This is a genomic window from Microbacterium algeriense, assembly GCF_008868005.1.
GTDB classification, from domain to species: domain Bacteria; phylum Actinomycetota; class Actinomycetes; order Actinomycetales; family Microbacteriaceae; genus Microbacterium; species Microbacterium algeriense.
The window spans coordinates 450,631-508,301 of sequence record NZ_WAAO01000003.1 but is presented as its reverse complement, the minus strand read 5'-3'; the positions used below and the strand labels follow the sequence as shown (position 1 = coordinate 508,301).

Sequence of the window (57,671 nt, the reverse complement as noted above, 5' to 3'; positions counted from 1 at the left end):
TTCTCACAATCTCCGGGGCTGCCCCGTGTTCGCGGCATAGAATTCCCGGAGCAACGATGCACGAGACGTTCAGGAGGACGGCATGGAACGCGACATCTACGACGAGGATCACGAGGCATTCCGGGACCTGGTCAAGGACTTCGTCAAGCGCCACGTGAACAACGAGGCGATCGAGAAGTGGAACGCCGACGGGGAGGTCGACCGGGCCACGATGCTCGCGGCCGGCGAGGCCGGGATCATCGGGCTGTCGGTTCCCGAGGAGTTCGGCGGAGCAGGCATGCTGCAGGACTACCGCTTCCGGGCGGTCGTGAACGAAGAGGTCATCGCCGCCGGTGCCGGGTCGCTCGCCGGTGCGTTCGGCATCCAGGACGACCTCGCGGTCCCCTACCTGGTGCACATGGGCACGCAGGAGCAGAAGGAGAAGTGGCTGCCGCGCATGGCCACCGGCGAGGTCATCGGCGCGCTCGCCATGACCGAGCCCGGTGCGGGCTCCGACCTCCGCGGCATCAAGACCACCGCGAAGAAGGTCGACGGCGGCTACGTCGTCAACGGCGCGAAGACGTTCATCTCGTCCGGTGCGACCGCCGACCTCGTGGTGACCTTCGTCAAGACCGGCGAGGGCAACCGTCCTGACGCGTTCAGCCTGGTGCTGATCGAGAACGGGATGGAGGGCTTCGATCACGGCAAGAAGCTGCACAAGATGGGCTTCCAGGGGCACGACACGGCCGAGCTCTCGTTCAGCGACGTGTTCGTCCCTGAGGAGAACCTGATCGGCGGCAAGGAGGGCATGGGCTTCATCCAGCTCATGATGAACCTGCCCCTCGAGCGCCTGTCGATCGGCGTCGCGGGTGCCGCTGCCGCGCAGGCCGCCCTCGACTGGACCGTCGCGTACACGAAGGACCGCGAGGCGTTCGGCGAGCGGATCATCGACTTCCAGAACAGCCGCTTCACGATCGCCGACATGGCGACCACGGTCGACGCGCTGTGGGCCTACATCGACCGCGCGCTGCTCGCGTACAAGGACGGCAAGCTCTCGGCCGAGGAGGCCGCGAAGGTCAAGTTCTGGGCCACCGAGCGCGAGTGGGAGGTGCTCGACGCCGGGGTGCAGCTGCACGGCGGCTACGGCTACATCACCGAGTACCCCATCGCCCGGGCCTTCCTCGACGCCCGCGTGCACCGCATCTACGGCGGCACGAACGAGATCATGCGCGAGATCGTCGGTCGCCAGATCGCGGGCAAGCGCTGACCCCACCCCACCCTCCCTCACCCCGCCCTGGAGGCGGGGGAGGGAGGCGCGGGGAAGGTGCCGATGCCGGTAGCACCATCGTCGTACCGGAGGTAGCATTTCGGCATGCCTACCGCGAAAGTCAGCCTGAGCCTCACGGAAGCCGACCTCGCCTTCCTCGACGCCGAGGCGCTGGAAGGGCGCTATCCGTCCCGCTCGGCGGCAGTGCACGACGCGGTGCGTCTCCTCCGAGAGAGTCGCCTGGCGGATGCCTATGCCGAGGCCTACGCCGAGGGCCACGACGACGAATGGGATACCGCGATCGGCGACGGGCTGGCGTCCGCGTGACTGACACGACGATCCCGCTGCTTCGGCGCGGACAGATCGTCCTCGTAGCCTTCGATCCCGCGGTGGGCTCCGAGGCGCGCAAGACCCGCCCGGCCGTCGTGGTGAGCAACAACACGGCGAACGCTGCGGCCCTGAGGTCGTCGGGGGCCACGGTCACCGTCGTGCCGGTCACGTCCCACGCCACGAAGGTCTACCCGTTCCAGGTGAAGCTCCCGGCTGAGACCACGGGGTTGCATCACGATTCCAAGGCGCAGGCGGAGCAGGTGAGGACGGTGGCGGTCGCGCGCATCGTGAAGCCGGTGGGCTGGGTCCCTGCCGAGCTGATGGGCGCGATCGACGAGGCCCTCCGCCTGCACCTCGCTCTCTGAACAGGCGGCCCTCCCGAGCGCCATCCCCGGCTCCGCCCCGTCCCGTCCGTTCTCCTCATGCTTACGCTCCTGGCCTGCTCCTGCACAACTTCGGAGATCTGTGGTCGACACACCGTGACGGCATCCTTCCGCCCGGCGTGTCGGTCTGGATCTCCGAAGTTGTGCGGGGGAAAGCGGATCTCCGAAGTTGTGCGGGGGAAAGCGGGCGTGGGGAGGCCGGGGGTCAGGGGCGGCCGACGCCGGCCTTGCGGAGACGGTCGGCGATCAGGATGCCCAGGGCGGTGGCGCCGACGCAGCTGGCCAGCGTGATCGCGAAGAACAACACCTGGATGCCCAGCGGGAAGGCTGCGAGGTCGAAAGAGGCCCAGGCGAGCAGCGGATAGACGATGCTGACGATCACGGCGCCCACGTAGTGCAGCCAGGTACCCCAGTACCGCCACAGCACGAACAGGAACGGCAGCTCGGTGAAGGCGGCCCACCACAGGTTGGTGGCGACACTGCCGAAGCCGTAGCCGGAGAACGGCACGATGACCAGACCGGCGAGCAGCCCGACCAGGAGTCCGACGAGAGGACGCCGCAGCAGGCGGAGGGCGATCACCGAGGGAAGCAGCCACAGGCCTGCGAGGCCGACGCTGACGAAGGGCAGCCCGGGGAACAGGATCGTGGAGAGCCAGTTCGCCGGTGCCAGCAGCAGTCCGCCGGCGACGCCCAGCGCCGCGCAGGTGAGCAGGATCGCGGTGGGGAACCGGAATCGCGCAGGCCGTGGCGACGCGGGTCGCGCGGTGCCGTGCGTCTCCTCCGAGCCGGTCATGCCAGGGGCTCCGCTGCGGCCTCGCGAGCCGCCTTCGACGCGGGGGAGGAGGCGCCGATCTTCCAGTAGCCGCAGAAGCTGACCGCGTTCCTGTCGACGCCGCGCTCTCCGACGAGGTGCTTGCGCGCCCCGGAGGCGAGCGCCTGCTCGCCGGCCGCGTAGGCGTGGAACGGTGCCTCGGGCAGTGCGGTGCGACCGAGAGCTTCGAGCGCGAGAGCGCCGGGGGCGGTGCCGTGGGGGCGGACGATCCTCACGACCTCGATTCCGGACGGATGCGGGAACGCCATTGCGTCCTCGTCGGCCGGGACCTCGATGATCGCGGTGCCGACCGCGTTCTCGGGCAGGGAGGCGCAGATCGCGGAGATCGCCGGAAGCGCGGTCTCGTCGCCGACGAGGACGACGCGATCCGTCCCCCGTTGCGGATTGAACGCGAGGCCCTCGTCGATGATGAGCACGTGCTCGCCCGGACGGCAGGTCTCCGCCCACCGCGACGCGGGCCCTGCCGTGCCGTCCGCGGCGGAGCCGTGCAGCACGAAGTCCACGTCGATCTCCGCGCCGGCGCCGTCCTTCGCCGGACGATACGCACGCACGGTGTAGTTGCGCATGACGGGACGCTCACCGTCGGGGATGCGCAGGAACTTCAGATAGCCGAACATCCTGTTCGCCTTCGCCGGGACGCGCTCGAGCCCCGCGTCGCCGCCGATCGGCAGGAACAGGCGGAACCACTGGTCGAAGCCCATCGGCTGGAACCGGTCGATCTCGCCCCCGCCGAGCGTGACGCGGAGCCAGTGCGCCGAAAGCCGCTCCGCGCGCAGGACGGTGAGGTGCAGGAGCTCGGACGATGCGGGTTTGACCATCTTGCTGAATGCCATGGGGCGCCTTTCAGGGAAGCTGCCAGGGGAAGAAGACGAGGAAGATGGCGGCGGAAGCGACCAGGGCCGCCGCCGTGAACACGACGTCCCGGGCGCGGAACGGCACCAGATGGCGCTCGGTCCGGGACGGGTGCGCTCCGAACGCGCGCGAGTCCATCGCGAGGGCCACCCGTTCCGCGTGGCGGATGGCGCCGGCGAGCAGCGGCACGATGTAGCCCCAGCCGCGAGCGATCCGGGCGAACGGGCCGCGGCCGCCGTGATAGCCGCGTACCCGGTGCGCGGCCCTGATGACGGAGAGCTCGTGCCCGAACCGCGGCACGAAGCGGAACGCCGCGAGGGCGGTGTAGCCGATCCGATACGGCACACGGAGCTGCTGCACGCTGGCCCGCACGAGGTCGGGTCCGCTGGTGGTGAGCCCGCCGATGAGGGCGAGGGCGACGATCGAGCCGAGGCGCAGCGCGGTGGCGAAGCCGATCAGCAGGGCTCCGCTGAACAGCGTCCAGTCTCCGATCCGCAGCACGGGCACGCTGTCGGCGACGCGCGCGGCATCCACCCACAGGGAGAAGCCGACGCCGATGGCGAGCATCCCGGCGGGAAGTCCGAGCAGCAGCAGCGCGAGCAGACGGCCGGTCAGCCGGGCGCCGAGCAGGATCAGAGCGTAGGCGAGCACGAGGAACGCGGCCGGGGTCGCGAGATCGCGGACGAACACGAGCAGGATCATCGCCGGCGCGAACCCCGCCACCTTCGCGAGCGGGTTCAGCGCGTACAGGAACTGCCTCGGGGACGAAGCCGCCATCCCGGCGTAGGGGTCGACGGAGCCGACGCCAGCGGTGCGACTGTCGGCGGTCACGACAGGCCCCCGACGTCGGCGGAGGCGAGCACGCGCTGGAGGGCAGGGAGACGCAGCCCCGCACCCGTGAACAGGCTCTCGTCTTGGAAGAGCACGGACGTGCGGCCGGCGGCACGTACTCGCCCGTCGGCCAGCACCACCGTGTGCGTGGTGTGCTCGGCGACGAGCTGCAGGTCATGCGTGACGATGACGATGGTCGTCCCCTCGGCGCGCAGACGGGCGAGCAGATCGAGGAGCTCGGAGGCGCGGGCTCTGTCCTGTCCGAAGCTGGGTTCGTCCAGTGCCAGCACCCGCGGCCGCGTGATCAGGGCCGTGCCGACCGAGAGGCGTCGCTTCTCCCCGCCGGACAGCAGGAAGGGGTGGACGGCGGCTTTGTGCTCCAGGCCGAACCGGGCGAGCATCTCGTCGACCCTGGCCGTGATCTCGTCGTCGGGCAGGTGTCGCAGGCGCAGCCCGTGCGCCAGCTCGTCGAACACGGTGTGCGCGATGAACTGGTGCTCGGGGTTCTGGAACACGAAGCCGATGTGCTCGGCCAGATCGCGCGGAGACGCCGAGCCCGGATCCATGCCGTCGATGCGGACCTGCCCCCGCGGCGGAGGGACGACACCGGCCAGCGCCTGGATCAGGGTGGTCTTGCCCGCGCCGTTGGCGCCGACGATCGCCGTCAGCGTGCCGGCTGCCAGGTCGAGGTCGATGTCGTGCAGGATCTCCGTGCGCCGACGCTTCACGGTCAGCCCGCGCGCCCGGATCAGAGGCTCTTCGGCTCGCGTCTCGGCCGCGTCGAATGCTTCGGCTCGGTGCGCCCGATCCGAAGCATCCGACGCCGGACGCGAGGGGAGCGCCGCAGCGAGGTCCTCCGGTGACAGCGGCAGCGGGTCGATCCGGTGTCCCTGGGCGCGCAGCCGGAGCGCGGCGAGGGTCGCGCCGGGCAGCCAGACCCCCATGGCGACCAGTTCGTCGGCGTGGTCGCGGATGACCTCCGCAGCAGGTCCGTCGAACGCGACGCGCCCCTCGCGGTCGAGGACGATCGTGCGCGTCACGAAGCCCATCGCCGCGTCGAGGTTGTGCTCGACGAGCAGGATCGCCCGGTCGCCGGCGGCGACGACCTCGGTCAGCGCCGCGTACACGTCGTCGATGCCCTGCGGGTCGAGGTTGGCCGTCGGCTCGTCGAGCACGATCAGCGGCGACCCCATCGCGAGGGCGCACGCGATCGCGAGTCGCTGCCGTCCTCCCCCGGAGAGGTGGTCGGGGTTCTCCCGACGGCGCTCCCACAGGCCCACTCGGCGCAGGGCCTCTTCTGTCCTGGTCCGGACGACCTCGAGCGGGAGGAGCAGATTCTCCGGGCCGAACGCCACTTCGTCGTAGACGGTTCCGGTCACGATCTGCGCGTCCGGGTCCTGGAAGACCATGGCGACGTGGGTGCTCAGCGTGGCCGTCTGCGCGGTCGCCGTGTCGATGCCGCCCGCGCGGACGCTTCCGGTCATGGTCGCCGGCAGCGCGTGCGGGATGAGCCCGTTGAGGGAGAGGGTGAGCGTGGATTTTCCCGATCCGGACGGGCCGAGCAGCAGCACCACCTCGCCGGGGTGGATGTCGAAGCTCACGTCCCGCGGCGAGGGACGCTCGGCTTCCGCGTGGGTGAGGGAGACCTCACGCACGCTGAGCAGGGGCGCGGATGGGCGCACGGCGGAGTCCCGGGGTCGGCGGATCGTTCGCCTCTAACTTAGCTGAGCCTAACCTGATCCGCCACGTGCGCTCAGCGGCGGGCGACGCCGGCTTTCCGCAGGGCCGAGCCGACGGCGAGTCCGACGGCGGTCCACGCGATCGGGCCGAGGACCGAGATCGCGAGGTAGAGGATCTGCGCCCACACCGGCATGACGGACAGGTGCGCGGCGAAGAACACGACGACCGCGACGATGACGCCGATGATCGCGGCCGAGACGAAGAAGCGCCAGGGTCCCCAGGAGCGATAGCGGGTGAGTGCCGCGACGCCCTCCTGGATCAGTCCGAACAGGAGAGCCGTGCCGATGAAGCGCAGCGCCCAGGCGGGGTTGAAGGCACTCGCGATCAGGGCCGCGAACACGTGCGTGATCAGGGCGACCAGCGGAAGACGCAGCACCTCCTGCGCGATGATGCCCGGCAGCACGTGAGAGCCGAGGACCAGGCCGTAGAGGAACAGCAGAGGGCTCGCGAGCAGGACCGGCGTGACCCATCCGGCGATGCCGCCGAGGATGCCCGTGGCGACGCCGAGGGCCGCGCAGACGAGCAGCACTCTGGTCGACAGGACGGGGGTACGGGCCACCGATCCAGTTTAGTGTCGACCAATCGGGTGCCCGGCCGTGCATAACCCTGGCCAATCGGCGAGGCCGAGGTGACCGATCGGCCAGATCTCGCGTCGATCGGCGGAGCCGGGCATATGTTGGCCGCTGTGCGGCAAGAGGGCTGCACAGTGATCATCGGGAGCACCACATGGGTCGAACACCCCTCCGGATGGCGGCAGCCACCACCCTGGCCACGCTGTTCATCGCATCGACGGCAACTGCGGGCTACGCGACGGAGGAGGTGACGCACCCTGTCCCCGTCGCGGGCACCCCCGGTCATTACATCGTCGTGATGAAGTCGGATCCTCTCGCCAGCTACGAGGGAGACGTCAAGGGGCTCAAGGCCACCAAGCCGGCCGAGGGCGAGCAGCTCGAGACGCAGTCGCAGGACTCGCAGCGGTACCTCAAGCACCTCGAGAACGAGCAGACCGACCTCGTCAGCGACATCGGCGTCACTCCCGACACGACGTACCAGGTCGTGCTCAACGGGTTCAGCGCCGACCTCACGGGGGAGCAGGTGGATGCGCTCCGAGCCTCGAAGGACGTGTTCGGCGTCTACCCCGATGAGATCCGCCACCCCGACGCGCAGACCTCGACCGACTTCCTCGGACTCGGAGACGACCGCAAGGGCAAGGGCGGCGTCTGGCAGCAGACAGGCGGCGTGGAGAAGGCCGGCGAAGGCGTCGTCGTGGGAGTGATCGACACCGGCATCGCGCCGGAGCACCCCTCGTTCGAGGGCAAGAAGATCAAGAAGCAGAAGAAGCAGCAGAGCCGCCACAAGGGAAACCAGCCCTACACCGACGGCACCTACGTGTACTTCGACAAGTCGGACGGCGGTCAGTTCCAGGCCGCGATGGTCGAGGGCCAGGACTGGGATCACAGCGACTACTCCTCGAAGCTCATCGGCGGACAGTACTTCTTCGCCGGAGCGGAGGCCGCGGGCTTCGACTTCCAGTACGACTACCTGTCTCCGCGTGACGGCGACGGACACGGCTCGCACACCGCGAGCACGGCCGCCGGCAACTTCAAGGTGAAGGCCGAGGTCGAGGGCGTCGACTTCGGCACGATCTCCGGCGTCGCACCCGGCGCCAAGATCGCCGCGTACAAGGCCTGCTACGTGGGCCCCGACGTCACCGTCACCGACGACGACATCTGCGCACTGAGCGACCTCGTCTCCGCGATCGACCAGGCGGTCGCCGACGGCGTCGACGTCATCAACTACTCGATCGGCGGCGGGGCGGCGAGCACCGTCCTGGCACCGGAGGACATCGCGTTCTTCAACGCCGCGGCCGCCGGCGTGTTCGTCGCGACCAGCGCGGGCAACGACGGTCCCGATCCGGTCACCGCAGACCACGCCTCGCCCTGGTACACGACGGTCGCCGCATCGACCATCCCGACCTGGGAGGGCACCGTGCAGTTCGACGGGTTCGAGCAGGCCGGCGCCTCGGTGAGCGTGCCGTTCGGCGAGAGCGTCACCGGCCCGTCGATCTACGCCGGGGACGCCGCAGGCGCGGGGGCAGCCGTCACGGATGCGCAGCTCTGCCTGCCTGGCACCCTCGATCCTGCCAAGGTCGCCGGACACATCGTGGTCTGCGATCGCGGTGGCAACGCCCGCGCCGAGAAGTCGCAGGTCGTGAAGGATGCCGGCGGTATCGGCATGGTCCTCGTGAACGTTCCCGGCGGTGCCGACTCGCTCGACAACGACTTCCACGCCGTGCCCACCGTGCACCTGAACGCCGTGCACCGCGCGGCCGTGCTCGCATACGTCCAGGGCGGTGTCGATCGCCCCATCACCCTCGTCGGCGAGAACACCACGGGTGTGACCACCCCGACGCCGCAGATCGCCGGGTTCTCGAGCCGCGGACCGATGCTGGCCGACGGCAGCGATGTGATGAAGCCGGATGTCGCGGCTCCCGGCGTCGCGATCCTCGCGGCGACCGAGAACGCTCCGGGTGAGGAGCCGACCTTCGGCATCCTGTCCGGCACGTCGATGGCCTCGCCCCATGTGGCGGGTCTGGGCGCGCTGTACCTCGGGGAGCACCCGAAGGCGACGCCGGCCGAGATCAAGTCGGCGCTGATGACGACCGCCTATGACACCGTGCTCGCGGACGGCTCGAAGAACACGGATCCGTTCGAGCAGGGTGCGGGGCAGGTCGACCCGAAGCGGTACCTGAACCCCGGTCTGCTGTACCTCAACGGCGTGAAGGACTGGGCCGCGTTCCTGGACGGGAAGGGGCTGTCGGACTTCCCCGGCATCGACCCGATCGACGGCAGCGATCTGAACCAGGCGTCGATCTCGATCGGCTCCCTGACCAGCGCGCAGACCGTCACCCGCACGGTCACCTCGACCGAGAAGGGGACGTTCACGGCGAAGGCCTCGGTCCCCGGCGTGAACGTCAAAGTCACGCCGCAGCAGCTGAAGTTCGACCGCGCCGGTCAGACGAAGACCTTCACGGTCACGTTCGACAACGCCAGCGCCCCGGTGGAGCAGTGGGCCACCGGCACGCTCACCTGGACGAGTGCGAAGAACTCGGTCCGTTCGCCGATCGCGCTGTTCCCGGTCACGGCCGACGCTCCGGCGGAGGTCAGCGGCAGCGGCGTCGACGGCAGCACCGAGGTCGACATCACTCCCGGCCTCACCGGCGACCTCGCGCTCGGACTCTCGGGCCTGACGCCGTTCCAGCTGCTCACCGATCCGGACAACCCGGTCGAGGGGCACTCCGGCGACGAGAACTCGGGCGACGCGAACAAGGACGTGGCCTGGATCGTGGACGTGCCGGAGGGGACGACGCTCTCCCGGTTCGATCTCGACTCGTCCGACGACAAGGGCAGCGACCTCGACCTCACCGTGTACCGGGTGGTGAGCCCGGACGACCTGCAGTACTACCAGCGCTGGCGTTCGGCGACCGGCTCGGCGGACGAGCAGGTCACCATCCCGGCCCCGACCCCGGGGACGTACCTCGTGGTGGCGAACATCTACTCGACGACGGGTCCGACGACGTGGGACATGACCTACGCCAACGTGCTTCCCGACGGCGAGGGTGACCTCACCGCCACGCCGAACCCGATCGCCGCTGTGCGCGGACAGCAGACCTCGTACGAGCTCAGCTGGACCGGGCTGACCGCCGGCGCCCGTTACCTCGGGCTCGTGCAGTACGGCGACTCCGACGTCCGCACCGTCCTCACGGTCGACACCCCCGCCGCCCCCGTGGCGCCGGAGACCGAGGCGCCGAAGACGCCGGCACCGGAGACCGAGGCGCCGGAGACCCCGGCACCGGAGACTCCGGCTCCGCAGACCCCGGCACCCGAGGCATCACCGACGGATGCGCCTCCGACGAGTGCGCCGGAGACGGCGAAGCCGGAGTAGATCCTCCACACACACGACGCCCCGCGGCCTCCCTTCCGCGGGGCGTCGTCTGCGTGGTGCTCGGAAACAGGCGATCTCGCGGAAACAGGCCGATTCGTGAGGCAGCCGCCTGATGTGGCGGGAAGGCCTGATGCGGCGGGGCGAACGGACATCCCCGGCATCCGTTCATCGCGCCATCCGCGCCGCTCGTCGCAGCAACCGCGGCGAGCGGTCATGTCGAGAGCGGGATCTTCCTAGCGTGGGGGAACGCAATGTCGCGTATCCCGAGGAGATCCCCATGACCGCACCTTCGTCGCGCCGCCGCGACGGCGCCGGACTGGTCGACGACGACCCGATCATCGTCACCGACCCGACCCTCCCGCCCGTCGCCCTCAGCGAAGAGCACCACGAGAAGTCGAACCGCTGGACCCTGCCCAAGATCATCCTGTGGGCCGCCATCGCCCTGTTGGGTGCCGTCGCGTGGACCATGCTCGCCATCGTCCGCGGCGAGACCGTGAACGCGATCTGGTTCGTGTTCGCCGCCGTCTGCACCTACCTGATCGGGTACCGGTTCTACTCGAAGGTGATCGAGAAGTACATCACCCGACCCGATGACCGCCGGGCCACTCCGGCCGAGGTCAAGCAGGATGGCAAGGACTACGTCCCCACCGACCGGCGGGTGCTCTACGGCCACCACTTCGCGGCCATCGCCGGTGCCGGACCCCTCGTCGGGCCGGTGCTCGCGGCGCAGATGGGCTACCTCCCCGGCACGATCTGGATCATCGTCGGTGTCGTGCTCGCCGGTGCCGTGCAGGACTACACGGTCCTCTTCTTCTCGATGCGCCGCGGTGGCCGCACCATCGGCCAGATGGCCCGCCAGGAGCTCGGCAAGATCGGCGGCACCGCGGCGATCATCGCCTCGCTGCTCATCATGCTGATCATCGTCGCGATCCTCGCGCTCGTCGTCGTCAACGCCCTCGGCGAGAGCCCGTGGGGTGTGTTCTCGGTCGCGATGACCATCCCGATCGCGCTCTTCATGGGCGTGTACCTGCGCTACCTGCGTCCTGGCAAGGTGACCGAGGTCTCGATCATCGGCTTCGTGCTGCTCATGGCCGCGATCATCGGCGGCGGCTGGGTCGCCGGCACCGAGTGGGGCCAGGCGATCTTCCACCTCGACCGCACGACGATCGCCTGGGGCATCATCATCTACGGCTTCGTCGCCGCGGTGCTCCCGGTCTGGCTGCTGCTCGCTCCGCGCGACTACCTCTCGACGTTCATGAAGATCGGCGTCATCGTGATGCTCGCCGGCGCCATCGTCCTGGTCCGCCCGGAGATCTCCGTCCCCGCCGTCAGCATCTTCGGCGAGAACGGCATGGGGCCGGTGTTCGCCGGTCCGCTCTTCCCGTTCCTGTTCGTGACGATCGCCTGCGGGGCGCTGTCGGGCTTCCATGCCCTGATCGCCTCCGGGACCACGCCGAAGCTCATCGAGAAGGAACGCCAGACGCGCTTCATCGGCTACGGCGGCATGCTCATGGAGTCCTTCGTCGCGATCATGGCGCTCGTCGCCGCGATCTCGATCGACCAGGGCATCTACTTCGCCATGAACGCGCCATCCGCCGCCACCGGGGGCACGGTCGAAGGAGCAGTGGCCTTCGTGAACTCGCTGGGCCTGACCGGGGTGAACCTGACCCCGGAGATGCTCACGAGCACGGCGACCATGGTCGGCGAGGAATCGGTCGTCTCCCGCACCGGTGGCGCCCCCACCCTGGCTCTCGGCCTCGCGCACATCATGCAGCAGGCTCTCGGCGGTCAGGCGCTCATGGCGTTCTGGTACCACTTCGCCATCATGTTCGAGGCGCTGTTCATCCTCACGGCCGTGGATGCCGGTACCCGTGTCGCCCGCTTCATGCTGCAGGACTCGATCGGCGCCTGGTTCCCCAAGTTCCGCGACGTCTCCTGGCGTCCAGGGGTGTGGATCTGCACCGCGATCATGGTGGCAGGCTGGGGAGCGATCCTCATCCTCGGCGTCACCGACCCGCTCGGCGGCATCAACACGTTCTTCCCGCTGTTCGGCATCGCGAACCAGCTGCTCGCCGCGATCGCGCTCGCCGTGGTGCTCGCGATCGTCGCCAAGCGCGGCCGCAGCTACGTCAAGTGGCTGTGGATCATCGCGCTGCCGCTCGCGTTCACCGCCGTGGTGACGGTCACCGCATCGCTCTACAAGATCTTCTCGCCGGTGCCGGCGATCGGATACTGGGCGAATCACTTCCGCTACCTCGAGGCCCTCAACACGGGCGACACCGCGCTCGGCGAGCCCGAGGTGCTCCAGGCCGTCATCCGCAACACCGCGGTGCAGGGGACGCTGTCGATCATCTTCGTGACCCTCGCGATCATCGTCATGGTCGCGGCGGTGATCGTCACGATCCGGGCGATCCGCGACGGCGGCGGCGAGAACACCGAGGAACCGCCCGTGCCCTCGCGCCGCTTCGCACCAGCAGGCTTCCTGCCCAGCGCCGAGGAGCGGGAGCTGGAGAAGCAGTGGGAGCCCATCCTTGCCGACGAACGCGCGGCGTCGCGGCACTGAGATGACCCACACGATGGATCGGACGGATGCCGCCGCCACCCCGCTGCGGGCGCTGCTGAGCGCTCTCGGCCGGGTCGGCCGCGGCATCCGCTGGTACATGACGACCCTGATGGGCGACACCGCGTACTCCACGTACGTCGCCCATCATCGGCGTCATCACCCCGACGAAGAGCCGATGACGGAGCGGCGGTTCTGGCGCGAGCGGATGGACGACCAGGACCGCAACCCCGGTGCCCGCTGCTGCTGACCCTTCGACGAGCTCAGGGCCCTTCGACAGGCTCAGGGACCCAAGGTGGGTCGCTGAGTCTGTCGAAGCGGCGGGTCGCGGTGGTGGGTCGCTGAGCCTGTCGAAGCGGCGGGTCGCGGGTGGTGGGTCGCTGAGCCTGTCGAAGCGGCGGGACGCGATGCCTAGGCTGAGGTCATGACCGACGTCGTTCTCGCTGCGATCCTCGGCGTGCTCGGCGGTGTCGTCCTCTCCGTGCTTCTGCTGCTGGCTCGTCGACTCGCGCGTGGTGCCGCCGACCTGGGCAGCGAGGCCGAACGCGCCGCACTCACGGCGCTCCACCAGGCCAGTCTCGCCGCCCCGCATCTGCGCGCGGGGCTCTCCTCGCCCGATGTCGTCAAGGCCGCCCGGCACCTGCGGGTGCTGTTGGGAAGCGCCGCCGTGGCGATCGTGGCGGCGGATGACACGGTGTCGTTCGACGGCCCCTCCGACGGGCTGGAGTCGGCCGCGGTCCGCATCGCGTCGCAGGTCAGGGCCTCCCGTCGCCGACAGGTGTTCCCCGCGTCGGGACGAGACGACGACCTGGAGGCGGTCGGGGCTCCGATCCTCGTCGACGGAACCGTGGCGGGTGTGGTCGTCGCCTTCGCCGCCCCCGTGCGGGCGGCGCTCGTCCGCGCGGCCGAGGAGGTGGCGGACTGGTGCGCCGCTCAGGTCGAGCTCGGTGGGCTCGACGCGTCGCGCACCCAGCTGGCCGAGGCGGAGCTGCGGTCGCTGCGCGCACAGATCTCGCCGCACTTCATCTACAACGCCCTCACGGCGATCGCCTCGTTCGTGCTCACCGACCCCGCCCGCGCGAGGGAGCTCGTCCTCGAGTTCGCGGACTTCACGCGATACTCCTTCCGCAGGCAGGGCGAGTTCACGACGCTCGCCGAGGAGCTGGGCAGCATCCACTCCTACCTCGAACTCGAGCGGGCGCGATTCGGCGACCGGCTGCGGGTGACGCTGCAGATCGCTCCGGAGACCCTCGCGACGGTGATCCCGTTCCTGTCGGTCCAGCCGCTCGTGGAGAACGCCGTCCGTCACGGCCTCGAGCCGGGCGAAGGGGGAGGCGAGATCCGCATCGCCTCGAGAGACGACGGCACGCACACCGAGATCACCGTCGAGGACGACGGCGTGGGCATGGATCCCGAGGGGCTGCGGGTCACCCTCACCGCCGGAGACGACGGCCTGCACGTCGGGCTCCGCAACGTCGACACGCGGCTGCGCCAGCTCTACGGCGGCGACGGCGGCCTCGTGGTCGAGACGAACACCGACGCGGGCACGCTGGTCCGCCTGCGGGTGCCGAAGTCGCAGCCGCAGCATGACCCTGGCGCGGAGGGACTCGCATGACGACGGGCGAGGTGATCGCGTGATCGACGTGCTCGTGGCGGACGACGAGCAGCCGGCGCTGGACGAGCTCGTGCACCTGCTGCGTACGGATGCGCGCATCGGCGAGATCCTCACCGCGTCCTCCGGCGCGGAGGCGCTGCGGCTGCTGTCCGAGCGCGCCGTGCGGATCGCCTTCCTCGACATCCACATGCCGCGACTCACCGGCACCGAGCTCGCCCGAGCGCTGCTCACTCTGGCGGAGCCGCCCGCCGTGGTGTTCGTCACCGCGGACGACGCCAAGGCCGTGGAGGCGTTCGAGCTCCGCGCGGCGGATTATCTGCTCAAGCCCGTGCGCGTGCAGCGTCTGCGTCAGGCGGTCGACAGGGCGATCGAGCTCGCCGACGCCGCGACCCCCGGTGATGACGAGATGCTGCCGGTGACGGTCGGCTCGGTGGTGCGCTTCGTGCGCCGGAGCGACGTCCGCTGGGTGCAGGCGCAGGGGGACTACTCGCGGTTGCACACGGGCGAGGGCGCAGGGCACCTGGTGCGCATCCCGATCTCCGAGCTGGAGGCGCGGTGGGCCGAGGTCGGGTTCCTGCGCATCCATCGGTCGTCGCTGGTGCGCACGGCGGCCGTGACTGCTGCCCGGCTCTCCGGTGCGGAGCCCGCGGTCACGATCGACACCGTGTCGCTGCCGGTCAGTCGGCGGCTCGTACCGGCGGTGCGAGAGGCGCTCCTGCGCGGGGAGAGTGCGGGATGACGGAGAAGCCGAAGCGCGTGCGCGTGACCGCCGACCTCCCCGATCGGCGGTCGGCCCCCTTCACCCGCGGCATCGCGCTCCCGGGCGCACCGGTGGATGAGGCAGACGCCGTCTATGCCAGGGCCCTGATGCGCAGCCAACTCCGGCTTGCGCTCGGCACCGTCGCCGGATTCGTGGTCGTGGTGATCGCCCTGACTCTCGCGATCGCCCTCATCCCGCAGATCGGCGAGGTGCTGGTGTGGGGACTGCCGCTGTCGTGGTTGCTCCAGGCCTATGCGTTCTACCCGATCATCCTCGTCTTCGGGGTGCTGTACGTCCGCACAGCCGCCCGCAACGAGCGTCGCTACCGCGCGCTCCGGGACCGCGAATGAACGCGGTCCTCGACCTCATCGGGGTCGCCCTCGTCATCGTCGCGACACTGCTCATCGGCGTCTACGGTCTGCGCATCTCCCGGACGACCGGAGACTTCTTCGTCGCCTCCCGCACGGTGCGCCCGGTGTGGAACGCCTCGGCGATCAGCGGAGAGTACCTCTCGGCCGGAACCTTCCTCGGGCTGTCCGGGCTCGTGCTGCTGGACGGCGCCCGCGGCTTCTGGTTCCCGATCGGGTACGCCGCCGGATACCTCCTCGTGCTCGCCTTCGTCGCCGCCCCGCTGCGTCGCAGCGGGGCCTACACGATCCCCGATTTCATGGAGGCCCGGCTGGAGTCGGTCACGGCTCGGAGGGTGACCAGCATCGCGGTGCTCGTCATCGGCTGGCTGTACATCGTGCCGCAGCTGCACGGCGCAGGGATCACCCTGCTCGTCGTGGCCGGTCTGCCGGAGTGGGTCGGGGCCGTGACCGTGGCGGTCCTCGTCGCGGCTGCGGTCGCCGCCGGTGGCATGCGCGCCATCACGTACGTGCAGGCGTTCCAGTACTGGCTCAAGCTCACGGCTCTGCTCGTGCCCGTGGTGTTCATCGCGTTCGCGCTCAGCGGCGGGCCCCACGATTTCGATCCCGAGCTGGTGTTCCCGGTCGAGGCCGGACCGTCGGGGTTCGACGCCTACGAGACGGCGTCGCTCCTGCTCGCCCTGCTCCTGGGGACGATGGGTCTGCCGCACGTGCTGGTGCGCTTCTACACGAGCCCGACCGGGGTGTCGGCGCGACGGACCACCGTCATCGTCATCGGCATGGTCAGTGCGTTCTATGCCGTGTCGAGCACCATGGGGCTCCTGGCGCGCATCGCGGCCCCCGACCTCGCGGCGCCCGGCGTGGCCGACACGGTGGTCCTGCTGCTGCCATCGCGCGTCTTCCCGGGGGTGCTCGGCGAGCTGCTGACCGCGCTCATCGTGGCGGGCGCGTTCGCGGCCTTCCTGGCGACCTCGGCCGGACTCGTGGTCTCCCTCGCCGGCGTCATCAGCCAGGACGTGTTCTCCGGGTCGGTGCGCTCCTTCCGGGTGTCGGCCGTGCTGTGCGCGCTCGTCCCTCTCGCCGTGGCGCTGCTCACGGCCCCGGCGGGCCTCGGCTCGAGTGTCGGCGTGGTGTTCGTGTTCGCCGCATCGACGCTGTCGCCCGTGGTGCTGCTGGGCGTGTGGTGGCGGGGTCTGACGGCGCGGGGAGCGGTGGCCGGGATGGTCTCCGGCGGTGTCGCGACCGGGCTCGCGCTGCTCGTGCACGCGGCGGTCGGGGGAGTGGGAGTGGCCGCGCCCTATCTCGCGCAGCCTGCCGCGTGGACGATACCGCTCGCCACCGGCATCACGGTGGTCGTGTCACTCGTCGATCCGCGGGGCCCGTCCCCCCGGACCGAGCGCTTCCTCGCGCGAGTGCACACCCCCGAGCGCGGCTGACCCGGACCCCGACCGCCGGTCCCGGGAGCGTATGGAGGCAGGCGGGATGGGGAGGGAGGGGTCAGAGCTTGCGGGAACGGGGCATGAGGCGGACGGGCGGGAGCGGAGGAGCCGGGATGCGCACGTCGTGACCGGGGACCACCCCGAAGCGGTCGGATGCGGCCTCCCACTCCTCGCGCGCGGCGGCGATCTCGTCATGCGTGCGTCCGGCGAAGTTCCACCACATCACGATGTCGTCCTCGAAGGGCTCGCCGCCGAGCAGGAACAGCAGGGCGCCCTCTCTGCTGGACACCTCGACCTCCTCGCGCGAGTCGCCGAGGTACAGCAGTCCGTTGCGGTCCAGGGGATGCTCCGCCACCACCGCGTCTCCCTCGACGAGCATCAGTGCGTGCTCCCAGTCCGGCCGCAGCGGCAGCCGCACGCGGGAACCCGGGGCGAGCACGACCTCGGCGCCGACGATCGGGGTGTGCACGGTGGCGGGCGACAGCACGCCGGCGAAGTCGCCCAGGACCACCGTGACCTCGGCATCCGCTCCCTCTGCGGCGGGAACGGTCAGCCCCGGAAGCTCCGTGTGCCTCTCGAAGCCGGCCGCACCGTGTCTGGCCGCGTCGGGGAGCACCACCCAGAACTGCAGGGCGTCCAGCGGGATCGGGTCCTCGCCGATCGAGTACTCCGAATGCGAGATGCCGTTGCCCGCCGTCATCAGGTTCAGCTGGCCGCGTCGGAGGTCGGCGTCGCTGCCGAGCGAGTCGCGGTGCCGGATCTCTCCCACGAGCGGCCAGGTCACGGTCTGCAGACCGATGTGCGGATGCGGTTCCACGCGCATCCGGGTATCGGCCGGTCCGAAGCGGTCGAGGAAGCACCAGGCGCCGATCGTCGGCAGGTTGCGGTGCGGCAGCGCCCGCAGCACGTTCATGCCGCGCACACCGCCGAGCGGCACCTCACGCGGCTCGAGGATGAGGCGGTGCTGCCCGATCATTCCGCCCGGCCCGTCGGATCCTCGGCGACCGAGCCGCCGTGACCGGACGGCGACTTCGGCCAGCGGATCTCGGCGCCGGGGACGTCGTGCGTCTCGAGGTACTTCGCAATGTACGGGCACAGGGGGACGATCGCCTCACCGCGCCCGACGGCATCCGCCAAGGCCTCGGACGCGAGCTTGCCCGCCAGGCCCTGGCCCTGGAACGCCGGGTCGATCTCGGTGTGGAGGAAGCGGATGGATCCGGGACGCAGGTCGAACGCCGCGAAGCCGGCGAGCACGTCGTCGGAGCGGATCTCGAAGCGCGAGTCTTCGTCGTTGCGGGTCACGGTGATGTCGGTCATCGGCTGCTCCTTCTGCGTGTGCCTCCCAACCTACGCCCGCGCGCGCGGGCGGGGGGCGGTCCCGGCACCGGACGCTGTGGATGACACGCCGCCCGCGTCGGCGGGGGTCGTTACGCTGGAGGCATGCCGCAGACTCCCCGTGACCCGTACGAAGGATGGGTCCCTGAGCCTGACGGATGGGTCCCTGAGCCTGTCGGATGGGTCCCTGAGCCTGTCGAAGGGTACGACGACGGCTGGGAGTCCTCATACCCGCCGGAGCCCATGGACTGGGAGCCGCAGGGGGCCGGCTTCGAGCCCCCGCTCGACTGGGGGCAGGGCCCCGTCACCGCCGTCGACTCGCCCGCCACCGCGCGCCCGCCCGTCGAGCGCCGCGCGACGCCGAGCCGCTATCCGACCGCACGCGAGGCGCTGCACACCGTCTTCGGCTATGACGACTTCCGCGGCGATCAGGCCGACATCGTCGAGCAGGTCATCTCCGGCGGAGACGCCGTCGTGCTGATGCCGACCGGCGGCGGCAAGAGCATCACGTATCAGGTGCCTGCGCTCGTGCGCGAGGGCACGGGGCTCGTCATCAGCCCGCTCATCGCGCTCATGCACGATCAGGTCGACGCGCTCCGGGCCAACGGCGTCAATGCCGCGTACCTCAACTCGACCCAGGCGATCGACGAGCGGCGGGAGGTCGAGCGGGCCTATGTCGCCGGCGAGCTCGACCTCATCTACGTCGCCCCCGAGCGGCTCTCCAGCCCGCAGACCACGGCGCTGCTGCAGCGTGGAACGCTCAGCGTGATCGCGATCGACGAGGCGCATTGCGTGTCGCAGTGGGGCCACGACTTCCGGCCCGACTACCTCGCGCTGGGAGATCTGGGGGAGCGGTTCCCGGGTGTTCCGCGCATGGCGCTCACCGCGACGGCGACGCGGGCCACGCACAAGGAGCTCACCGAGCGGCTGCGGCTCGACACGGCGAAGCACTTCGTCGCGAGCTTCGACCGCCCGAACATCCAGTACCGCATCGTGCCCAAGGTCGATCCGCGCAAGCAGCTCGTGCAGTTCATCCGCTCCCAGCCGGAGGGCGCTGCCGGCATCGTGTACGCGCTGAGCCGCAAGTCCGTCGAGCAGACGGCCACGTATCTCGCCGCCCAGGGGCTCGACGCCCTGCCGTATCACGCGGGTCTCCCGGCGGAGGTGCGCGCGACCAACCAGTCCCGGTTCCTGCGCGAGGACGGTGTGGTCATGGTCGCGACCATCGCGTTCGGCATGGGCATCGACAAGCCCGATGTCCGCTTCGTCGCTCACATCGACCTGCCGAAGTCCGTCGAGGGGTACTACCAGGAGACCGGCCGTGCCGGTCGTGACGGCGAACCCTCGGTGGCGTGGATGGCGTACGGGCTCGGCGATGTGGTGCAGCAGCGCCGGCTCATCGACCAGAGCCCTGGCGACCGCACGTTCAAGATGCGGATGGGGCAGCACCTCGACGCGATGCTCGCGCTGTGCGAGACGGTCGAGTGCCGCCGACAGAACCTGCTGGGCTACTTCGGGCAGGAGTCCGCGCCCTGCGGCAACTGCGACACGTGCCTCGACGACACCGAGACCTTCGACGGGCTCGTGCCCGCCCAGAAGCTGCTCTCGACGATCGTGCGGCTCAAGCGCGAGCGCAACCAGGCGTTCGGCGCCGGGCACCTGATCGACATCCTCCGCGGGGCCTCGGCCGAGCGCATCAGGCAGCAGGGTCACGACAAGCTGGCGACCTACGGCATCGGCAACGACCTCTCGGATCAGGACTGGCGCAGCGTCGTCCGGCAGCTCCTCGCCAGAGGGATCCTCGTCGCGCAGGGCGACTACGGCACGCTGGCTCCCGGCGAGCTGGCGGCCGGGGTGCTGCGTGGCGAGACGGCTGTACCTCTGCGCAAGGACACGATCGGCCGGCCCGCCTCCTCTTCGCGGGCGCGCAAGGCGAGTGCTGCGGATGCTCTGGACGCCGGGGACCGCGGGCTGTTCGAGGCGCTGCGCGCCTGGCGTGCCGAGACCGCCCGGGAGCAGGGGGTCCCGGCGTACATCGTGTTCGGCGACGCCACGCTCCGCGCGCTCGCGGAACATCGACCGAGCTCTCTCGCCGACCTCGACGGCATCACCGGCATCGGTGCGAAGAAGCGCGAGGCCTACGGCGAGGGCGTCCTCGCGGTGATCGCCGCCGCCTGACCGTCGCGCGTGCTCAGCGCGGCGGGAGCACGTCGTCGAAGTGCGCCTGCAGGTGCGCGGCGACGTCGACCGCGCCCCGGTCGTACAGCCACTGGTACTGCAGACCGTCCCACATCGCGATCAGCCAGACGGCTTCGTGCGCGGGGTCGCGGTGCGCCGGCAGGTCGCCGTCGCGCTGGGCGAGCTCGAACAGGGTGGTGAAGTAGTCGATCGTGTTCGCGAACCGCGTCCGGAAGTAGGCGTGGGCGGGGTGCGTGGTCGGAACCGCCTCGCACGACAGGACGGCGTACACCTCGATCAGCCCTGGCTCCTCCCGCGCGCTGTGCGCGGCACCGCCGGGGATCCCGCGCAGCAGCTCCGCGGCGGAGGCGGCGCCGGCGACGGACTGGTTGTCGTTGATCGCGCTGTCCCTCTCGGCGAGGACGGCACTGAGCAGCAGCTCCTTGGAGGAGTAGTGGTGCAGCAGGGTCGACTTCGATACGCCGACGGCGGTCGCGATGTCCCGAAGACTCGTGTCGCCGTATCCGTCGCGGGAGAACAGGCGCATCGCATCCGCGACGATCTGCGTGCGGCGTCGGCGGCCCACCGCGTAGCCGGGGTCGGATTCGGGGACGGCGGCGACGGGCAGCTCCGGGAGCGGGCCGGCGGGTGCGTCGAGCTCGGGCGTCGGGTCATCGTCGGGGTCTCGCCAGGCGAGCGGTGACGCCCACAGGTTCTCCCGGTCCTCGAGCATCTCGACGACGTCCACCCGGTCGGGGAGATACTGCGAGATCAGCTGCAGGCCGTCCCATCCGGCCGTGTGCCGCACCGTCTCGCCACGGACGTCGCGATCGGCCGCGATCACCCCGTGATCCTGTGCATCCTGCAGGACGTCGACGCTCAGCGCCCGCAGGCGGCAGTAGCGTTCGCGCATCCGGTCGTGCGCGGGGTGCCCGGGCGCCGACGCCTCACCGGTGAGGGCGGCGAACAGCTCGAGGTACCCCTCGGTGCGGGCGTTGCGCGCGGCGAGGGCGGCGAACACCAGCTCTCCCGGCTCCGAGGCGGCCGCGATCGCGCTGAACACCGTCTCGTTCTCGGCCTCGAGCTCCGCGACGACCTCGGCGAGCAGGTCGTCCTTCGAGGCGAAGTGGCCCAGCAGTCCGGGGTGGCTGACCGACGCGGCGGCCGCGATGTCCCGGAGCGAGGTCGAGCGATAGCCGCGGGTGACGAACAGCTCGTGCGCGGCGGAGAGGATGCGCTGCCGGGTGGCGGCGGCGCGAGCCTGCCGCGAGCCGGCCGGTGCCGTCGTCGTCATCGCATCCTCCTCCCGCATCCTATCCTCGCTCATTACCAAGCGGTCTAATTTCAGTTACCAAGCGGTCGAGATTCGTGTATGGTCATCCCAGAACCGCATCGCCCGAAGATGTGCGGTGAATCGAAAGGACTGTCATGACAGAGCTGTCATCCGCCGCTGCCGCGGCCGCGGTCGGAACCACGGGCTTCAAGGCCCCGGGGACCACGCCGTCGAAGACCCCGCGCGGGTACACGCCGGGTCTCGCCGCCGTCAATTTCGGCGTGTACCTCGCCCTGCTCACCCCGGTGATGGTGTCCATGGCCTTCAAGGTCCAGCACATCGATCCCGTGAACACCGAGGGGAGCCTCGGCCTGGTGATGGGCGTCGGCGCGATCTTCGCCCTCGTCGCGAACCCGCTCGTCGGGCGACTGTCCGACCGCACCACATCGCGCTGGGGCATGCGTCGTCCCTGGATCCTGGGCGGCGCAATCGTCGGGCTCGGCGGTTTCGTCCTCATCGGCGCGGCGACGTCCGTCTGGATGGTGCTGCTCTCGTGGTGCCTCGTGCAGACGGCCATGAACGCCGTGCTCGCCGCAGCGAACGCCACCCTGCCCGACCAGGTTCCCGTCTCCAGCCGCGGCAAGGTGTCCGGCATCATCGGCATCACGACCCCGATCGGCATCCTCGCCGGCAGCTTCCTGGTGAACTTCCTTCCCGGTGACTTCGAGCGCTTCGTCGTGCCCGGCGTCATCGCGCTGATCCTGGTCGTCGTCTTCGTCCTGACCCTCAAGGACCGCCGCCTCACCGAGAAGCCCGCCGAGAAGTTCACGATCGGGATGTTCTTCGGCTCGTTCGTGTTCAACCCGCGCAAGCACCCCGACTTCGGCTGGACCTGGCTCACCAAGTTCTTCGTGATGTTCGGCTACGCCGGCATCGCCACCTTCCTCCCGCTGTACCTGGTCACCAAGTTCGGCCTCGACGAGCAAGGGGCCGTCGGCATCATCCTCGCCGCCAACCTCGCCTCGATGGCGGCGATGGCGATCTCCTCCCCGCTCGGCGGCTTCCTCTCCGACAGGATCGGCAAGCGCCGTCCGTTCGTCGCCGTCGCCGGAGTCATCATGGTGGTCGGTCTGGTCATCCTCGCCATCGCCCCCGACGTCACGACCGTCATCATCGCGCAGGCGATCATCGGTCTCGGCGCCGGATCGTTCCTCTCGGTCGACCTCGCCCTCGCGACAGAGGTGCTGCCGAACCCCGACGACGTGGCGAAGGACCTCGGCGTGCTGAACATCGCCAACGCCCTGCCGCAGTCGATCGCCCCGGCCATCGCCCCGGGCATCATCGCGATCGGGGCGGCAACGCCGCTCGGCGGCTACACCACGTGGTACCTGTTCGGTGCGCTCGTCGCGCTGGCGGGCGCCGTGCTCGTCTACCGCATCAAGGGAGTCAAGTGACCATGACCGAGACCACCATCGCCCGCCCGTGGCTCGACACCGACCTCTCGGTCGACGAGCGGGTGCAGCTGCTGCTCGACGCCATGACGATCGAGGAGAAGGCCGGACTCTTCTTCCACACCATGATCGCGATCGGCGATCTGGAGGAACCCAACCCGGTGTTCGCGACGCCGTCGGCGCGGGAGTTCCTCGAATCCAAGCGGATGACGCACTTCAACCTGCTCGGCGGCGCGCCCAGCGGTCGGGAGATCGCCGCGTGGCACAACGCGCTGCAGCGCCTCGCCGCCTCCACGCGGCTCGGCATCCCGGTGACGCTCTCGACCGACCCGCGGCACTCGTTCAGCGAGAACCCCGGCGCGTCGATCCTCGCCGGTCCGTTCTCGCAGTGGCCGGAGACCCTCGGTCTCGCCGCGACCCGCGATGAGGAGCTCGTCGAGCGCTTCGCCGACATCGCCCGCCAGGAGTACACGGCCGTCGGGTTGCGGGTCGCCCTGCACCCGCAGGTCGACCTCGCGACGGAGCCGCGGTGGGCACGGCAGACCGCGACCTTCGGGGAGGACGCCGAGCTCGCCGGGCGTCTCGGCGCGGCGTACATCCGGGGGTTCCAGGGGGAGTCCTTCGGGCCCGGTTCGGTGTCGACCATGACCAAGCACTTCCCCGGGGGTGGTCCGCAGAAGGACGGCGAGGATCCGCACTTCCCCTACGGTCGCGAGCAGGTCTATCCTGGCGGCGAGTTCGAGCTTCACCTGAAGCCGTTCGAGGATGCGCTCGCCGCGGGTACCCGGCAGATGATGCCGTACTACGGGATGCCCGTCGGCACGGAGTACGAGGAGGTGGGCTTCGGCTTCAACAAGTCCGTGATCACCGGGCTGCTGCGCGAGCGCTACGGATTCGACGGTCTGGTCTGCACCGACTGGGGCCTGATCAGCGATTCCGAGATCTTCGGCCAGCCCTTCCCCGCCCGCGCCTGGGGCGTCGAGGACCTGACGCCCCGAGAGCGGATGAAGAAGGTGCTGGATGCCGGCGTCGACCAGTTCGGCGGAGAGGCGAACCCGGAGCTGCTGCTCGAGCTCATCGCCGACGGCGAGGTCCCCGAAGAGCGACTCGACATCTCGGCTCGACGCATCCTGCGCGAGAAGTTCGAGCTGGGCCTGTTCGACGATCCCTTCGTGGATGAGGATGCGGCCGACGAGATCGTGGGCCGTGCGGACTTCCGTGCCGCAGGGGAGGAGGCGCAGCGCGCCTCGATCACCGTGCTCGCCAACGACGACGTGCTGCCCTTCCCGCCCGGGCGGAAGCTCTACGTCGAGGGGATCGACGCCGATGTCGCGGCCGCCTTCGGGCAGGTCGTGGACACGCCGGCAGAGGCCGACCTCGCGATCCTGCGGTTGCAGGCTCCGTTCGAGGAGCGCGCGACGATGTTCGAGAACTTCTTCCACGCGGGTTCCCTGGAGTTCTCGGAGGCGGTGATCGCGCACGTCCGTGAGGTCGCGGCCGCCGTTCCCACGGTGGTCGACGTGCTCGCCGACCGTCCGCCGATCCTCACCCCGATCGCGGGGGTCGCGGCAGCGCTGACCGTGAACTGGGGTGCATCGGCCCCGGCGCTGCTCGACGTCCTGAGCGGTGCCTCGCCGGCACGGGGCGCGCTGCCCTTCGACCTCCCGCGCTCGATGGCCGCCGTCGAGGCGTCGCGCCCCGACGTGCCGTTCGACACCGCCGACCCGCTGTTCCGATTCGGCCACGGGCTCGCGCTGTAGCCGTCGGACCCCTCGAACCGCCTCGCCGACTCCGGTCTGCGGGGCGGTTCTGTCGTCGCCGCCCGGTCAGACGATGGCGGAATGTCTCGTGGGGAGCCCCTCGTGGATGGATTTCTGGACAAGTGCTGGACATATCCCGTGGAGCACCGTAATACTGTCTCCAACATCGCTCGGCCGACACCTGTCGACCCGTGGGGGGGCCTTGTGACGCGGAAGATCGCATCACTCGGGAGTAGCGAATGGAACAGCTGGACAGCAGGACTCTGCAAAGACGCAGAGCCATGGGCGGGACCATCGCCGGCATGACCGTCGGCGCCGTGGTCCTCGCCAGTGCATTGATGCCGACGGCGGCGAACGCGCTGGATGCGGCGAATCCGAACGATCCGTCGGTCGCGCAGGGGCAGATCATCCAACTGCCGGCTCCGCTGCTCGGCGGGCTCGACATCGCGGCGCTGGGCCACACGCGGACCAGCAATCCCGCGGCGCCGGGTTCGGAGCTCGGCGGTCTCAACCTGGCTCTGCTCGAGGCGCTGAGCATCGACGTCGGCACGCTGAACATCCCGCTGCTGACCGACGGCACCTCACCCGGTCTGCTGCAACTGGGCGACCTGGGCGCCACCCAGAGCTTCAGCGCCTCGCCCACTCAGACGACGTCGACCGCATCCTCGGGGACGATCACCTCGGGCGGCGCGATCGACACCGGCGCCATCGACGGCAGCACCGATCCCGCGACGCTCGAGCTCACCGACCTGTTCGATCAGCTGGCTGTCGCGGGGCTCACCGACGCCGTCCTCGACCAGGCCTCGGTCGGCATCGGCGCACTCGCGTCCCGCGCCGAGTCCAACGCCGGGACCGCCACCTCGGAGTACCGCATCGCGGACCTGAACCTCGACCTGCACAGCAACCTCGTCGCCGGCCTGTCGACCACGCTCGCCGCGGCGATCCAGGGCACCGTCACGCCTGTCAGCGACCTCGCCGGACCCGGCGGTGCCCTGACCGCACTGACGACGACGCTCGTGGACACGATCAACGCGATCCCGGATGTGCCGCTCGTCGCGGCCTTCGAGGCGACCGGCGGAACCGTCTCGATCGCCGGCCTCGACACGGTCGGACAGACCGTCGCGAGCGAGGTGCTGCTGCAGCCGCTCGAGAACACGACAGGATCGGTGATCGTCAACCTCAGCACGGGAACGATCTCCGTCGACCTGGCGCGGATCCTCGTCGAGACGGGGGCGGGAGCGGACCTCAACTCCCTGCCCGCGAACACCCCGGTGCTCTCGGCGACGACGATCGCCGCCATCCAGCAGGGGATCACCTCGGCGCTCACGGGCACGCATCCCAACAGCCTCAACGGCAAGGTCTCCTCGATCCTCGCGACGACGCTGGACGCGCTGCAGGTCACGCTCGCGGTCGGGGTGGATCTCACGGTGCCGCTCACCGGGACGCCGCTCGTCTCCGGCGATGTGACGGTCATCGGATCGCTCGCGCAGTTCGCGGGCACCGCGACTCCCGTCCCGGCCGTCACGACCGACATCACCCTCGCCGGGCTCAACCTCGGGGTGCTGTTGAACCCCGTGGTCAGCGCCGTCACCACGGCCGTCGCGACGACCACCGGTCCTCTCGTCGACACGGCGCTCACGAGCGTGATCCCGCTCGTCCAGCCGGCGCTCGCCGCCCTGACCGGCCCGGTGCTCACGACGCTCGACCCGGTGCTCCAGGGTGTGCTCTCCGGGGTGGCGACCATCACGATCAACGAGCAGCCGGCGACGGGGGACATCCCCGGCGACAGCTTCACGGTGCGTGCGCTCGCGATCGACCTGCTCCCCGCCGTCGGCGGCGGGGTCGCCCTCGACCTCGGCTCCTCCACGGTGAAGGCCGCAGCCGCGGCCGTCGCCGCGATCGATGCGGCGGCGACGGTGCAGGCCGGGACGAGCCTCGCCGTCAACGGTTCCGGATGGCCGGCGACGACCCAGGTGTCGGTGCAGCTGACCGCTCCGGGCGGCGGGAACGTCGGCGCGCCGGTCACCGCGACGACGGACGCTGCCGGTGGCTTCACGCTCGCCTACCCCGTCCCGTCATCCGCGACGCCGGGTGCCGGATACACCGTCACCGCGACGGCGGGCACGACCACGGCCACCGACACGACGGAGGTCATCGCGGCCGCGACCGTGGATGCGGCTCCCACGGTGCAGGCGGGAACGGACCTCGCCGTCTCCGGCGCCGGCTGGCCGGCCGCCACCCCGGTGTCGGTGCAGCTGACGGCACCCGGCGGCGGGGACATCGGCGCACCGGTGCTCATGACGACCAACGCCTCGGGCGTGTTCACCGGGTCGTATCCGGTCCCGGCCGGAACGCCCGCCGGGACGGGCTACACCGTGACGGCGTCGGTCGACACGCAGACAGCGACCGACACGACGGAGGTCACCGCGGCGCCTGCCACGGCGACCGTCGACGCGGCGGCGACGGTCGAAGCAGGCACCGACCTTCCCGTCTCCGGCGCGAACTGGCCCGCGAACACCGTGGTGACCGTGCAGCTCACGGCTCCGGGTGGTGGCCTCATCGGCACCCCGCAGACGGCGACGACCAACGGGCTCGGCGTCTTCTCGATCGACTACCCCGTCCCCGCCGGCACGCCCGCCGGAACCGGCTACACGATCGCGGCCACCGCGGGTACGCAGACCGCGACGGACACGACCGAGGTCACCGCGGCACCGGTCGTCGTCGACGCCGCAGCTCAGGTCCCCGCGGGCACCAACCTCGCCGTCACCGGCTCTGGCTGGCCGGCGAACTCCTCGGTGTCGCTGCAGCTGACCGCTCCGGGCGGCGGGAACGTCGGCGGTCCGGTGACCGCCACGACCGACGCGTTCGGCGCCTTCACGGCGAACTACCCGGTGCCGGCCGACACGGCCCCTGCTGCCGGCCACACCTTGACCGCGACGGCGGGCGCCGCAACCGCGACCGACACGACCGAGGTCACCGCGGCTGATCCGGCTGGCGTCAACACGAACGCGGCGGCTTCGGCATCCGCGTCGGCCGATGCGACGGCGGACGGTGATCCCTCGGCGCAGGCCGCCGCGGAAGCAGCCGCGCTCGCCGACGCGACGTCGGCCGCCTCGGCGGCAGCGACCGCGGATGCCACCGCGGCGGCGCAGGCCGCGGCGACGACCGACGCCTCCACGACCGCCTCGACCGATGTGACGTCGACCGCGAACGCCTCGGCGGCGGTCGCGGCGCAGGCGGCGGCGCAGGCGGACGCGTCCGACGACGTGAACGCGGCGGCCTCGGCTGCTGCCGAAGCGAACTCGGCGGCATCGTCCGAAGCGGCCGCGACCACGGATTCCTCGACGGATGCCTCTGCGGAGGCATCGGCCAACACCAATGCCGCGGCCTCGGCCTCTGCGTCGGCCGACGCCGATGCCTCGACGGCGGCCGTCGCCGAAGCCTCGGCCCAGGCTGCGGCCTTCGCCGATGCGACCGCGGAGGGGTCGGCAGCGGCAGATCCGTCGGCGGAAGCCGCGGCCCAGGCGGCGGCGACGGCGACGGCCTCCACGGCGGCATCGGCGGATGCGGCATCCGAAGCGAACGCGGGCGCGGCGATCGCCGCCCAGGCGGCGGCTCTGGCCGACGCGACGACGAACACCGCTGCCGAAGCCTCGGCGACATCCGACGCCAGCACGAGCGCCGCGGCGAATGCGAGTGCCGCAGCCATCGCGAGTGCGTCGACCGATGCCTCCGCGGATGCGGTCGCCGCGGCGGATGCCTCAGCCGAGATCAACACGAACGCCTCCGCATCGGCGGCGGCGTCGGCACAGGCGGATGACGACAGCAACGCCTCGGCTGAGGCGGCGGCGGTGGCTGCGGCCCTCGCCGATGCGACCAGCCAGGCCTCCGCTGCCGCGGACGTGACGGCCAGTGCGGCGGCTCAGGCTGCGGCGACCACCGATGCCTCCACGGATGCGTCGAGCACGGCCACGACGGCGGCCGACGCCTCCGCGGCGGCAGCGGCGCAGGCGGCGGCGCAGAACGACGCGACCTCCACGAGCGCGGCGGACGCCTCGGCTTCGGCCGACGCGGACCCGAACGCCGCAGCGGCAGCGGCGGCGAACGCCTCCTCCTCGGCCACGGCATCCGCCACGGCCGCCGCCGATGCCTCGGCCTCGGCCACGGCATCCGCCTCGGCGGACGCGGCAGCCGACCCGAACGGGGCCATCGCGATCACTCTGCGGTCGCCGGTGCTGGAGCGCGGGGCACAGCAGACCGCGATCGGCACGGGCTTCCAGCCGGGGGAGACGGTGACGGGGCTGATGACGTCCGCTCCGGTCCCACTGGGGACCCAGGTCGCCGACGCGCAGGGCACCGTCACCTTCACCTGGACGATCCCGTCCTCCAGCGACCTGGGCGCCCACACGGTGACGCTCACCGGAGCGACGTCGGGCAGTGTGTCCGCGACATTCCAGGTCGTCGCGTCCGGACTCGCCACGACCGGTGGCCAGGCCCAGGGTGGTGCGGTCGCCCTGGCCGTCCTGCTCCTGATGCTCGGGCTGGGGGCGCTGCGGCTCGCGAGGTCGCGGCGGCCGCTGGTCCAGACGGAGTAGACATCACGTCGCACGAACGTTGGGTGGCCGAGGCCGTTTCCCCACGGCGGCCTCGGCCCTCAGCGGTGAGAGGGAAGTGAATGAACACGAAACCCGAGTCCTCACCGGAAACCGACCTGCCCGGTTCGGGCGCAGCCGCCGTGGTGCGGCCGCGCCCGACCTGGTGGGTCAAGCTCATCGCCTTCGCCGCCTGCCTGCTGACGCTGTGGCACATCGCCGCGTCCTTCCTCTGGATCGCCCCGTACTCGGCGTTACGGGAGATTCCGACGCAGGAGGTTCTCGCCGGATACATGCTGCCGATGTTCGGCCAATCGTGGAGCGTCTTCGCACCGGAGCCGATCAACGGCGACTACCACTTCAACGTGCGCGCCGTGATCGAGAAGGACGGCGCGGAGGTCGAGACCGGCTGGGTCAGCGCCACCGACGTCGAGCTGTCGATGATCCGCTACAACCTGTTCCCGCCCCGCGCGGGGATCCAATCCAGCGAGGTGGCGAGCGGGCAGATGAACGCGTACAACAAGCTGAGCGCCGATCAGCAGGCCGTCGTCGGCCTCGACTTCGCCGAGGACGGCTGGGAGGAGTGGATGGTGCGCTCCTTCGACGAGCTCGAGGGGGACAATCCCTCGACGGAGGCGTACATGGCCGAGGAGCACCTCTCCACGGCCTACGCCACCCAGGTGGCCTACGCGATCTGGGGAGCGGATGCCGTCGTCAAGGTGCAGTACCGCGTGAGCCGACAGAACGTGGTCCCGTATGAGGAACGCAACGACCCTGGTGCGCAGCGTCCGGATCCGACGTTCTCGACCACGGGGTGGCGGCTGCCCATAGAAGAGGAAGGCCAGAGTCGCGAGAACTTCGCGGACACGTTCCGCAGCCAGTTCGAGAGGATCCAGCCGTGAGCGCGCCGGTCAGGACGGCGCCCCGGAAGTCGGAGCCGAAGAAGAAGGACACGGCGCGGTCGAGCACGACGACCACGGCCCCGGCCCCGGTCTCCCCTCCGCCTGCTCCCGCTCCCGAGCCCGCTCGCACCGACAGCCCGCCCCCGCGGTCGTTCCTCACCCGGCTGCTGACGTTCGCGTCGTCGATGATCGGCGGCCTCTGGGCGATGGTGCTCTCGGCCGTCGACCGCATCTCGGCGTTCGTCGGCGACTGGCTGTTCAACGGGAAGAAGGCTCTGTACGGCCTCGCCGTCACGCGCATCCTCTTCGGCGTCACGGCGATCGGCCTGCTGGCAGCGAACTTCAGCACCCGCCTGTACACGTTCGGTTCGGGATCGGCCTGGAACGGCGAGCTCGCGGAGCCGGTGAGCGACTTCCCGAAGATCTGGGTGTTCAGCGCCTTCCACGCGACGATGGGCAACGACGTGCTGTACACGGCGCTCTACCTGCTCCTCGGGGTGCTGGCGGTGCTGTTCGTGCTGGGCTGGCGCTTCCGCATCGTGCTGCCGATCTTCTTCTGCCTCTGGGTCGGGTTCATCGAGGCGAACGACATGGTGGGCGACCAGGGCGACAACATGTTCCGGATCGCGCTGCTGCTGCTGTTCTTCGCCGACCCCGCCGCGCGCTGGTCGTTGGACGCCCGTCGACGCGCCCGTGCGGGTGAGTGGTTCCCGCCGGACAGTCAGCCCGCACTGCTGGGGACGATGTTCCACAACCTCGCTCTGGTCGCCCTCACGGCGCAGGTGTGCTTCGTCTACGCCTCCGGCGCCCTGTACAAGGCGGGCGGGTCGCCATGGGAGGAGGGGTACGCGGTCTACAACCCGCTGCAGACCGCGCGGTTCGGAACCTGGCCGGTGCTGAGCGACCTCGTCACGACGTGGGGACCGATGGTCACGATCGCGAGCTGGGGGTCGATCATCCTGCAGGTCGCGTTCCCGCTGATGCTGCTGACACGGCCGACGCGACTGATCGGCCTGCTGGGCATCCTGTCCTTCCACATCGGCATCGCGGTGCTCATGGGATTGCCCTGGTTCTCGCTCACCATGATCGCGATCGACTCGATCTTCATCCGCGATCGCACCTGGGCGCGGCTGAGCGCCGGGACGAAGCGGCGGTGGCAGGAGGCCAAGGCCGCCCCGCCGACGCCGGCGCTCGCGGAAGGCTGAGGGCGGGACCGGTCGACTGTGGTCTGACGACAACAGGGCGCGGCCCTGTGCCTGCCGCGCATTGGAGGAAAGGGACAGGGCAGTTCGCTGCTGGTTGTCGCAGACCTACCATGGTCGTATCCCTACTTCCCTCTGAGAGGAACGCTCATGGTCGACGCCGCCGTCCGTCCTGCCAACGCCCCGATCGTCGAGGCGACCCCCGCGATCGATGTCGCCCGCGTCAACGATCTGCTGATGGGAACCTGGGGCGACGTCCGGCGTCAGGCCCGCGAGATGATCAAGGATTCGGCGTTCTGGCGCAAGGACGAGCTGGGCAAGGATGAGCACCGCGAGCGGGTCCTGAGCCAGCTGCACCTTCTCGTCGACAACAAGGCGGTCCACCGCGCGTTCCCGAAGCGCTTCGGCGGCGAGGAGAACAACGGCGGCAACATCGCCGGATTCGAAGAGCTCGTGGTCGCCGATCCGAGCCTGCAGATCAAGTCGGGCGTGCAGTGGGGCCTCTTCGGCTCCGCGATCCTGCAGCTGGGCACCGAGGAGCACCACGACAAGTGGCTCCCCGGAGTCATGGACCTGTCGATCCCCGGCGCTTTCGCGATGACCGAGATCGGCCATGGCTCCGACGTCGCCGCCGTCGGCACCACAGCGACGTACGACCCGGAGACCGAGGAGTTCGTCATCCACACGCCGTTCCGCGGCGCCGTGAAGGAGTACCTCGGCAATGCCGCGCTGCACGGCATCGCGGCCACCGTCTTCGCCCAGCTGATCACGAACGGCGTCAACCACGGCGTGCACTGCTTCTATGTGCCGCTGCGCGGCGAGGACGGCGTCGACCTGCCCGGTATCGGGCGCGAGGACGACGGCCTCAAGGGCGGGCTGAACGGCATCGACAACGGCCGGCTCTCGTTCGATCAGGTGCGCATCCCGCGCACGAACCTGCTCAACCGCTACGGCGACGTCGCCGCGGACGGCACCTACTCCAGCGCCATCGACAGTCCAGGCCGCCGGTTCTTCACGATGCTCGGCACCCTCGTGCAGGGGCGTGTCTCGCTCGACGGCGCCGCATCCTGGGCTTCGGCGCTCGGCCTGCACATCGCGATCACCTACGCCACGCAGCGCCGGCAGTTCGACGGCGCGGACGGGCAGGAGGTCGTGCTCATGGACTACGGCAAGCACCAGCGCCGTCTGCTCCCGCGCCTGGCCACGACGTACGCGCAGATCTTCGCGCACGACGAGTTCCTGCAGAAGTTCGACGGGGTCTTCTCCGGTCGCACCGATACCCCCGACGACCGTGAGGACCTCGAGACGCTCGCCGCGGCGCTCAAGCCGCTGTCGACGTGGCACGCCCTCGACACGCTGCAGGAGGCACGCGAGGCCTGCGGCGGCTCGGGCTTCATGTTCGAGAACCGTCTGGTCGGACTCCGCCAGGATCTCGACATCTACGTCACTTTCGAGGGCGACAACAACGTGCTGCTGCAGCTCGTCGGCAAGCGGCTGCTGACCGACTATGCCAAGCAGTTCCAGGGCAAGGATGCCGCGGCGCTCGCGAAGTTCGCCGTCGGCATGACGGCGGGCAAGCTGTTCCACGGCGCCGGCCTCCGCCAGCTCGGCCAGGCCGTGTCGGACTTCGGCCAGGTGAGCCGTTCGGTCGAGCGCGGACTCCGCGAGGAGCAGCAGCACGACCTGCTCGCCGGACGGGTCCAGCAGATGGTCGCCGACATCGCCGGACGCCTGCGCGCGGGCGGGAAGGACAAGGCGCTCGGCGCCCGTCTGTTCAACGAGAACCAGGCCGAGCTCATCGAAGCCGCGCGTGCGCACGGCGAGCTGCTGCAGTGGGAGGCGTTCACCGATGCGCTGCGCCGGATCGACGACCCGCAGACGAAGAAGGTGCTCACCTGGCTGCGCGACCTGTTCGGCTTGCAGCTCATCGAGAAGCACCTTGCCTGGCACCTCATCCATGGCCGGCTGTCGATGCAGCGCGCCGCGGCGGTGTCGAGCTACATCGATCGCCTCTGCGCACGTCTGCGCCCCTACGCGCTCGACCTCGTGAACGCGTTCGGCTACGAGCCGGAGCACGTGCGTGCGCCCATCGCGAGCGGCATCGAGAAGCAGCGTCAGGACGAGGCCCGCGCCTACTACGCTGACCTCGCCGCGACGGGCAAGGCCCCGATCGAGGAGAAGGTGCTCAAGCGGCAGAAGCGCTGACGCGTTCGGCACGTGCGGATCAGCAGGGCGCTCGGCGCACTCATCGGCGCCGGGGGATAGTCTCGGCGAGTACCGACCCGAGGAGCATCATGTCGACCGTCACCGCCTACGCCGCCCCCGCCGAAGCCGCCCCGCTCGAGAAGACCGTGATCGAGCGTCGGGAGCTCGGCCCGCACGATGTGCTCATCGACATCGCCTTCGCGGGCATCTGCCACTCCGACATCCACACCGTCCGCGGGGACTGGGGTCCGCAGCAGTACCCGCTGGCTCCGGGGCACGAGATCACCGGGACGGTCGCGGCCGTGGGCGCCGAGGTCACGAAGCACGCCGTCGGCGACCGCGTCGGTGTCGGCTGTCTGGTGAACTCGTGCGGAGAATGCCGGTACTGCCTCCGCGGCGATGAGCAGTTCTGCACGCAGGGCGCCGTCGGCACCTACGGCGCGGTCGATCGTGACGGCACCATCACCCAGGGCGGCTACTCGGAGCAGGTCGTGGTGACGGAAGGCTTCGTGCTGCGCATCCCCGACGCCCTGCCGCTGGATGCCGCGGCGCCGCTGCTGTGCGCGGGCATCACGACGTATTCGCCCCTGCGGCACTGGAAGGTCGGACCCGGAACGCGCGTCGCCGTCGTCGGGCTGGGCGGGCTGGGGCACATGGGCGTGCAGATCGCGCACGCGCTGGGCGCCGAGGTCACCGTGCTCTCGCAGACGCTGGCGAAGCAGGACGACGGTCTGCGCCTGGGGGCCGATCGCTATTTCGCGACGAGCGACCGGGAGACCTTCCGCAAGCTGCGCGGCTCGTTCGACGTGATCCTCAACACCGTGAGCGCCGTGATCGACCTCCGCTCCTACCTCGGGCTGCTCGATGTCGACGGCACGATCGTGTGCGTCGGTGCCCCGGCCGAGGCCCTCGCCCTGAACGCCGGGTCGCTGATCGCCGGACGCCGCTCGATCGCCGGCTCGAACATCGGCGGCATCCGCGAGACGCAGGAGATGCTCGACTTCTGCGCCGAGCACGGGATCACCGCGCAGATCGAGGTGATCCCGGCGTCGGCGATCAACGAGGCGTACGAGCGCGTGCTCGCGTCCGACGTGCGCTACCGGTTCGTGATCGACGCCGCCACCTTCGTCTGAACCGCTGGACGTCGCGGCGGGCGGCCCACCGGGGTCAGCGCAGGCCGTCCTCGCAGTCGCTGCCGGGGCGCGCTTCCCAGCGCAGCTCGTACTCGGCTCCGCCCTCCCCGTCGACGAGCCACGGCGGGAACGTCACGTACCTGTCCATCGCGAGGCCCCACGACGCATCCGCCCTCGTCGAGCGCGGGTCGTCTGCGGGCAGGTCCTCCTCCGTCGTCCAGTGCTCGGCGGGGTGGGTCTTCGCCCAGTCGTAGATCAGCTGACCGGTCCCGGACCAGTCCCGCTCGTTCATCTGCTCGGCGATGGCTGCGGGCATCGGCAGACGGTCGGGAGTGCGGTAGTCGTACGTGCAGGAGTAGGTCTGACCGCTGTCGCTGACGTAGCTCAGAGGGATCGTGACGTTCGTGGTGTAGCCGAACCGCTGCGTCAGCACCGCCACGGCGACGAGGAGGAGCACTGCGGTCGCCGCGAGCCCGGTGAGCCACCGGAGGCGCCGACGACGCCGGGCCGGCTCCGCCTGGATCGGATCGTGATGAGCGATGAGTGCATCCTTCCGCAGCGAGCGGTACGCGTGGTCTCCGCGAGCGCTCCGCGTTCACATCCGCGTCGGGGAGCGCTCCGGAACCATCATGCACGATGGGATCCGGGGTCGGTGGCCGCGGATAGCCTGAGGGCATGACCTCTCTGATCACGGGCCCCGACGCCCGCGACCGCTGCGCCTGGGTGGGTGACGACGACGAATACCGTCGCTATCACGACGAGGAGTGGGGCACCCCGCTGCACGGAGATCGCGCCCTGTTCGAGAAGATGTCGCTGGAGGGCTTCCAGGCGGGACTGTCCTGGATCACGATCCTGCGCAAGCGCCCTCGGTTCCGCGAGGTCTTCCGCGGCTTCGAGCCCGAGCTCGTCTCCGAGTTCGACGAGAGCGACGTCGCGCAGCTGATGGCCGATGCCGGCATCATCCGGAACCGCGCCAAGATCGAGGCGACGATCGGCAACGCCCGCATCGTGCGCACCATGGCGGAGGGCGAGCTCGACGCGCTGATGTGGTCTTTCGCCCCGCCGCCGTCCCCGATCCGTCCGGCGGCCTTCGCGGACGTCCCCGCCGTCACGCCGGAGTCGACCGCGCTGAGCAAAGAGCTGCGGCGCCGTGGGTTCCGCTTCGTCGGACCGACCACGATGTACGCCCTCATGCAGTCGGCCGGGATGGTCGACGATCACATCGCGGGGTGCTGGCGGGCGTGAGGGGAACGATGGGGACAACTCCCCATCGAGCAGTATTCCGGGACCCGGTTAGGATGAACGGGTGCTCCGTGGGTCGGTCGGACCCGCGATCGAGAAATCCGAGAGTGTCACCCTGGGGGGGAACCGGGTATGAAGGCGTTGTCATGGATGCGCGCGCGACCCAAGACGCTGGCGTCCGCGGCCGGCGTCACCGTCGGCGTCATCGCCATCACCACCATGGCGTTCACCTATGAGGGGTTCCCCACCACCAAGGTGGATCTCAACGACGGCGGCGTCTGGATCACCAAGACCTCCAGTCTGCTCGTCGGACATTTCAACAACGAATCGACGATCCTCGACGGCGGTCTGCGCACCACCAGCGAGAACTACGACATCCTGCAGGCCGCGGCCAACGTCGTCGTCGTCGACGAGAGCGCCTCGACGCTGACGGCAGTGGATCCGGCGCGCGTGTCGCTCGGGGACTCGTCCCTCATCCCCTCCGACGCGAAGGTGGCCCTCGGCGCGAACACCGCCGCCATCCTCGACGAGAAGTCGGGTGATCTCTGGGTCGTGCCCGTGAAGGGGATCTCCTCCTTCGAGATCGAGGCCGCGGAGCCCGTCGTCGAACTGGGGGAGAAGTCCGACGTCGTCGTCGCCGACGACGGCACCGTCTTCGCGCTCTCCGCAGAACGCGGAGAGGTCGTCACTGTCCCGGTCGACCACGAGGGTGCCCCTGGCGACCCGTCGACGGCATCGGTCGGCGAGCTCGACCTGGCCGAGCGGCCGAGCATCACCTCCGTCGGCCGCACGCCCGTCGTCCTGGACAGGGCGGCAGGGTTCATGACCACGCCCGGCGGCTTCCGCACGGAGATCCAGGGCGCGGTGGACGCCGTGCTGCAGCAGGCGTCGGCCGAGACCGACGCGGTCGCCCTCGCCACCCCCTCGGCGCTCGTGCGGGTCCCCCTCGACGGCAGCGAGCCCACCGAGACGTCGGCGGGCGGCGCAGGAACGGCGGCGGCGCCGGTATGGCTCCGCGGCTGCACCTACGGGGCCTGGGCGGGTTCGGCGACCTTCATCCGCGAATGCCCCGGCGACGCCAACGACGTGAACGCCCCGATCGAGGGTGCCGAGAACTCCGCCAGCCTGACGTTCCGCGTCAACCGCGACGTGATCATCCTCAACGACGCAGTCGGCGGTGCCGCCTGGCTGGCCAACGAGAGCCTGCAGCGCGTCGACAACTGGAACGACCTGACGCCGCCCGAGGGCGAGACGGAGAACCAGGAGGACTCGACCGAGGAGACCGTCGAGACCACGCTCCCGGAGCGCAGCGAGGAGAACACGCCGCCCATCGCGGAGGACGACTCCTACGGCGTGCGCCCCGGCGCCACGACGCTGCTCCCCGTGCTCGACAACGACAACGACCCGGACGGCGACGTCCTCGTCGCGGCCCTGGCCGAGGCCCAGCCGTCGATCGGGACCGTGCAGCCGATCAACAACGGCGGAGCGCTGCAGATCGCGGTCGACGAGAAGGCCACCGGCACCGCGAGCTTCACCTACGAGGTCGACGACGGCCGCAAGGGCAAGGACACCGCGGTGGTCTCGCTCACGGTGCGCGAGTGGAGCAAGAACGATGCGCCGAAGCCCAAGCGCAAGACGTCTCTCGCCGTCGAGACCGGCGGGACGATCTCGTACAACATCCTCCCGGACTGGATCGACCCCGACGGCGACGACATCTATCTGAAGGACGTGATCGCGGCGCCCGGCGACGAGGTCGACTTCAGCAAGGACGGGCAGCTCACCTACAAGGCGACCGCCAGTCTGCAGGGACGCAAGGATGTGCAGGTCACCGTCGCCGACGCGTTCGGCGACCTCGGCACCGCGACGATCGCGATCGACGTCCGGCCACAGGGCTCCACGAACCCGAAGACCAACGCCGACCACGTGATCACCCGGGCCGGCGAGCAGGTCACGGTCGCGCCGACCGCGAACGACACGAGCACGAGTCGCGAGCCGCTGCGTCTGAGCCGCGTGCTCGACACCCCGGGTGCGACGATCATCCCGAACACCCCGAACAAGACCTTCTCCTTCATGGCCGAGAAGCCGGGCGTCTACTACGTGCAGTACCAGGTGACCACGGGCCCCAAGAACGGCGAGGGTCTGGTGCGCGTCGACGTGATGCCGGAGTCGGAGACCGACCTTCCCCCGGTCGCCGTCCGCGACGTGGCTCTGCTGCCCACGGGCGGAGACGTGCTGCTCGGCGTGCTCGACAACGACACCGACCCGGGCGGCGGCATCCTCGTCGTCCAGTCCGTGACCGTCGAACCCCAGAGCGGCATCTCGGTCTCGGTCCTCAACCACGAGACCCTCCGGATCACCGACCAGGGTGCGCTCGAGGAGCAGGTGCGCATCAAGTACCGCATCTCGAACGGCTCGAAGTCCGCCGACGGCGAGGTCGTCGTGATCCCGATCCCGGCGCCGGAGAAGCTGCTCCAGCCGGTCGCGAACCCCGACACCGCCACCGTGCGCGTCGGCGACGTCGTCACGATCCCGGTGCTCGACAACGACACTCACCCGAGCGACGACGCCATGCACGTGGAACCCGAGCTCATCGAGCCGTTCGTCGATCCCGAGGACGGTGAGGCGTTCGTCTCGCAGGACACGGTGCGCTTCAAGGCCGGGCCGGAGGCGAAGACGGTCTACCTCACCTACGAGGTCTCCGACTCCCGTCAGCAGAAGGCGGCCGGCTACGTCACGGTGCAGATCCTGCCGATCGACGAGGAGAAGAACGCGGCCCCGCGTCCTCAGGACATCGTGGCGCGTGCCCTCGCCGGCACCGAGGTCAACATCGCGGTGCCGCTCGACGGCATCGACACCGACGGCGACTCTGTGGAGCTCGTCGGCATCGAGTCCAGCCCCTCGAAGGGGCGCATCACCGTGGGGCCGAACTACTTCACGTACGAGGCCGCGGACGGTGCGAGCGGCGTCGACGTGTTCAAGTACCGCGTGCGCGACCGGCTCGGCAAGGAGGGCATCGCCACGATCCGCGTCGGCATCGCCCCCACCGAGCAGGTCAACCAGCCGCCCTATGCGGTCAAGGACGCCGTCGTGGTGCGACCGGGCCGCGAGATCGCGGTGCCCGTGCTCGCGAACGACTCCGACCCCGAGGGCGACAAGCTCGCACTCGTGGAAGACGGTCTCGAGGTGCCCGACGGGCTCGAGGCGCGCGTCTCCGGCGACCGCGTGCTCGTGCAGGCTCCGGATCGAGAGACCGAGACCTCGCTGCAGTACACCGTCGCGGACGCCCGCGGGGCGACGGCGATGGCGACGCTCCAGATCACGGTCGACGAGGAGGTGCCGTTGCAGGCGCCCGTCGCGCGCGACGACCGCCTGCAGCCCGCGGACCTCAAGGACGGCGGCCTGACCGCCGACCTCGACATCCTCGCGAACGACGAGGACCCGGACGGCACCACCGACGCCCTCGACGTCGAGATCGGCGAGGGCGGCACCCCGCTCGAGAACGGCAAGGTGCGCGTCACCGTCACGGAGGAGCTGCAGCTCATCCGCTACACGCTCACCGACCGCGACGGCCTGGCGGCCTCGGCGTTCATCTTCGTGCCCTCGCGCGCAGACCTGCGCCCGACCCTCACCTCGACCAAGCCGCTCGAGGTGGTCAGCGGCGAGACCGAGACGCTGCCGCTCTCCGAATACGTGACGGTCGCCGGCGGCGGCGAAGTCGTCATCACCGAGAAGGCCAAGGTCAGCGCGAACCACGCCGACGGGGCCGATCTGCTGAAGGACGCGAGGACACTCGTGTACACCTCGGCCGCGGGGTACTTCGGCCCCGATTCCCTCACGTTCGAGGTCACCGACGGAACCGGCCCGGATGACCCTGAGGGCCGCAAGGCGACGCTCAGCATCCCGATCAACGTCCTGCCGCCCGAGAACCAGCAGCCCACGTTCGTGCAGGGGCAGGTCAACGTCGCGCCGGGCGAGCCGGCCACGTCACTCGACCTGGCCGCGCTGACGGACGACCCCGACCCCGAGGACAAGGGCAAGCACGACTACGCGCTCGTCGGCGGCGAGGGCAAGGGCATCTCCGCCCGCATCGAAGGCGGCGACAAGCTCGTCGTGGAGGCGGCGTCGAACGCCAAGAAGGGCACAGCGATCACGCTGAAGCTGCGCATCTCCGACGGCACCACGGAGCCGGTCGAGGGCACGGTCGAGGTGATGGTCACCGCGTCCACCCGCTCGATGCCCGCGGCGAACACCGACACGATCGCGGAGGCCGATGCGGGCAAGACCATCGTGGTCCCTGCTCTCGCCAACGACTACAACCCGTTCCCGGAGACGCCGCTGAAGATCGTGTCGGCCGTGGCCGAGTCCGGCGTCGGCGACGTCGAGTTCACCGCCGATCAGGTCACCGTCACACCGGGTGACTCCTTCGTGGGCACGCTCGTCGTCCGCTACCGCATCCAGGACGCGACGGAGGATTCCGACCGCGAGGTCAACGGTCAGATCGTCGTCACAGTGCAGGACGTTCCGGACGCCCCGGGCGTGCCGGCCATCGTCACCGAGCAGGATCGCACGGTCGTGGTGTCGTTCTCGGCGCCGGCGAACAACGGTGCCGAGATCACCAAGTACACGGTGCGATCGCTGGGCGGCAGTCCTTACACCAAGGATTGCCAGTCCACGACGTGCACGCTCGACGGCCTCACCAACAACGTCGAGTACACGTTCCAGGTGACCGCGACCAACCGCGTCGGCGAGTCGGACCCCTCGGCGGCGTCCGCCCCCGCACGACCGGACGCGCGACCGGACACCCCGAACCCGCCGACGCTCGCGTTCGGGGACAAGTCGCTCAAGGTGGCATGGCAGACGCCGTCGACGCCCGGATCCCCCGTCGACCGGTACACGCTCGAGATCTCGCCCGCACCGCCCTCCGGCATCACGCAGAAGGAGGTCACGGGCAACTCCACCACATGGGAGGGCCTGGAGAACGGCTCGGACTACCAGGTCCGCGTGCAGGCGCACAACCGCGCGCCCGACCCGTCCAGCTGGAGCGGATGGTCCGCATCCGAGATCCCGGCCGGGCCGCCGTTCGCGCCCGCCGCACCCACGACCCAGGAGCTCTCCCCGGTCGGCGGCCAGGCGCAGATGCGCGTGAGCTGGACGGCGCCCGACAAAAACGGCGACGCCATCCGCGGCTACCGGCTGGAGGTGCTGCGGGGCGGCTCGGTCGTGCGGACGCTGACGCCGGGCCCCGAGGCCACGAGTCAGGCCATCGTCGTCGAGAACTCCGAGACGCCCTACACTTACCGCATCCAGGCCAACAACAAGGCCGGCTGGGGCGAAATGAGCGCGCCCTCCGCCCCCCGCCGCGGCGTGGTGGCGCCCGGTGCGCCGACCAGCCTGCGGATCGCGGACGAGGGCGACCGTTCCCTGACCATCTCCTTCAACGAGGGGTCGCGCAACGGCGCTGCCCCCGGCGAGATCACGAACCAGTACCGGCTCAACGGCGGCGACTGGAGAACGGTGCCCGGTGACAAGGTTCTCCGCGGGCTCGAGAACGGCGTCAATTACACGGTCGAGGTGCGTGCTGTCGCGAACGTGGACGGATCGACGTACTCCGGCGCCGTGTCCAACTCGGCCACGGGCAACCCGCACGGGAAGCCGCACGCCCCCGACGTGAGCGCCGAGTCGCTCCAGACGGACGTGCGCCTCAACTGGAACGCGAACGGATCGCCCAACGGCCGCAGCATCCAGGTCGTGCAGATCAGTGTGGACGGCGGCGGCTGGCAGAACGTCGGCATGTCGGGTTCGGTGAACGTGGGCACGTACAGCGAATACCACAGCATCAAGGCCCGGGCGATGGACAACACCGGCGCCTGGTCCGATGAGAGCCCCACGCGCGGTGCCACGGCGCAGGCCAAGCCGCAGCCGCGGTGGTGGGCGTCGCAGGGGACGGACTCCGGCAACTGCAACCCCGACACGTGCTACTACCTGAACCTGAACACGGCGAACGTGAACGCGGGCCGATACCGGATCCGCTGCCTCGAGAACGGCACCCCGTACCGCTCCGCGTCCGGGCAGACGTCGACCTACAACTGGTACGACGTGCCCGCGAACGGCACGATCCGCCTCTCCTGCTGGCACGGCGGCATGAACCGCACGCTGCAGGCCGACATCGAAGGCGTCGGCTGGTCCGAGGCCACCACCTGGCCGTGACGGCTCCCGCTCCCGGTACCCGAACTCTCCCACGACAAGGAACGACATCCTCATGACAATGACCCCCGAGCAGGCCGCCTGGTTCCAGGGCACCTTCCAGCGCCTCGTCGACAACGTCGACAAGGCCGTGCAGGGCAAGCAGGAGATCGTCGGCCTCGTGCTGGCCTCGATGCTCGCCGAGGGGCACGTGCTCCTCGAAGATGCACCGGGAACCGGCAAGACCAGCCTCGCCAAGGCGCTCGCGGCGACCGTGCAGGGGACCAGCGCCCGCATCCAGTTCACGCCGGACCTGCTGCCGTCGGACGTGACGGGCGTGACGATATACGACCAGCAGTCGCACCGCTTCGAGTTCCACAAGGGCCCGATCTTCGCGTCGATCGTGCTCGCCGACGAGATCAACCGCGCGTCGCCGAAGACCCAGTCCGCGCTGCTCGAGGTCATGGAGGAGTCGCGGGTCACGGTCGACGGCGTCACGCACGAGACCGGGCGCCCGTTCCTCGTGATCGCGACGCAGAACCCGATCGAGCAGGCGGGGACGTACAAGCTCCCCGAGGCCCAGCTCGACCGGTTCCTGATCAAGACGTCGATCGGCTACCCCGACCTCGCCGTGACGGAGAGCATCCTCGCCGGCGCCTCGGACCGCAACCCCTCCGCGGGCCTGTCCGCGATCATCACGACCAGCGCGGTCGCCGACATGGCCGATCTCGCCGCCACGGTGCACGTCGAGCCCGCCGTGCTGCGCTACGTCGCCGAGCTCGCGGAGGCGACGCGCGAAGACAGTGCGATCCGGCTCGGCGTCTCGGTCCGCGGCGCGATCGCGATGATCCGCATCGCCAAGGTGTGGGCGGCCGCACAGGGGCGCCACTTCGTGCTCCCCGACGACATCAAGACCCTCGCGCGTCCGGTGTGGCAGCACCGTCTGCTGCTGGACGCCGAGGCCGAGTTCGCCGGCACGAACAGCGACACCGTGATCGCGCGCGTGCTCGACGCCGTGCCGGCCCCGCAGGCCCGAGCGGCGGCCTGATGACCGCGGAGGCACTTCCGGCGTCGCCGCCGCAGACGGAGCGCGACGCCGACTGGCGTGACATCGCGGCCGTCGTCGGTGCGCGCGTGCTGGTGCGCCTCCGGAAGATCACCGCGGCGATCCGTCCGCTGGCGTGGGTGCTGATGGCCCTCTCGATCGCCTTCTGGGTGCTGGGGCAGATCGCCGGCTGGGCGGAGTTCATCGTCGCGGCCGTCGTGATCGCGATGGCCGTCGCCCTGTGCGCGCTGTTCCTCATCGGGCGCACCGCCTACGACGTCGCCCTCGACCTCGCGCGCACCCGGGTGGTCGTCGGCGAGCGCGCGGTCGGTGCGCTCACCCTCGCCAACCGCGGCACCAGGGCGATCCTCCCGTCGCGTGTGGTGCTCCCGGTGGGCTCCGGCCGCGGAGAGTTCGGGATCCAGCGACTCGCGCCCGGAGAGGAGGCGGAGGAGCTGTTCGCCATCCCCACCCACAAGCGCGGTGTGGTCAAGGTCGGACCCGTCAGCGTCGTGCGCGGCGACCCCCTCGGTCTGTTCGAGCGCGCGCATCGTCGCGACGACCCGGTGGATCTCTACGTGCACCCGCGCACCGTGCTGTTCGACGGGCAGTCGCTCGGGTACCTGCGCGACCTGGAGGGCCTCCCCGCCGCCGACCTGTCGCGCGACGACGTGTCCTTCCACGCGCTGCTCGAGTACCAGCCGGGCGACGACCTGCGCCACGTGCACTGGCGTTCCACGGCGCGCACCGGCACGATGATGGTCCGCCAGTACGAGGAGACCCGGCGGTCGCACTTCGTGATCGCGCTGTCCCGGTCGCTCGCCGACTATGCCACCGAAGACGATTTCGAGCTCGGCATCTCGGCCGCCGGCTCCATCGGCCTCCGCGCTCTCCGCGACTCGCAGCGCGTCGACGTGCGGGTGCAGGGCCGCGAGCTGCCCGCCGGAACGGGCAAGCAGCTGCTCGACTCCCTCGCCGCCGTCGAGAACAGCAAGGCCAGGGAGGGCGGCATCGCCGACCTGGCCGGGATCGTCTCCGCGACCATGCCGCTCGCGAGCGTCGTGGTGCTGGTGTGCGGCTCGCGTGTGCGCTCGGACGATCTGCGGCTGGCGTGCTCGCGCCTGCCGTTCGGGGCGAAGGTGCTCGCCGTCGTGACGGACACGACCGCGGCCGCCCCCGCCCTGCGACGCATCGGAGACGCCGACGTCGTCACGGTCGGCGCGCTCGAGCAGATCCCCCTCGCCCTGCAGAAGGTGCTCGCATGACCGCGCCCGCCTCCGCTCCCGCCGGCCTCGCCCCGCGCCGCTGGATCCTCGATCTGACCGCCACCGCGCTGCTCAGCGTGACCGCGCTGGTCGGGTTCTGGCCGTCGTTCGCCGGACCGTCGTTCCTTCCCGCCGTCATCGGCGGCGTCCTGCTCGGGCTCGCCATCGCGGCGGTCGCCGCCTGGCGGCGCTGGGGCATCCTGATCATCGCCGGCCTCACGGTCGGCGCCTACTTCGTGTTCGGCGGCGCCCTGGCGCTGCCGCAGACCGCCATCCTCGGCGTCATCCCGTCGCTGGAGACGCTGCGGCTGCTCGCGCTGGGCACCGTCACGGCCTGGAAGCAGATGCTCACGACGGTCGCCCCGGTCTCCGCGGCCGACGGGCACCTGATCGTCCCGTTCCTGCTCGCGCTCGTCGTCACGACCCTGACCGCGTCGCTCGCGCTGCGCCTGTCCCAGGTCGCGTGGGCGCTGCTGCCGTCCGGCGTGCTGCTGATGCTCGTGATCGCGCTCGGCACGCCGGAGCCCGCATTCCCCCTGGTGCAGGGCCTCGTGTTCGCCGTGGTCAGCATGGTCTGGCTCGCCCTCCGCCAGCTGTGGGCCCCGCAGAACCTCGCGGTCTCGGTGAGCGAGGTCGATCCGTCCCGCGCCGCGCACATGCGCACGCGTCGCCTGCTCGCGGGGGCCGCGGTGCTCGCGATCGCCGGCGGCGCTGGCGTCGCCACCAGCGCGGTCGCGACCCCCGCTCAGCCCCGGCACGTGTTCCGCGACGTCATCATCCCGCCGTTCGACATCCGCGACTATCCCAGCCCGCTGCAGGCCTTCCGCAAGAACGTGCGGGACGAAGCCGACGAGACCCTCTTCACCGTGCAGGGGCTGCCGAAGGGCGCCCGCATCCGCACAGCCGTCATGGACCAGTTCGACGGCATGGTCTACAACGTCACCGACGGCGGACCGACCTCGTCCAGCGCGTTCACCCCGCTGCGCTCGAACATGTCGCCCGACGCCGAAGGCGTCCCGGTGACGCTGAGGATCGAGATCGACGGGTACCGCGGGGTCTGGATGCCCACGGCCGGAGCGCTGTCGGAGATCCGCTTCGCCAGCGACGACGCCGAGGAGCTGCGCCGCGGCACCTACGTGAACACCGAGACGGGCACAGCCGTGGCCACTCCGGGGCTCGGCGCGGGAGACGACTACACGGTGGATGCCGTCATGCCGGCCACGCCGGACGACGAGCAGCTCGCCGAGGTCGCGTTCGGATCCGTGACCATGCCGAAGCCGAGCAACGTGCCGGAGGAGCTCACCTCTCTCGCCGCCGAGACGGTCGCCGGCGCCGAGACCCCCATCGAGCAGGTCAGGGCGCTGGAGAACTTCCTGGCCGAAGGCGGCTTCTTCAGCCACGGTCTCGAGGGGGAGGTGCTCTCCCGGGCAGGACACACCGCAGAGCGGATCTCGACCCTCGTCGGCGCCGACCAGATGATCGGCGACGACGAGCAGTACGCCGTCGCGATGGCCCTGCTCGCCGGGCAGATCGACATCCCCGCCCGTGTCGTCATGGGGTACTACCCCGACGAGGAGCAGGCGGGCGAGGCCGTGTTCGAAGCCACCGGCGACAACGTGCACGCCTGGGTCGAGGTCAACTTCGACGGGATCGGCTGGGTGACCTTCAACCCCACGCCGCCCGAGGACCAGGTCCCCAACGACCAGAACACCAAGCCGCGCGTCGACCCCAAGCCGCAGGTCCTGCAGCCGCCGCCCCCGCCGCAGGAGCCCGTCGACCTGCCGCCCACGCTCCCCGACGACCGCGAGTCCGAGGACGAGAGCCTGAACCTCGCGGGCATCATCGGGCTGATCCTGCTGATCGGCGGGATCTCCCTGGCCGTGATCGCGCTGCTCGCCTCGCCGTTCATCGTGATCGGAGCGTGGAAGGCCGCGAGGCGCCGTTCGCGCCGCGCCGCCGCCCGTACCTCGGACCGCATCAGCGGCGGCTGGGACGAGCTCACCGACCGCGCCATCGACTACGGCGCGCGCATCGCCCCCGGGGGCACCCGTGTCGAGGAGGCGGCCGTGGTGGCCTCCGCGCTCACGGTTCCGCAGGTCACCGCCCTCGCCGAGCGCGCGGACGCCGACGTGTTCGGCCCCGCCGATCCGACTCCGCAGGACGTCGAGACGTTCTGGAACGAGGTGGACGAGATCGTGGGAGGGCTCGGGAAGGACGCCGGCTTCTGGAAGCGCATCAAGGCGCGCCTGAGCATGCGCTCGCTGCTCGGCGGGACCGCGATCTCGAGCGGCCTGCAGAATCTGAAGGAGGCGGCGACCGCGCGCGTGCGCCGCGAACCTGGCACCATCGAAGACAGCACGCCGCCGCCGTCCTCGGAGAGGGAGACCCCATGACGCAGCCCGCGCTCGACCAGATCGCGCCGATCTCCCGCCGCGCGATCGCCTACCTCATCGACGCCCTGATCGCGGGCGGGCTGGGCGTCGTGCTCGGCGGAGCACTGATCCTCGCCTCCACACTGTCGGGAAGCCTCGAAGCGTCGATCATGACGCTGTTCATCGGCGGCCCGATCGTGGGGCTGCTGCTGCTCGCCTGGTTCATCGTCTACACGCTCATGCAGGCAGGCGCCGGCTCGATCGGCATGCGGTCGCAGGGTCTGCGGCTGGTGTCGGCAGCGGACGGGACGCCGCTCGGGTTCGGCCGCAGTCTGCTCCGCAACATCATCTTCGGTCTCGCCGCCGCCATCGTCGTCGGATACTTCAGCCCCCTGTTCGACGGCTCAGGGCGCTTCCAGGGGTGGCACGACAAGGTCGCCTCGTCGCTCATGCTGGATGCGCGGATCCCTGCGCCCGAGCCGGTCGTCGAGGAGGCGCCGGAGCCGCCGGCGCCGCCGCTGCTCCCGGCGCCGTCGTTCGAACGGCTTCCTCCCGCGCCCATGCCGGGCTTCGCCCCCGCGGCGCCGGCGGCCCCGACGACCGCCCCGACGCCGGATGCGGCGCCCGTGGCACGCGACTTCGCAGCCCCCGCGCAGGATTCCGGCATGATCGCGTACGTCCCCGGCATCACCCAGGACGCTCCGCCCTCCCGTCGCTCCGCGCGGTCCGAAGCAGACGCCGCGGCTCCGTCGCCCGCGCCCGCAGCTCCTCCCGCGCCCGCCGTTCCGGCGCCGGTCGCCGAACCTCCCGCGGCCGCTGTCCCGGCGGCGCCGCCGGTCCCTCCGGCTCCGCCCGTCCCGCCCGCTCCGGCGGCAGGCCCCGCTGCGGCGGCAGCCCCCGCGTCCGCTCCCTCGGCCCCGGCCGGCGCGCCGGCCCCCGCTGCACCCGTCGCTGCCGCACCGACACCCGAGCCGGCCGACGACCTGGAGGAGACGCGGATCAGCATCCCGGGGCACCGGCTGGTGTTCACCTGGGATGACGGCACGCGCATCCCCGTCTCCCGCCGCACGGTCTTCGGACGCAACCCCGCTCCGGAGGAGGGCGCGCTGGTCGTGCCGGTCCGGGACGAGACGCTCTCGCTGTCGAAGACGCACTTCGAGGCCGCCGCCGAGACCTCGGGGGGATGGGTCGTCGACCGGCACTCGACGAACGGACTCACGATCGTCCGCGACGGTCAGCGCATCGCGTGCCCCGCAGGTCAGCGTGTGCCGATCAAGCTGGGAGACGTGATCGAGATCGGCGACCGCGTCGTCATGGTCGGAGGATACGCATGACCGTCCCTCTCGTCGTCGCCACAGGAGCGGCGACCCACTCCGGGCTCCGGCGTCCGCTCAACGAGGACTCCTACATGGCGAGCTCGCCGCTGTTCCTCGTCGCCGACGGCATGGGCGGACACGAGGCGGGGGAGCGCGCGAGCGCCACCGTCATCGACGAGTTCGCTCGCCACATCGGCCGGGAGGACCTCGAGCTCGAGGACCTGCTCGACACCCTGGCTCGGGCTCGGCTCGCGGTCGAGGCGCTGTCCGGAGCCGCGAACGGCCGCGCCGGAACCACGCTCAGCGGCGTCGTGGTCGCCTCGGTCGAGGGCATGGGGTACTGGCTGACGGTGAACATCGGCGACTCCCGCACGTACCGCTTCGCCGATGGCGAGCTCGAGCAGATCAGCGTCGACCACTCGGTCGTGCAGGAGCTGATCGAGGCGGGCGAGCTCACCGCGGCGGAGGCCGCGACGGACCGTCGCCGGAACATCATCACGCGCGCGATCGGGGCGAGCAGCACCGGCGACGCGGACTACTGGCTCTTCCCCGCCGAGCTCGGCGACCGGATGCTCATCTGCTCGGACGGGCTGACCACCGAGGTCTCCGACGCGCGGATCGAGCAGATCCTCGGATCGGAGCCCGACCCGCAGCGTGCCGCCGACATCCTCGTCGACGAAGCGGTGCAGGCGGGCGGGCGGGACAACGTGACGGTCGTGGTCGTGGATGCCGTCTCCGTCGCGTCGCGGCGCGGTGCCCTGCTCCAGACCGACGACATCGACGCCGACACGCGCCCGCGCGAGGCCGCAGCAGGAGGGGTTCGCTGATGCAGACGATCTACCGACCGGGACAGTGGTACCTGATCGTGATCCCCGGAGCCCTGGTGGCGCTGCCGCCGGACGCCTCCGGCGACACGGTCGCCGAGCTGTGGGAGCGGCTTCCTCAGGAGCGGAGCCTCGCGACCGTCATCGACGTGCTCACCACGCGACTCGCGGGATCCTTCGCCGACATGCCCTCGTTCGTTGCTGCGGTGCTGGAGGGGACGGACGCCCGCATCGCGGTGCGCGGCCCGCTCACGGTGCAGGTCACCGGCGCCGACGCGCAGGAGCAGAGATTCTCCGGCGCCGAGGTCACGACGTGGAGCGAGCGGTTCGTCCCCGCGGTCTCGACGATGGAGATCACCATCGACGACGACGCGCCGGCCACAACCCTCCCCGTGCAGAGCGGGATCGTCTTCGCGGCCGCCGTGAGCGCCGAGATCGAGCCCGCAGACGCGGAAGCGGCTCCGCTCACCGCCGGTCCCGTCCCGGTGATCGACCGCAACGACGCGGCCGGCGCATCCGCCGCGGAGACCGGCGTTCCGGCCGTTCCGGCACCGCCGACCCCGGCTCCCGTGGTCGACGTGCCCGTCCCTGCCGCCGTCCCTGCCGTCGTGCCGCCTGCTGCGCCGGCGGTCGTCCCCGTGCCTGTGCCCGACGCGGACTCCGCGCCCGGTGACGGGATCGTCGACGCCACGCTGGTGCCGAGCGAGGCGACCTTCGCGCCGCCCGCCGACGAGTTCGATCACCTGTGGGGGGAGACCGTGCACACCCCGATCGAGGACGCGGCGGTCCGACCGAGCGAGGAGCCGGAGGCCCCCGCCGCGGAGGCCGAGGCGCCGAGCGGCGATCACGACGGCGCCACGATCTCCGCGGAGGAGCTCCGCAGCATCCGCCAGACGGCACCGCCCGCACCCGACGCACCCACCGAGGTTATCCCGGTCGAAGCTCCGGCGGCGCCGGCGTCGACCGGGCGCATCCGGGTCTCATCCGGGCAGGTGGTCGCGCTCGATCGGACGGTCATCATCGGGCGTCGTCCGCGGTCCACGCGGGCCAGCGGCGCCAATCTGCCGCACCTGATCGCGGTCGAGAGCCCGCAGCAGGACATCTCCCGCAGCCACCTGGAGATCCGGCCGGAGGGTGACACGGTCGTCGTCATCGACCTGCACACCACGAACGGATCTACCCTGCTGCGGCCGGGAGCCGACCCGATGCGCCTGCACCCCGGCGAGCAGACGCTCGTCCTGTCGGGTGATGTGGTGGACCTCGGCGACGGGGTGACCGTCGCCTTCGAGGACCTCCCGTGAATCGCCGCCCCTCGCCGCCGCCGGCCCTCCCCGGCTTCACGTATGTCGAGCCGCTGGGCACGGGCGGGTTCGCCGATGTCTTCCTGTACGAGCAGGAGATGCCCCGGCGACGCGTCGCGGTCAAGGTGCTCCTCGCCGACCGCATCTCCAGCGGTGCCGCCCAGGAGTTCGCCGACGAGGCGAACGTCATGGCGATGCTCTCGACGCATCCGGCGATCGTCACGATCTATCAGGCCGGCGTCGCCGGCGACGGACGCCCGTACCTGGTCATGGAGTACTGCCCGCGTCCGAACCTGCAGATCCGCTCGCGCAAGGAGCCCTTCTCGGTCGCCGAGGCCCTGCGCGTCGGCATCCAGGTCGCCGGTGCCGTGGAGACCGCGCACCGGGCGGGCGTCCTGCATCGCGACATCAAGCCCGCGAACATCCTCGTCACGGAGTACAACCGTCCGGCCCTCACCGACTTCGGCATCGCCTCCACGACCGGCGCGACCGGAGAGTCCTCGGGGATGTCGATCCCGTGGTCGCCGCCGGAGTCGTTCGCCGAGCCGCCGCAGAGCGGTCCGCGCACCGACGTCTGGGCGCTGGGCGCCACGCTCTACACGCTGCTGGCGGGCCGTTCACCGTTCGAGCGCCCGGGAGAGCGCAATTCCAGCGCCGACCTGATCGAGCGCATCGAGCGGGCCGCGCTGCCCTCTCTGGCGCGGCCGGACTCACCCGACAGCCTGCAGCGGCTCCTCGAGCGCGCTATGGCGAAGAACCCCGACGACCGGTTCCCGAGCGCGGTGGCCTTCGCCCGCGCCCTGCAGAAGGTGCAGATCGAGCTCTCCCATTCCGTGACGCCGATCGACATCGTCGACGACCACCCGCCGGCGGAAGACCTCGAAGACGACGGCGACGGCCTCACCCGCGTGCGGGAGATCGTCAGCATCGACCCCGGGATGCACGGAGCCACCCGGCCCTCCGCGCTGACGCAGCCGAAGGGACCGTCGGTCGCTGTCCCGGACGCCCCGCGCTTCGACATGCCGGCGCGGCCGGAGCCGTCCGTCGAGCAGACGCAGCGACGCACGCCGCGGTCGGCAGCGGACGCGCCGGTCGCGCCGTCGCCTGCACCGTCCGTCGTGCCGCCGACGCCCGGAGACCGCGATGACCGGACGATCCTGCGTCCTCCGCAGGTCGTGCAGCCCGAGGCGCCGGTCTCGCCGGCCGTCGCCCCGACGCCCGCCGCCGCTCCGGTGGCAGCGGTGGAGGAGCGCTCGCCGCGGAGTCGGAAGGGGCTGTGGATCGGACTGGCCGCCGCGGCCGTCGTCATCGTCGTGGGAGGAATCGTCGGCCTGAACGCCCTCGTCGCCGGCCTCGAGCCCCAGCCCGACCCGGAGAGCAGCGAACAGGCGGTCGACCCGCAGGATCCGGTGTCCGACGCGGTTCCCCGCGTGACGGACGTCGCCGGAACGCGGGCGGGGGACCAGGTCACGTTCACCTGGACGAACCCCGACCCGCGCGAGGGCGACAGCTACATCTGGACTGAGACCGGGGGCGCGTCCGACGGCGCCGTGAAGCAGGCCGCCGACGAGACGGTCACATTCGCACCGGCCTCCTCGGGCGAGGTGTGCATCGAGGTCATGCTGCGTCGCGATGACGGTCGCGCGTCCGAACCGACCACGGGGTGCGTCCGATGACCGCGCCGGCGGGGGTGACGGTCGAGTTCGCCGGGGAGTACTTCCCCATCGAGCCCGGCCGAAGATTCGTCGTCGGCCGCGAGGGCGACCTCGAGCTCGACGACAACCTCTTCCTGCATCGCCATTTCCTGGAGATCAGCGACGGCGAGGGACTGTGGTGGCTGGCCAACATCGGCACGAGGCTCACCGCCACGGTCACCGACTCGGCCGGCGGTGTCCAGGCCAGGCTCGCCCCCGGCGCCCGCCTCCCGCTGGTGTTCGAGACGACCACCATCGTGTTCAGCGCGGGCCCGACCACCTATGAGCTCGTGCTGCACGCCGCGGAGCCCACCTTCCGGGCGACGCAGCGCGAGCACGACGACGGCGGCGCCTCGACCATCGGCGACGTGCCGCTCACCCTGAGTCAGAAACTGCTGATCCTCGCGCTCGCGGAGCCGCAGCTGCGTCGCGACGGCACCGGCATGAGCGAGATCCCGTCGTCGGCGAAGGCCGCGGAGCGCCTCGGCTGGACGGTGACGCGCTTCAACCGGAAGCTCGACAACGTGTGCGACAAGCTCGACCGGATCGGCGTGCCCGGGATGCGCGGCGGGCAGCGCAGCTTCGCGACGAACCGGCGAGCACGACTGGTCGAGCACGTCATCGCCTCGCGCATGGTGAGCAAGGACGACCTCCCGCTGCTGGATGCCCCGCAGCCGAGTGAGGCAGAGGGAGACAACGAGTGAAGGTACGGCTGACCCTGCTGCGCCAGGGCGCGGCATCCAGCGACATCGAGGTCACGGCCGAGAACACCGCGACGATCGGCGAGATCGCGGCGATGATCGTGCGCGCGGACCCGCTCGGATCCTTCGCGCACGCCGACCCCACCGCGGTCACTCTCGAGGCGTACAGCTCGGTGGTGTCGGGACCGGGGGATCTGCTCGCCCCCGAGTCGACCTTCGCGCACGTCGGCCTCGCCCACGGCGCGACCGTCCGCGTGGTGCCCGCGTCCTACGAGCAGCGTCCGGTGGTCGGACGCATGGAGGTCGGAGCCGGTCCGGGGGCGCGGTCGATCGCGCTCACCCGAGGCACCATCGTGCTCGGTCGCGACGAGTCCTGCGATGTCGTGATCGACGACCCGCTCGTGTCCAAGCGCCACGCCCGGCTCGAGATCGGCGACCGGGTCGAGCTCATCGACCTGAACTCCGCCAACGGGATCATCATCGACGGCGCCTCCGTGGTGCGTCTCGTCGCGGCGGACGGCGAGCTCGCCGTGGTGCTGGGCGACACCCCCGTCCGCGTGAAGGTGGAGGCGGGGTCCACCGCGCCCACCACGGTCGAGGCCTCGATCCGCCAGGTCGAGTTCGTGCGCTCGCCGCGCGTGGAGGAGCGCTACCTCGGCGAGGACCTCGACGGCACCGACCTGCCCGTCCCCGCGCGCAAGCAGCCCTTCCCCCTGCTCACGCTGGTCGCCCCGCTGCTCATGGGCGGTGCGATGTACGCGTTCACCCAGAGCATCCTCTCGATCATGTTCGTCGCGCTGTCGCCGCTGCTCATGATCGGCACCTGGCTGACGACGAAGAACCAGCAGAAGCGGGAGCTGGAAGAGGACAAGAAGCGCTTCGAGGAGCAGCTGGAGCGGCTCGACGCGCGGCTGCAGAGCGAGCGGGAGCGCGAGATCGACGTCCGTCGCCGCGAGGTGCCCCTGCTCCGCGAGGTCAGCGACGCCGCGCTCGCCGCAGGTCCCCTGGTGTGGACGCGTCGCACCGAGCACTGGTCGTTCCTGCACGTGCGCCTCGGCATCGGCGACACGGCCTCCCGCAGCTCGGTGAAGGATTCGAACGGTCGCGATCGCGCCATCCCCGAATACGTGGAGAAGCTCGACGCCGTGGTCGACGCCACCCGGATCGTGCCCCAGGTGCCGATCCTGGAGGACCTCACTGACGTCGGCGCCCTCGGCATCGCCGGTCTCGGCGGACGGTCCACGGGCTATGCCCGCGCTCTGCTCGCCCAGCTCACGGGGCTGCATGCCCCGGCCGACGTCGGCGTGGTCGGACTCTGGGGTCCGCGCTGGGGTGCTCAGCTGGCCGATGCCAAATGGCTGCCGCACGCCTGGTCGGCGCAGGCGGTGCTCGGCGTGCAGCCGATCGGCGACGGCCCGACCTCCGCCGGGCAGATCGTCGCGCGGCTCGAGGAGCTCATCGCGACACGCTCGACCCGCAACGGCGACGCCGTGGAGCTCGGCGCGCTCGAATCCGAGAAGGCGGCGACGAACAGCGGATCGAAGGTCGGCGAGGACTCGCGCAGCCGCCACGACTCCGTCCCGAAGCCGGCCATCGTCGTGCTCATCGCCCCGGACGCCCCCGTCGATCGCGGGCGTCTCATCCAGCTGTCCGAGCGCGCCGCGATGCGGGGGATCTTCCCGGTGTGGCTCACCGAGGACGCCGCCGCCCTGCCGGCCTCCTGCCGCACGTTCGTCGAGCTCGGCGCGACCGACAGCGCCCACTTCGTGCGGCTCGGCGAGGTCGTCGAGAACCTCGCCGTCGACGAGCTCACCCGCGAGCAGTTCGCCGTCTTCGCCCGAGCCCTCGCGCGCCTGACCGACGCCGGAGAGGTCGCGCTCGACCGCAGCGACGTGCCGCGCACGATCTCGATGCTCCACCTGCTCGGCCGCGACATGGCGACGCAGCCGGAGAGCGTGGTCGACCGCTGGACGCAGAACGACTCCCTCCACTCCCGCCGCAAGAGCGGATCCGCGCGGCGGTACCAGCCGAAGCTGCGCGCCCTCGTCGGCGCCGGGGCCGAGGGGGCGCTGCAGCTCGACCTTCGCCAACAGGGTCCGCACGCCCTCGTCGGCGGCACCACAGGCTCGGGCAAGAGCGAGTTCCTGCAGGCCTGGGTGCTGGGCATGGCGACCGAGTACAGCCCGGAGCGCCTGACGTTCCTCTTCGTTGACTACAAGGGCGGTTCGGCCTTCGCCGACTGCGTGAGCCTGCCGCACTGCGTCGGCATCGTGACCGACCTGAACGAGCACCTCGTGCGCCGCGTGCTCGTGAGCCTCCGGGCGGAGCTGCACTACCGGGAGCACTTGTTCAACCGGAAGAAGGCCAAGGACATCCTCGAGCTGGAGCGTGCCGGCGACCCGCAGGCGCCACCCGCCCTGGTGCTCGTGATCGACGAGTTCGCTGCGCTCGCCAAGGAGGTCCCCGAGTTCGTGGACGGTGTGATCGACATCGCCCAGCGCGGCCGGTCCCTCGGCATCCACCTCATCATGGCGACGCAGCGACCGGCCGGCGTCATCAAGGACAACCTGCGCGCCAACACCAACCTCCGCGTGGCGCTGCGCATGGCGGACGAGACCGACAGCAACGACGTGATCGGCACGAAGGACGCGGCGCTGTTCGACCCGGGGACGCCCGGTCGCGGTATCGCGAAGACCGGTCCCGGCCGCATGACGCTCTTCCAGTCCGCCTACTCCGGCGGATGGAGCCTCGGCGAGAGCGACGGGGTCGACGTCGCGATCACGGCGTTCGGCACCACGGATCAGGGTCCGTGGGAGCTGCCGATCGATGAGAACGCGGTGGTCGTCGACGAGGATCTCGGGCCGAACGACCAGCAGCGACTCGTCAGCACCATGGTGCTCGCCGCGCAGGCCGCGCAGGTCGAGAAGCCGCGCCGGCCGTGGCTGGACGAGCTCGCCCCGACGTTCGACCAGCTGAAGCTCCCGCAGCGCACCGACGCCGCCCTGCTGCTCGGAGTCGTCGATCAGCCGGAGCGTCAGGAGCAGGTGCCGTTCCACTTCCTGCCCGACACCGAGGGCCACATGGTCATCTACGGCACCAGCGGCTCGGGCAAGAGCGCCGCCCTGCGCACCCTCGCCGTGTCGGCTGGCATCACCCCGCGCGGCGGCCCCGTGCAGGTGTACGGCCTCGACTTCGGCTCCGGGGCGCTGCGCATGCTGGAACCGCTGCCGCACGTCGGCTCGGTCATCTCCGGGGACGACGCCGAGCGGGTTGCCCGCCTGTTCGCCACGCTGCGCAGTGAACTCGACCGGCGCGGCGACGCATACTCCGCGGTGGGCGCGGCGACGCTCACCGAGTACCGGGCGCTGTCGGGCAAGTCCGACGAGCCGCGCATCGTCGTCCTCATCGATGGCTTCGCCGCGTTCCGCAACGACTACGAGGCCGTGATCGGTCGCACGGACACATACAACGCGCTGCAGGAGGTGCTCTCGGACGGCCGCGCGGTCGGCATCCACGTCGTGCTGTCCGCCGATCGGTTCCAGAGCATCCCGAGCGCGCTGAACGCGATGCTGCAGCGCCGGGTGGTGCTGCGCATGGCCGACACCGACGCCTACAACATCCTCAACGTCCCCAAGGATGTGCTGACCCCGGAGTCCGTTCCCGGGCGGGCGATCGTGGGCGAGAACGAGGCGCAGATCGCGATCATCGGCGGCACGCGCAGCATGAAGGAGCAGTCGCTGGCGATCGAGCGGATGGCGGCCTCGATGTCGCGCCGCGGCGTGCCCGACGCCCCTCCGGTGCGGGCGCTGCCGCTCAGCTACCGCCTGGACGACGTGCCGGCCACGATCGGCGATCAGCTCGTCGTCGGTCTGTCGGATGCCGACCTCGGACCCTTCGGGATCGAGCCGACCGGCACCTTCGTGATCGCGGGGCCGCCCGCCAGCGGCAAGAGCAATGCGCTCGCGGCGATCACGCAGCAGGTGCTCCGGGCCCGTCCCGACACGCCGACGCTCTTCCTCGGCTCCACCCGGTCGCCCGCGCGGCACGCCGTGTCGTGGACCGCGACCGCGGCCGACGGCATCAGCGGCACCGCCGCGGTCGCCGCGATCGTGGAGAAGGCGGAGCAGGGCCTGAAGCCGGTCGTGGCCGTCGAGGGCGTCGCCGAGTTCGCGTCGTCGCTGTTGGAGATGCCGCTGTCGGACCTCGTCAAACGAGCCACCCGCGGCGAGCTGCTGCTGCTGTTCACGGGCGACACGAGCGAGTGGACGAGCAACTTCGGACTCCTCGGCGAGATCAAGCAGGCCCGACGCGGAGTCGTCCTGCAACCCGAGACCATCGACGGCGAACTCGTGCTGAAGTCGCCGCTGCCGCGCATCGGACGCGGCGAGTTCCCGGTGGGTCGTGCGGTGCTCGCGCAGCGCGGCAAGGTCGTCCGCGTGCAGTTCCCGCTCGTGATCCCGGAGACCGTCTGATCCGGCGTGTCGCGATGATGGGGACTTCTCCCCATTTGCAGGCGGCATCCGCTTCGTTAGTCTCGAAGAACAAGAACACCTCCGGCACCCGCCGGGGCGACCGGAAGGTAACACCATGACGAACCTCAAAGTCAGCTACGCCGACATGAAGGACGCTGCTGGCCGTCTCCGCACGGGCCAGCAGGACATCGAGACCCAGCTGAAGAACCTCCGCGCCTACGTGTCGCAGCTCGTCTCGGGCGGCTTCGTGACCACGTCGGCGTCGGGCGCGTTCGACGCCTCGTACGCGCAGTTCAACCAGGGCGCCACCGCGACCATCGCCGG

General features: G+C 70.6%; 39 protein-coding genes (1 of these 39 running past the window's edge). 30 read left to right on the top strand and 9 right to left on the bottom strand.

The window, feature by feature from the left end; all coding sequences use genetic code 11:
- Positions 1-82 precede the first annotated feature (82 nt).
- The 3 genes from F6A08_RS16125 to F6A08_RS16115 all read left to right on the top strand — a co-directional run bounded on the left by F6A08_RS16125 (position 83) and on the right by F6A08_RS16115 (position 1,941).
- Positions 83-1,246, top strand: coding sequence for an acyl-CoA dehydrogenase family protein (locus F6A08_RS16125; protein WP_017204320.1), 1,164 nt, complete (start codon positions 83-85; stop codon positions 1,244-1,246).
- A gap of 105 nt (positions 1,247-1,351) precedes the next feature.
- Complete coding sequence (locus F6A08_RS16120; protein WP_017204321.1) at positions 1,352-1,573, top strand: ribbon-helix-helix domain-containing protein; 222 nt, start codon at positions 1,352-1,354, stop codon at positions 1,571-1,573.
- Complete coding sequence (locus F6A08_RS16115) at positions 1,570-1,941, top strand: type II toxin-antitoxin system PemK/MazF family toxin (RefSeq protein WP_017204322.1); 372 nt, start codon at positions 1,570-1,572, stop codon at positions 1,939-1,941. Before F6A08_RS16120 ends, F6A08_RS16115 begins: the two co-directional genes overlap by 4 nt.
- 223 nt (positions 1,942-2,164) lie before the next feature.
- Here F6A08_RS16115 and F6A08_RS16110 read toward each other — a convergent pair whose 3' ends face one another.
- The 5 genes from F6A08_RS16110 to F6A08_RS16090 all read right to left on the bottom strand — a co-directional run bounded on the left by F6A08_RS16110 (position 2,165) and on the right by F6A08_RS16090 (position 6,773).
- Positions 2,165-2,752 carry an ECF transporter S component gene (locus F6A08_RS16110; protein WP_151460015.1) on the bottom strand — a complete coding sequence of 196 codons (588 nt, stop codon included), beginning with the start codon at positions 2,750-2,752 and terminating at the stop codon, positions 2,165-2,167.
- The gene (locus tag F6A08_RS16105) at positions 2,749-3,624 is read right to left on the bottom strand and encodes a siderophore-interacting protein (RefSeq protein WP_151460014.1); all 876 of its coding nucleotides are present in this window, start codon (positions 3,622-3,624) and stop codon (positions 2,749-2,751) included. Before F6A08_RS16105 ends, F6A08_RS16110 begins: the two co-directional genes overlap by 4 nt.
- 10 nt (positions 3,625-3,634) lie before the next feature.
- On the bottom strand, positions 3,635-4,420 hold the full coding sequence (locus F6A08_RS16100; protein ID WP_151460143.1) for an energy-coupling factor transporter transmembrane component T: 786 nt from the start codon (positions 4,418-4,420) through the stop codon (positions 3,635-3,637).
- Between the two features lie 50 nt (positions 4,421-4,470).
- Positions 4,471-6,156: an ABC transporter ATP-binding protein gene (locus tag F6A08_RS16095; protein ID WP_151460013.1), complete on the bottom strand. Its 1,686-nt coding sequence runs from the start codon at positions 6,154-6,156 to the stop codon at positions 4,471-4,473.
- Between the two features lie 71 nt (positions 6,157-6,227).
- The gene (locus tag F6A08_RS16090; RefSeq protein WP_026049973.1) at positions 6,228-6,773 is read right to left on the bottom strand and encodes an ECF transporter S component; all 546 of its coding nucleotides are present in this window, start codon (positions 6,771-6,773) and stop codon (positions 6,228-6,230) included.
- 167 nt (positions 6,774-6,940) lie between these two features.
- Here F6A08_RS16090 and F6A08_RS16085 point away from each other — a divergent pair, with 167 nt between their 5' ends.
- The 7 genes from F6A08_RS16085 to F6A08_RS16055 all read left to right on the top strand — a co-directional run bounded on the left by F6A08_RS16085 (position 6,941) and on the right by F6A08_RS16055 (position 16,898).
- Entirely contained in the window at positions 6,941-10,159 is a 3,219-nt protein-coding gene (locus F6A08_RS16085) for a S8 family serine peptidase (protein ID WP_151460012.1), read from the top strand.
- 277 nt (positions 10,160-10,436) lie between these two features.
- On the top strand, positions 10,437-12,722 hold the full coding sequence (locus F6A08_RS16080) for a carbon starvation CstA family protein (RefSeq protein ID WP_017204327.1): 2,286 nt from the start codon (positions 10,437-10,439) through the stop codon (positions 12,720-12,722).
- 1 nt (position 12,723) lies between these two features.
- Positions 12,724-12,969: a YbdD/YjiX family protein gene (locus F6A08_RS16075; RefSeq protein ID WP_017204328.1), complete on the top strand. Its 246-nt coding sequence runs from the start codon at positions 12,724-12,726 to the stop codon at positions 12,967-12,969.
- A 174-nt stretch (positions 12,970-13,143) separates the two neighbouring features.
- Positions 13,144-14,334 carry a sensor histidine kinase gene (locus F6A08_RS16070; RefSeq protein ID WP_151460011.1) on the top strand — a complete coding sequence of 397 codons (1,191 nt, stop codon included), beginning with the start codon at positions 13,144-13,146 and terminating at the stop codon, positions 14,332-14,334.
- On the top strand, positions 14,306-15,073 hold the full coding sequence (locus F6A08_RS16065; protein WP_151460010.1) for a LytR/AlgR family response regulator transcription factor: 768 nt from the start codon (positions 14,306-14,308) through the stop codon (positions 15,071-15,073). Before F6A08_RS16070 ends, F6A08_RS16065 begins: the two co-directional genes overlap by 29 nt.
- Positions 15,070-15,444, top strand: a complete 375-nt coding sequence (locus F6A08_RS16060; protein ID WP_017204331.1) for a hypothetical protein — start codon at positions 15,070-15,072, stop codon at positions 15,442-15,444. Before F6A08_RS16065 ends, F6A08_RS16060 begins: the two co-directional genes overlap by 4 nt.
- The gene (locus tag F6A08_RS16055; RefSeq protein WP_151460009.1) at positions 15,441-16,898 is read left to right on the top strand and encodes a sodium/solute symporter; all 1,458 of its coding nucleotides are present in this window, start codon (positions 15,441-15,443) and stop codon (positions 16,896-16,898) included. Before F6A08_RS16060 ends, F6A08_RS16055 begins: the two co-directional genes overlap by 4 nt.
- Positions 16,899-16,959: 61 nt before the next feature.
- Here the strand turns inward: F6A08_RS16055 and F6A08_RS16050 are convergent, their stop codons facing one another.
- Both F6A08_RS16050 and F6A08_RS16045 read right to left on the bottom strand, forming a co-directional pair.
- A complete protein-coding gene (locus tag F6A08_RS16050) occupies positions 16,960-17,877 on the bottom strand; it encodes a pirin family protein (protein ID WP_151460008.1) in 918 nt (305 codons plus the stop codon).
- On the bottom strand, positions 17,874-18,218 hold the full coding sequence (locus F6A08_RS16045; RefSeq protein WP_151460007.1) for a GNAT family N-acetyltransferase: 345 nt from the start codon (positions 18,216-18,218) through the stop codon (positions 17,874-17,876). Before F6A08_RS16045 ends, F6A08_RS16050 begins: the two co-directional genes overlap by 4 nt.
- A 123-nt stretch (positions 18,219-18,341) precedes the next feature.
- Between F6A08_RS16045 and recQ the strand changes: the two genes are divergently transcribed.
- Positions 18,342-20,414: a DNA helicase RecQ gene (recQ, locus tag F6A08_RS16040; RefSeq protein ID WP_420846044.1), complete on the top strand. Its 2,073-nt coding sequence runs from the start codon at positions 18,342-18,344 to the stop codon at positions 20,412-20,414.
- 13 nt (positions 20,415-20,427) lie between these two features.
- Here the strand turns inward: recQ and F6A08_RS16035 are convergent, their stop codons facing one another.
- Positions 20,428-21,708, bottom strand: coding sequence for a TetR/AcrR family transcriptional regulator (locus tag F6A08_RS16035; protein ID WP_151460006.1), 1,281 nt, complete (start codon positions 21,706-21,708; stop codon positions 20,428-20,430).
- Between the two features lie 134 nt (positions 21,709-21,842).
- Between F6A08_RS16035 and F6A08_RS16030 the strand changes: the two genes are divergently transcribed.
- The 7 genes from F6A08_RS16030 (at position 21,843) to F6A08_RS16000 (ending at position 34,932) form a co-directional block, all read left to right on the top strand.
- Complete coding sequence (locus F6A08_RS16030; RefSeq protein WP_151460005.1) at positions 21,843-23,141, top strand: MFS transporter; 1,299 nt, start codon at positions 21,843-21,845, stop codon at positions 23,139-23,141.
- Between the two features lie 2 nt (positions 23,142-23,143).
- Positions 23,144-24,898, top strand: coding sequence for a glycoside hydrolase family 3 protein (locus tag F6A08_RS16025; RefSeq protein ID WP_151460004.1), 1,755 nt, complete (start codon positions 23,144-23,146; stop codon positions 24,896-24,898).
- Positions 24,899-25,179: 281 nt separating this feature from the next.
- Positions 25,180-29,493: a choice-of-anchor G family protein gene (locus F6A08_RS16020; protein WP_192576798.1), complete on the top strand. Its 4,314-nt coding sequence runs from the start codon at positions 25,180-25,182 to the stop codon at positions 29,491-29,493.
- Between the two features lie 80 nt (positions 29,494-29,573).
- Positions 29,574-30,392 (top strand): DUF5819 family protein, encoded by an 819-nt coding sequence (locus tag F6A08_RS16015; protein WP_151460002.1) that lies wholly within the window; start codon positions 29,574-29,576, stop codon positions 30,390-30,392.
- Positions 30,389-31,597, top strand: a complete 1,209-nt coding sequence (locus F6A08_RS16010; RefSeq protein WP_151460001.1) for an HTTM domain-containing protein — start codon at positions 30,389-30,391, stop codon at positions 31,595-31,597. Before F6A08_RS16015 ends, F6A08_RS16010 begins: the two co-directional genes overlap by 4 nt.
- Positions 31,598-31,744: 147 nt before the next feature.
- Positions 31,745-33,799, top strand: a complete 2,055-nt coding sequence (locus F6A08_RS16005; protein ID WP_017204343.1) for an acyl-CoA dehydrogenase family protein — start codon at positions 31,745-31,747, stop codon at positions 33,797-33,799.
- Between the two features lie 89 nt (positions 33,800-33,888).
- Positions 33,889-34,932 carry an NAD(P)-dependent alcohol dehydrogenase gene (locus F6A08_RS16000; protein ID WP_124894772.1) on the top strand — a complete coding sequence of 348 codons (1,044 nt, stop codon included), beginning with the start codon at positions 33,889-33,891 and terminating at the stop codon, positions 34,930-34,932.
- Between the two features lie 34 nt (positions 34,933-34,966).
- Here F6A08_RS16000 and F6A08_RS15995 read toward each other — a convergent pair whose 3' ends face one another.
- Complete coding sequence (locus F6A08_RS15995; RefSeq protein ID WP_225855869.1) at positions 34,967-35,389, bottom strand: hypothetical protein; 423 nt, start codon at positions 35,387-35,389, stop codon at positions 34,967-34,969.
- A 218-nt stretch (positions 35,390-35,607) separates the two neighbouring features.
- Here F6A08_RS15995 and F6A08_RS15990 point away from each other — a divergent pair, with 218 nt between their 5' ends.
- The 12 genes from F6A08_RS15990 to F6A08_RS15935 all read left to right on the top strand — a co-directional run.
- Positions 35,608-36,177, top strand: coding sequence for a DNA-3-methyladenine glycosylase I (locus tag F6A08_RS15990; protein ID WP_151459999.1), 570 nt, complete (start codon positions 35,608-35,610; stop codon positions 36,175-36,177).
- Positions 36,178-36,324: 147 nt separating this feature from the next.
- Positions 36,325-42,381: an Ig-like domain-containing protein gene (locus F6A08_RS15985; protein ID WP_151459998.1), complete on the top strand. Its 6,057-nt coding sequence runs from the start codon at positions 36,325-36,327 to the stop codon at positions 42,379-42,381.
- 52 nt (positions 42,382-42,433) lie between these two features.
- Positions 42,434-43,405 (top strand): AAA family ATPase, encoded by a 972-nt coding sequence (locus F6A08_RS15980; protein WP_124894775.1) that lies wholly within the window; start codon positions 42,434-42,436, stop codon positions 43,403-43,405.
- Positions 43,405-44,667 (top strand): DUF58 domain-containing protein, encoded by a 1,263-nt coding sequence (locus tag F6A08_RS15975; protein WP_124894776.1) that lies wholly within the window; start codon positions 43,405-43,407, stop codon positions 44,665-44,667. Before F6A08_RS15980 ends, F6A08_RS15975 begins: the two co-directional genes overlap by 1 nt.
- Complete coding sequence (locus F6A08_RS15970) at positions 44,664-47,060, top strand: transglutaminase TgpA family protein (RefSeq protein WP_151459997.1); 2,397 nt, start codon at positions 44,664-44,666, stop codon at positions 47,058-47,060. The genes F6A08_RS15975 and F6A08_RS15970 overlap by 4 nt, the downstream gene beginning before the upstream one ends.
- Positions 47,057-48,373 carry an RDD family protein gene (locus tag F6A08_RS17885; protein WP_151459996.1) on the top strand — a complete coding sequence of 439 codons (1,317 nt, stop codon included), beginning with the start codon at positions 47,057-47,059 and terminating at the stop codon, positions 48,371-48,373. Before F6A08_RS15970 ends, F6A08_RS17885 begins: the two co-directional genes overlap by 4 nt.
- Positions 48,370-49,182, top strand: a complete 813-nt coding sequence (locus F6A08_RS15960; protein WP_017204351.1) for a PP2C family protein-serine/threonine phosphatase — start codon at positions 48,370-48,372, stop codon at positions 49,180-49,182. Before F6A08_RS17885 ends, F6A08_RS15960 begins: the two co-directional genes overlap by 4 nt.
- A complete protein-coding gene (locus F6A08_RS15955; protein ID WP_151459995.1) occupies positions 49,182-50,480 on the top strand; it encodes an FHA domain-containing protein in 1,299 nt (432 codons plus the stop codon). Before F6A08_RS15960 ends, F6A08_RS15955 begins: the two co-directional genes overlap by 1 nt.
- On the top strand, positions 50,477-52,156 hold the full coding sequence (locus F6A08_RS15950; protein WP_151459994.1) for a serine/threonine-protein kinase: 1,680 nt from the start codon (positions 50,477-50,479) through the stop codon (positions 52,154-52,156). Before F6A08_RS15955 ends, F6A08_RS15950 begins: the two co-directional genes overlap by 4 nt.
- Positions 52,153-52,878, top strand: coding sequence for a hypothetical protein (locus F6A08_RS15945; RefSeq protein ID WP_040568851.1), 726 nt, complete (start codon positions 52,153-52,155; stop codon positions 52,876-52,878). The genes F6A08_RS15950 and F6A08_RS15945 overlap by 4 nt, the downstream gene beginning before the upstream one ends.
- Entirely contained in the window at positions 52,875-57,347 is a 4,473-nt protein-coding gene (locus F6A08_RS15940; protein ID WP_151459993.1) for an FtsK/SpoIIIE domain-containing protein, read from the top strand. Before F6A08_RS15945 ends, F6A08_RS15940 begins: the two co-directional genes overlap by 4 nt.
- A gap of 115 nt (positions 57,348-57,462) precedes the next feature.
- Positions 57,463-57,671, top strand: partial view of a WXG100 family type VII secretion target gene (locus tag F6A08_RS15935; protein WP_017204355.1) — the 5' portion only. It continues 88 nt past the right edge of the window; 209 of the gene's 297 nt are visible here — the first part of the coding sequence; its start codon is at positions 57,463-57,465; its stop codon lies beyond the right edge, outside the window.

Excerpts from the sequence above, each read along its gene's own strand:
- F6A08_RS16075 (WP_017204328.1), top strand. The coding sequence starts at position 12,724 with ATGACCCACACGATGGATCGGACGGATGCCGCCGCCACCCCGCTGCGG.
- F6A08_RS16050 (WP_151460008.1), bottom strand. The coding sequence starts at position 17,877 with ATGATCGGGCAGCACCGCCTCATCCTCGAGCCGCGTGAGGTGCCGCTC.
- F6A08_RS16105 (WP_151460014.1), bottom strand. The coding sequence starts at position 3,624 with ATGGCATTCAGCAAGATGGTCAAACCCGCATCGTCCGAGCTCCTGCAC.
- F6A08_RS16085 (WP_151460012.1), top strand. The coding sequence starts at position 6,941 with ATGGGTCGAACACCCCTCCGGATGGCGGCAGCCACCACCCTGGCCACG.
- F6A08_RS15945 (WP_040568851.1), top strand. The coding sequence starts at position 52,153 with ATGACCGCGCCGGCGGGGGTGACGGTCGAGTTCGCCGGGGAGTACTTC.
- F6A08_RS16100 (WP_151460143.1), bottom strand. The coding sequence starts at position 4,420 with ATGGCGGCTTCGTCCCCGAGGCAGTTCCTGTACGCGCTGAACCCGCTC.
- F6A08_RS16045 (WP_151460007.1), bottom strand. The coding sequence starts at position 18,218 with ATGACCGACATCACCGTGACCCGCAACGACGAAGACTCGCGCTTCGAG.
- F6A08_RS15980 (WP_124894775.1), top strand. The coding sequence starts at position 42,434 with ATGACAATGACCCCCGAGCAGGCCGCCTGGTTCCAGGGCACCTTCCAG.
- F6A08_RS15990 (WP_151459999.1), top strand. The coding sequence starts at position 35,608 with ATGACCTCTCTGATCACGGGCCCCGACGCCCGCGACCGCTGCGCCTGG.
- F6A08_RS16125 (WP_017204320.1), top strand. The coding sequence starts at position 83 with ATGGAACGCGACATCTACGACGAGGATCACGAGGCATTCCGGGACCTG.
- F6A08_RS17885 (WP_151459996.1), top strand. The coding sequence starts at position 47,057 with ATGACGCAGCCCGCGCTCGACCAGATCGCGCCGATCTCCCGCCGCGCG.
- F6A08_RS16000 (WP_124894772.1), top strand. The coding sequence starts at position 33,889 with ATGTCGACCGTCACCGCCTACGCCGCCCCCGCCGAAGCCGCCCCGCTC.
- F6A08_RS16120 (WP_017204321.1), top strand. The coding sequence starts at position 1,352 with ATGCCTACCGCGAAAGTCAGCCTGAGCCTCACGGAAGCCGACCTCGCC.
- F6A08_RS16065 (WP_151460010.1), top strand. The coding sequence starts at position 14,306 with ATGACCCTGGCGCGGAGGGACTCGCATGACGACGGGCGAGGTGATCGC.
- F6A08_RS15955 (WP_151459995.1), top strand. The coding sequence starts at position 49,182 with ATGCAGACGATCTACCGACCGGGACAGTGGTACCTGATCGTGATCCCC.
- F6A08_RS16080 (WP_017204327.1), top strand. The coding sequence starts at position 10,437 with ATGACCGCACCTTCGTCGCGCCGCCGCGACGGCGCCGGACTGGTCGAC.
- F6A08_RS15975 (WP_124894776.1), top strand. The coding sequence starts at position 43,405 with ATGACCGCGGAGGCACTTCCGGCGTCGCCGCCGCAGACGGAGCGCGAC.
- recQ (WP_420846044.1), top strand. The coding sequence starts at position 18,342 with ATGCCGCAGACTCCCCGTGACCCGTACGAAGGATGGGTCCCTGAGCCT.
- F6A08_RS16025 (WP_151460004.1), top strand. The coding sequence starts at position 23,144 with ATGACCGAGACCACCATCGCCCGCCCGTGGCTCGACACCGACCTCTCG.
- F6A08_RS16020 (WP_192576798.1), top strand. The coding sequence starts at position 25,180 with ATGGGCGGGACCATCGCCGGCATGACCGTCGGCGCCGTGGTCCTCGCC.
- F6A08_RS15970 (WP_151459997.1), top strand. The coding sequence starts at position 44,664 with ATGACCGCGCCCGCCTCCGCTCCCGCCGGCCTCGCCCCGCGCCGCTGG.
- F6A08_RS16060 (WP_017204331.1), top strand. The coding sequence starts at position 15,070 with ATGACGGAGAAGCCGAAGCGCGTGCGCGTGACCGCCGACCTCCCCGAT.
- F6A08_RS15985 (WP_151459998.1), top strand. The coding sequence starts at position 36,325 with ATGCGCGCGCGACCCAAGACGCTGGCGTCCGCGGCCGGCGTCACCGTC.
- F6A08_RS16070 (WP_151460011.1), top strand. The coding sequence starts at position 13,144 with ATGACCGACGTCGTTCTCGCTGCGATCCTCGGCGTGCTCGGCGGTGTC.
- F6A08_RS15960 (WP_017204351.1), top strand. The coding sequence starts at position 48,370 with ATGACCGTCCCTCTCGTCGTCGCCACAGGAGCGGCGACCCACTCCGGG.
- F6A08_RS16015 (WP_151460002.1), top strand. The coding sequence starts at position 29,574 with ATGAACACGAAACCCGAGTCCTCACCGGAAACCGACCTGCCCGGTTCG.
- F6A08_RS16005 (WP_017204343.1), top strand. The coding sequence starts at position 31,745 with ATGGTCGACGCCGCCGTCCGTCCTGCCAACGCCCCGATCGTCGAGGCG.
- F6A08_RS16055 (WP_151460009.1), top strand. The coding sequence starts at position 15,441 with ATGAACGCGGTCCTCGACCTCATCGGGGTCGCCCTCGTCATCGTCGCG.
- F6A08_RS16035 (WP_151460006.1), bottom strand. The coding sequence starts at position 21,708 with ATGACGACGACGGCACCGGCCGGCTCGCGGCAGGCTCGCGCCGCCGCC.
- F6A08_RS16110 (WP_151460015.1), bottom strand. The coding sequence starts at position 2,752 with ATGACCGGCTCGGAGGAGACGCACGGCACCGCGCGACCCGCGTCGCCA.
- F6A08_RS16030 (WP_151460005.1), top strand. The coding sequence starts at position 21,843 with ATGACAGAGCTGTCATCCGCCGCTGCCGCGGCCGCGGTCGGAACCACG.